48 protein-coding genes, 1 pseudogene and 1 riboswitch (1 of these 50 cut by a window edge) are annotated in these 56551 nt (G+C 74.6%); of the genes and pseudogenes, 19 read left to right on the top strand and 30 right to left on the bottom strand.

What is annotated here, in order from left to right; translation table 11 throughout:
- From AB0E83_RS04215 to AB0E83_RS04200, 4 genes are all read left to right on the top strand, one after another.
- A protein-coding gene (locus tag AB0E83_RS04215; RefSeq protein WP_362105575.1) for a TauD/TfdA family dioxygenase crosses the window boundary here: on the top strand, nucleotides 1–601 show its 3' portion. 350 nt of this gene lie to the left of the window's left edge; 601 of the gene's 951 nt are visible here — the last part of the coding sequence; the start codon falls outside the window, past its left edge; it ends in the stop codon at nucleotides 599–601.
- Nucleotides 602–1036: 435 nt separating this feature from the next.
- Complete coding sequence (locus tag AB0E83_RS04210; protein ID WP_362105572.1) at nucleotides 1037–7531, top strand: amino acid adenylation domain-containing protein; 6495 nt, start codon at nucleotides 1037–1039, stop codon at nucleotides 7529–7531.
- Nucleotides 7532–7658: 127 nt separating this feature from the next.
- The gene (locus AB0E83_RS04205; protein ID WP_362105569.1) at nucleotides 7659–7868 is read left to right on the top strand and encodes an MbtH family protein; all 210 of its coding nucleotides are present in this window, start codon (nucleotides 7659–7661) and stop codon (nucleotides 7866–7868) included.
- Complete coding sequence (locus tag AB0E83_RS04200; RefSeq protein ID WP_362105566.1) at nucleotides 7865–8755, top strand: formyltransferase family protein; 891 nt, start codon at nucleotides 7865–7867, stop codon at nucleotides 8753–8755. Before AB0E83_RS04205 ends, AB0E83_RS04200 begins: the two co-directional genes overlap by 4 nt.
- A 300-nt stretch (nucleotides 8756–9055) precedes the next feature.
- On the opposite strand, the gene AB0E83_RS04195 is transcribed toward AB0E83_RS04200, so the two are convergent.
- Complete coding sequence (locus AB0E83_RS04195; protein WP_362105563.1) at nucleotides 9056–10297, bottom strand: MBL fold metallo-hydrolase; 1242 nt, start codon at nucleotides 10295–10297, stop codon at nucleotides 9056–9058.
- 50 nt (nucleotides 10298–10347) lie between these two features.
- On the opposite strand from AB0E83_RS04195, the pseudogene AB0E83_RS04190 reads away from it, so the two are divergent.
- Nucleotides 10348–11125 (top strand): annotated as a pseudogene (locus tag AB0E83_RS04190) (glutamate dehydrogenase); the annotation flags it as partial.
- A gap of 69 nt (nucleotides 11126–11194) precedes the next feature.
- A complete protein-coding gene (locus tag AB0E83_RS04185) occupies nucleotides 11195–11800 on the top strand; it encodes a TetR/AcrR family transcriptional regulator (RefSeq protein WP_362105695.1) in 606 nt (201 codons plus the stop codon).
- A 73-nt stretch (nucleotides 11801–11873) separates the two neighbouring features.
- Here AB0E83_RS04185 and AB0E83_RS04180 read toward each other — a convergent pair whose 3' ends face one another.
- Complete coding sequence (locus AB0E83_RS04180; RefSeq protein WP_362105560.1) at nucleotides 11874–12659, bottom strand: SIMPL domain-containing protein; 786 nt, start codon at nucleotides 12657–12659, stop codon at nucleotides 11874–11876.
- Nucleotides 12660–12943: 284 nt separating this feature from the next.
- Between AB0E83_RS04180 and AB0E83_RS04175 the strand changes: the two genes are divergently transcribed.
- From AB0E83_RS04175 to AB0E83_RS04155, 5 genes are read left to right on the top strand one after another with little or no spacing between them, the layout of a single operon-like run.
- Entirely contained in the window at nucleotides 12944–13903 is a 960-nt protein-coding gene (locus AB0E83_RS04175) for an STM4015 family protein (protein ID WP_362105557.1), read from the top strand.
- A complete protein-coding gene (locus AB0E83_RS04170) occupies nucleotides 13900–15045 on the top strand; it encodes an STM4014 family protein (RefSeq protein WP_362105554.1) in 1146 nt (381 codons plus the stop codon). The genes AB0E83_RS04175 and AB0E83_RS04170 overlap by 4 nt, the downstream gene beginning before the upstream one ends.
- An 11-nt stretch (nucleotides 15046–15056) precedes the next feature.
- On the top strand, nucleotides 15057–15878 hold the full coding sequence (locus AB0E83_RS04165) for an STM4013/SEN3800 family hydrolase (RefSeq protein ID WP_362105692.1): 822 nt from the start codon (nucleotides 15057–15059) through the stop codon (nucleotides 15876–15878).
- Nucleotides 15875–17209, top strand: coding sequence for an STM4012 family radical SAM protein (locus tag AB0E83_RS04160; RefSeq protein WP_362105551.1), 1335 nt, complete (start codon nucleotides 15875–15877; stop codon nucleotides 17207–17209). The genes AB0E83_RS04165 and AB0E83_RS04160 overlap by 4 nt, the downstream gene beginning before the upstream one ends.
- A gap of 9 nt (nucleotides 17210–17218) precedes the next feature.
- Complete coding sequence (locus AB0E83_RS04155; RefSeq protein ID WP_362105548.1) at nucleotides 17219–18082, top strand: STM4011 family radical SAM protein; 864 nt, start codon at nucleotides 17219–17221, stop codon at nucleotides 18080–18082.
- Here the strand turns inward: AB0E83_RS04155 and AB0E83_RS04150 are convergent.
- Nucleotides 18069–18872, bottom strand: coding sequence for an SGNH/GDSL hydrolase family protein (locus tag AB0E83_RS04150; protein ID WP_362105545.1), 804 nt, complete (start codon nucleotides 18870–18872; stop codon nucleotides 18069–18071). The genes AB0E83_RS04155 and AB0E83_RS04150 overlap by 14 nt on opposite strands.
- Nucleotides 18873–19043: 171 nt before the next feature.
- Nucleotides 19044–20009 carry a LysM peptidoglycan-binding domain-containing M23 family metallopeptidase gene (locus AB0E83_RS04145; protein ID WP_362105543.1) on the bottom strand — a complete coding sequence of 322 codons (966 nt, stop codon included), beginning with the start codon at nucleotides 20007–20009 and terminating at the stop codon, nucleotides 19044–19046.
- 4 nt (nucleotides 20010–20013) lie between these two features.
- A riboswitch (cyclic di-AMP (ydaO/yuaA leader) is annotated at nucleotides 20014–20176 on the bottom strand.
- Between the two features lie 389 nt (nucleotides 20177–20565).
- Between AB0E83_RS04145 and AB0E83_RS04140 the strand changes: the two genes are divergently transcribed.
- Nucleotides 20566–21387: a tyrosine-protein phosphatase gene (locus AB0E83_RS04140; RefSeq protein WP_362105540.1), complete on the top strand. Its 822-nt coding sequence runs from the start codon at nucleotides 20566–20568 to the stop codon at nucleotides 21385–21387.
- Between the two features lie 19 nt (nucleotides 21388–21406).
- Here the strand turns inward: AB0E83_RS04140 and AB0E83_RS04135 are convergent, their stop codons facing one another.
- The 17 genes from AB0E83_RS04135 to AB0E83_RS04055 all read right to left on the bottom strand — a co-directional run bounded on the left by AB0E83_RS04135 (nucleotide 21407) and on the right by AB0E83_RS04055 (nucleotide 39086).
- Nucleotides 21407–21562, bottom strand: coding sequence for a DUF6126 family protein (locus tag AB0E83_RS04135; RefSeq protein WP_362105537.1), 156 nt, complete (start codon nucleotides 21560–21562; stop codon nucleotides 21407–21409).
- Between the two features lie 19 nt (nucleotides 21563–21581).
- Entirely contained in the window at nucleotides 21582–22211 is a 630-nt protein-coding gene (locus AB0E83_RS04130; protein ID WP_362105534.1) for a helix-turn-helix domain-containing protein, read from the bottom strand.
- A 76-nt stretch (nucleotides 22212–22287) separates the two neighbouring features.
- Nucleotides 22288–23673 carry an aspartate aminotransferase family protein gene (locus AB0E83_RS04125; protein WP_362105531.1) on the bottom strand — a complete coding sequence of 462 codons (1386 nt, stop codon included), beginning with the start codon at nucleotides 23671–23673 and terminating at the stop codon, nucleotides 22288–22290.
- Between the two features lie 10 nt (nucleotides 23674–23683).
- Nucleotides 23684–24700, bottom strand: a complete 1017-nt coding sequence (hpnH, locus tag AB0E83_RS04120) for an adenosyl-hopene transferase HpnH (protein ID WP_362105528.1) — start codon at nucleotides 24698–24700, stop codon at nucleotides 23684–23686.
- 7 nt (nucleotides 24701–24707) lie between these two features.
- Complete coding sequence (locus tag AB0E83_RS04115; protein WP_362105525.1) at nucleotides 24708–25373, bottom strand: 1-hydroxy-2-methyl-2-butenyl 4-diphosphate reductase; 666 nt, start codon at nucleotides 25371–25373, stop codon at nucleotides 24708–24710.
- A complete protein-coding gene (gene shc / locus AB0E83_RS04110; RefSeq protein ID WP_362105522.1) occupies nucleotides 25370–27367 on the bottom strand; it encodes a squalene--hopene cyclase in 1998 nt (665 codons plus the stop codon). The genes AB0E83_RS04115 and shc overlap by 4 nt, the downstream gene beginning before the upstream one ends.
- A 107-nt stretch (nucleotides 27368–27474) precedes the next feature.
- Complete coding sequence (locus tag AB0E83_RS04105; protein WP_362105519.1) at nucleotides 27475–28575, bottom strand: polyprenyl synthetase family protein; 1101 nt, start codon at nucleotides 28573–28575, stop codon at nucleotides 27475–27477.
- Nucleotides 28572–29957, bottom strand: a complete 1386-nt coding sequence (hpnE, locus tag AB0E83_RS04100; protein ID WP_362105517.1) for a hydroxysqualene dehydroxylase HpnE — start codon at nucleotides 29955–29957, stop codon at nucleotides 28572–28574. The genes AB0E83_RS04105 and hpnE overlap by 4 nt, the downstream gene beginning before the upstream one ends.
- Complete coding sequence (hpnD, locus tag AB0E83_RS04095) at nucleotides 29954–30892, bottom strand: presqualene diphosphate synthase HpnD (RefSeq protein ID WP_362105689.1); 939 nt, start codon at nucleotides 30890–30892, stop codon at nucleotides 29954–29956. The genes hpnE and hpnD overlap by 4 nt, the downstream gene beginning before the upstream one ends.
- Before the next feature lie 2 nt (nucleotides 30893–30894).
- Entirely contained in the window at nucleotides 30895–31812 is a 918-nt protein-coding gene (hpnC, locus tag AB0E83_RS04090; protein ID WP_362105514.1) for a squalene synthase HpnC, read from the bottom strand.
- 287 nt (nucleotides 31813–32099) lie between these two features.
- Nucleotides 32100–32732 carry a TetR/AcrR family transcriptional regulator gene (locus AB0E83_RS04085; RefSeq protein WP_362105511.1) on the bottom strand — a complete coding sequence of 211 codons (633 nt, stop codon included), beginning with the start codon at nucleotides 32730–32732 and terminating at the stop codon, nucleotides 32100–32102.
- A 121-nt stretch (nucleotides 32733–32853) separates the two neighbouring features.
- The gene (locus AB0E83_RS04080) at nucleotides 32854–33642 is read right to left on the bottom strand and encodes an ABC transporter ATP-binding protein (protein ID WP_362105509.1); all 789 of its coding nucleotides are present in this window, start codon (nucleotides 33640–33642) and stop codon (nucleotides 32854–32856) included.
- On the bottom strand, nucleotides 33635–34567 hold the full coding sequence (locus AB0E83_RS04075; RefSeq protein ID WP_362105506.1) for an ABC transporter permease: 933 nt from the start codon (nucleotides 34565–34567) through the stop codon (nucleotides 33635–33637). Before AB0E83_RS04075 ends, AB0E83_RS04080 begins: the two co-directional genes overlap by 8 nt.
- A gap of 164 nt (nucleotides 34568–34731) precedes the next feature.
- Nucleotides 34732–35511 (bottom strand): CDP-alcohol phosphatidyltransferase family protein, encoded by a 780-nt coding sequence (locus AB0E83_RS04070; protein ID WP_362105503.1) that lies wholly within the window; start codon nucleotides 35509–35511, stop codon nucleotides 34732–34734.
- On the bottom strand, nucleotides 35489–36550 hold the full coding sequence (locus AB0E83_RS04065; RefSeq protein WP_362105500.1) for an iron-containing alcohol dehydrogenase family protein: 1062 nt from the start codon (nucleotides 36548–36550) through the stop codon (nucleotides 35489–35491). The genes AB0E83_RS04070 and AB0E83_RS04065 overlap by 23 nt, the downstream gene beginning before the upstream one ends.
- The gene (locus tag AB0E83_RS04060; RefSeq protein WP_362105497.1) at nucleotides 36538–37275 is read right to left on the bottom strand and encodes a phosphocholine cytidylyltransferase family protein; all 738 of its coding nucleotides are present in this window, start codon (nucleotides 37273–37275) and stop codon (nucleotides 36538–36540) included. The genes AB0E83_RS04065 and AB0E83_RS04060 overlap by 13 nt, the downstream gene beginning before the upstream one ends.
- A complete protein-coding gene (locus AB0E83_RS04055) occupies nucleotides 37272–39086 on the bottom strand; it encodes a DUF5941 domain-containing protein (RefSeq protein WP_362105686.1) in 1815 nt (604 codons plus the stop codon). Before AB0E83_RS04055 ends, AB0E83_RS04060 begins: the two co-directional genes overlap by 4 nt.
- A 411-nt stretch (nucleotides 39087–39497) precedes the next feature.
- Between AB0E83_RS04055 and AB0E83_RS04050 the strand changes: the two genes are divergently transcribed.
- The 3 genes from AB0E83_RS04050 to idi all read left to right on the top strand — a co-directional run bounded on the left by AB0E83_RS04050 (nucleotide 39498) and on the right by idi (nucleotide 42699).
- Nucleotides 39498–40439, top strand: coding sequence for a cation diffusion facilitator family transporter (locus AB0E83_RS04050; protein WP_362105495.1), 942 nt, complete (start codon nucleotides 39498–39500; stop codon nucleotides 40437–40439).
- Nucleotides 40440–40658: 219 nt separating this feature from the next.
- Entirely contained in the window at nucleotides 40659–41918 is a 1260-nt protein-coding gene (locus AB0E83_RS04045) for a bifunctional class I SAM-dependent methyltransferase/N-acetyltransferase (protein ID WP_362105492.1), read from the top strand.
- Between the two features lie 247 nt (nucleotides 41919–42165).
- A complete protein-coding gene (gene idi, locus AB0E83_RS04040) occupies nucleotides 42166–42699 on the top strand; it encodes an isopentenyl-diphosphate Delta-isomerase (protein ID WP_106978908.1) in 534 nt (177 codons plus the stop codon).
- On the opposite strand, the gene AB0E83_RS04035 is transcribed toward idi, so the two are convergent.
- Both AB0E83_RS04035 and AB0E83_RS04030 read right to left on the bottom strand, forming a co-directional pair.
- Entirely contained in the window at nucleotides 42665–43180 is a 516-nt protein-coding gene (locus AB0E83_RS04035) for an ATP-binding protein (protein WP_362105489.1), read from the bottom strand. The genes idi and AB0E83_RS04035 overlap by 35 nt on opposite strands.
- 129 nt (nucleotides 43181–43309) lie before the next feature.
- Nucleotides 43310–43975 (bottom strand): DUF308 domain-containing protein, encoded by a 666-nt coding sequence (locus AB0E83_RS04030; protein ID WP_362105486.1) that lies wholly within the window; start codon nucleotides 43973–43975, stop codon nucleotides 43310–43312.
- Nucleotides 43976–44047: 72 nt separating this feature from the next.
- Between AB0E83_RS04030 and AB0E83_RS04025 the strand changes: the two genes are divergently transcribed.
- Nucleotides 44048–44800, top strand: coding sequence for an enoyl-CoA hydratase-related protein (locus tag AB0E83_RS04025; RefSeq protein ID WP_362105483.1), 753 nt, complete (start codon nucleotides 44048–44050; stop codon nucleotides 44798–44800).
- Between the two features lie 3 nt (nucleotides 44801–44803).
- Here AB0E83_RS04025 and AB0E83_RS04020 read toward each other — a convergent pair whose 3' ends face one another.
- Nucleotides 44804–45445, bottom strand: a complete 642-nt coding sequence (locus AB0E83_RS04020; protein ID WP_362105480.1) for a DJ-1/PfpI family protein — start codon at nucleotides 45443–45445, stop codon at nucleotides 44804–44806.
- A gap of 14 nt (nucleotides 45446–45459) precedes the next feature.
- A complete protein-coding gene (locus AB0E83_RS04015; protein ID WP_362105476.1) occupies nucleotides 45460–46434 on the bottom strand; it encodes a GlxA family transcriptional regulator in 975 nt (324 codons plus the stop codon).
- A gap of 118 nt (nucleotides 46435–46552) precedes the next feature.
- On the opposite strand from AB0E83_RS04015, the gene AB0E83_RS04010 reads away from it, so the two are divergent.
- The gene (locus AB0E83_RS04010) at nucleotides 46553–47419 is read left to right on the top strand and encodes a hypothetical protein (RefSeq protein WP_362105473.1); all 867 of its coding nucleotides are present in this window, start codon (nucleotides 46553–46555) and stop codon (nucleotides 47417–47419) included.
- Nucleotides 47420–47527: 108 nt separating this feature from the next.
- Entirely contained in the window at nucleotides 47528–49894 is a 2367-nt protein-coding gene (locus tag AB0E83_RS04005; protein ID WP_362105470.1) for a Tex family protein, read from the top strand.
- 77 nt (nucleotides 49895–49971) lie between these two features.
- Here the strand turns inward: AB0E83_RS04005 and AB0E83_RS04000 are convergent, their stop codons facing one another.
- The 5 genes from AB0E83_RS04000 to AB0E83_RS03980 form a co-directional block, all read right to left on the bottom strand.
- Nucleotides 49972–50376 carry a hypothetical protein gene (locus AB0E83_RS04000; RefSeq protein ID WP_362105467.1) on the bottom strand — a complete coding sequence of 135 codons (405 nt, stop codon included), beginning with the start codon at nucleotides 50374–50376 and terminating at the stop codon, nucleotides 49972–49974.
- Entirely contained in the window at nucleotides 50373–51116 is a 744-nt protein-coding gene (locus AB0E83_RS03995) for a 2-phosphosulfolactate phosphatase (protein WP_362105464.1), read from the bottom strand. Before AB0E83_RS03995 ends, AB0E83_RS04000 begins: the two co-directional genes overlap by 4 nt.
- On the bottom strand, nucleotides 51116–52753 hold the full coding sequence (locus AB0E83_RS03990) for an ABC-F family ATP-binding cassette domain-containing protein (RefSeq protein WP_362105461.1): 1638 nt from the start codon (nucleotides 52751–52753) through the stop codon (nucleotides 51116–51118). Before AB0E83_RS03990 ends, AB0E83_RS03995 begins: the two co-directional genes overlap by 1 nt.
- A 205-nt stretch (nucleotides 52754–52958) precedes the next feature.
- Nucleotides 52959–53264 (bottom strand): hypothetical protein, encoded by a 306-nt coding sequence (locus tag AB0E83_RS03985; RefSeq protein ID WP_362105459.1) that lies wholly within the window; start codon nucleotides 53262–53264, stop codon nucleotides 52959–52961.
- Nucleotides 53265–53380: 116 nt separating this feature from the next.
- Entirely contained in the window at nucleotides 53381–54691 is a 1311-nt protein-coding gene (locus tag AB0E83_RS03980; protein WP_362105456.1) for a M14 family metallocarboxypeptidase, read from the bottom strand.
- 204 nt (nucleotides 54692–54895) lie between these two features.
- Between AB0E83_RS03980 and AB0E83_RS03975 the strand changes: the two genes are divergently transcribed.
- Complete coding sequence (locus AB0E83_RS03975) at nucleotides 54896–56407, top strand: M1 family metallopeptidase (RefSeq protein WP_362105453.1); 1512 nt, start codon at nucleotides 54896–54898, stop codon at nucleotides 56405–56407.
- The last annotated feature ends 144 nt before the right edge of the window (nucleotides 56408–56551 follow it).

Here is a 56551-nt window from a genome sequence, read left to right as displayed (position 1 = left end):
CCTCCGGGCCGTCGTCATCCCGCCCTACGGCGGCGACACCCTGTGGGCCAACACCGCCACGGCGTACGAGAACCTCCCCGAGCCGCTGCGGAACCTGGCCGACGGGCTGCGTGCCGTCCACTCCAACGACTACGACTACGCGGCGCTGCGCCCCGGGGCCCTGCCGGAGCAGCTCGCCCGCTTCCGCGAGGTCTTCGCCTCGACCAAGTTCCTCACCGAGCACCCGGTGGTCCGCGTCCACCCCGAGACGGGTGAACGCACGCTGGTCCTGGGCAACTTCGTGCAGCGGATCAGCGGCCTGACCGGGGCCGACTCCCGCGCGCTCGTCCAGCTGTTCCAGGCCCACGTGGAGCGCCCGGAGAACACCGTCCGCTGGTCGTGGCAGGTCGGCGACGTGGCGATCTGGGACAACCGGGCCACTCAGCACTACGGCGTGGACGACTCCGACGACCACGACCGCAAGCTGCGCCGGGTCACCATCGACGGAGACGTCCCCGTCGGCGTGGACGGCCGCTCCTCGACCCTCCTGGCCCCCGAGTCCGTGCCCGAGCCCGCCTTCGGCATCGCCTCCGGCGCCTCGGCGAACGGAACGGTCGCCTGATCCCCGGGCAGGGGGTGGCCGAGGCCCGCGGCCACCCCCTGCCGGGCGCGCCCGGAACCGGCTCCGGTTCCCCCGTCCGGAGCCGGCCGAGATCCGGACCATACGCGGACCGGCCGCTCGCCGCTCGGCCGAATCGTGGCTTCTCCCGCTGGCCAGTGGCCATGCGAGGCGGGTACCACCAGGACGGCTCCGCCGCCGTGATCACACCGGTCACACCTCGAACCGCGGGTGCACGCCTCCGCCGACGGCGCCTGGCGCACCGCCGGCCGGCCGACGCCTCGGAGGCCGACCTCCCGTACCCGTCCCGAGCCCGACATCCGAGGGCGCGCGGTGAAGGGTGCACGCCCCCTGTCCGACACACGCTGTCGAACTTCTCTGCAAAACAGGGGAGTTGAGACGTCCACCGGGGCGTGAAATCGCTGTGCACCCGATCGGATGGTCCGGTTCCGCCAACCGGGTGGCGCCCGGACAGGGCGTCACGTCAGTGCGTCTTGTATAGCGTCCATGATCTTTTCAGCAGCGACTCGGGCCCCCGCCTACCCGGTCGGCGATACCGGTGCCCCCCTGCCCGTGCACCGTGCCGTCGCCACAGCCGCACTCCGCGAACCGGACCGACCGGCGGTCGTGGAGGAGGGCGGCAGGAGTTGGTCGTACAGCGAAATCTCCTTCTGGGCAGGCGAGTTGGCCGCGTCGCTCCGAGCGGCCGGGGTCGGACCGGGGGCCGCGGTCGCGCTGCGGCTGCCGCGCTCGGCCCGGTTGGTCGTCTCGTTGCTCGCGGTCTTCGAGGCCGGCGCCGCCGCGGTGGTGCTCGATCCGCGTACGCCGACCGAGCGGCTGGCTGCCATCGAGGCGGACGCCGGGTGCGTGGCGGTGCTCGTACCGGCCGGGGAGGCCACCCGCCCCGGCGGTCCGCGGCCCGTCACCGTACCCGCCTCACCCGCGGCGGCCCCGGACGCGACCGGGGCACTCGATCCGGCCGTGCCGGACGGCGAACTCGACCGCGTGGCCTGCGTGTTCTACACCTCGGGGTCCACCGGACGCCCCAAGGGCGTCCAGGTCACCCACCGCAACCTGGGGCGCTTCGCCGCCGACCCGCACTGGGACGGGCCCGGGCACCGGGTGACGGCGCTGGTCTCCGCGCTCGGTTTCGACGCCCTCAGCCATGACCTGTGGCTGCCGCTCACCCGGGGCGGCGCCGTGGTCGTCCCGGCCGAGGACCGGATGGACGCGCACCGGCTGGCCGCCCTCATCACCGCCCACGGCGTCACCGGGATCTTCCTCACCGCCGCCTGGTTCGCCCAGATCGCCGCCGACGACCCCGGTGCCCTGCGCGGGCTGCACACGGTCCTCACCGGTGGCGAGGCCGCCGACCCGACGGCGTTCGCGCAGGTCCGGGCCGCCTGTCCGCAGTTGGTGCTCGGCCATGTCTACGGGCCGACCGAGTGCACCACCTTCACCACCCTGCATCCCCTGCCGCCCGGACAACCGGTTCCGGAGGCACGGGTGCCGATCGGCACCGGGCTGCCCGGGGTCGTCGTGCGCCTCCTCGGTCCCGACCTCGCCGAGGTCCCCGACGGAGAGCGGGGCGAGGTGTACGTGGCCGGGGACCAGGTCGCCCGCGGCTATCTGAACCGGCCCGGTCTGACCGCCGAACGCTTCGTAGCCGACCCGTACGGCCCTGCCGGTGCCCGCATGTACCGCACGGGCGACCTCGCCGTGCGCGGCGCCGACGGCGCCCTGGAGTACGTGGGACGCGACGACGACCAGGTCAAGATCCGCGGCCACCGGGTCGAGCCCGGCGAGGCGCGCGCCGCCCTGGCCGGGCTGCCCGGGGTCACCCAGGCGGTCGTGGTCGCGCGGGACGGCCGGCTGATCGGCTACGCGGTCGCCGAGCGCGGCGCCACGGGGATCACCGGGGAGGACCTCCGCGACCGGCTCACGCGCGTCCTGCCCGAATACCTGGTCCCCTCGGCCGTGCTGCTGATCGACGACATCCCGCTGACCGTGAACGGCAAGGTGGACCGGGCGGCGCTGCCCGCGCCCGCCTCCGTGCGAGCGGGCACCGAGACGGCGCGGACGCCCGCCGAGCGGGCGCTCTGCGCGGCCTTCGCCGAGGTGCTCGGCCTGCCCGGGACGGGCCCCGACGACGACTTCTTCGCCCTCGGCGGCGACAGCATCACCGCGATGCGCCTGGTCAGCCGGGTGCGCCGGGAGAACGTGGCCATCAGCTCGCAGGACGTCTTCCGGCTGCGCACGCCCGCCGCCCTGGCCGCCGCCGCGCAGGCGGCGGCTCCCGCCGCGGACCTGCTCCACCAGTCCGCCACCGGCCGTCTCGGTCTGCCGCCCATCGCCCTGTGGCTGCGCGAACAGGGAGACGGTGTCGCCGAGTTCGTCCAGTCGGTGCTGCTCGAAACACCGGCCGGCCTGGAGCGCGGGGCGCTCGTGGCGGCCCTGCAGGCGGTGCTCGACCGGCACGACGCCCTGCGGACCCGGCTTCCCGACCCGTCCGCCGAGGCCGTGTGGCAGCCCGAGGTACTGCCCCCGGGCGAGGTCGCGGCGGGCTCGCTCCTGGACGTGGTGGACGTGCGGGAACTGCCGGACGCCCCCTCCCCCCGTACCGTCCAGGAGTCGGTGGAGCGCGCCATGCGGTCGCTGGACCTGCCCGCCGGGCGGACCCTTCGGGCCGTCTGGTGGGACGCCGGCCCCGCGCGGCCGGGACGGCTGCTGCTCGCCGCGCACCATCTGGTCGTGGACGGGGTCTCCTGGCAGGTGCTCACCCAGGACCTGGCACGCGCCGCCGAGAACCCGCGCGGTCTCGGCGCCTGGGGGACGGCGACCCCGTACCGCCGCTGGGTGGAAACGCACAACGCCCGGGCCGACAGCACCGAGGTGCTGGCGACCCTGCCGCACTGGCGGGCGGCGAGCGTCCCCTCGACCACGCCGTGGCCCGCGCGGGGGCCGCTCGACCCCGAACGGGACACCATCGCCGCTTCCCGCACCCTGGAGTCCGTACTTCCGCCCGAGGTCGGACGGTCCCTGCTCACCACGGCCCCGGCCCACTTCGGCGCCACGACGCAGGAACTCCTGCTGGCCGCGCTGACGGTGGCCGTCGCCCGCCGCGGTGCTTCGCGGACCCTGGTCCTGGACACCGAGGGGCACGGCCGGGACGTGATGGACGACGGCACGGACTCCGAAGTCGCCGCGACCGTCGGCTGGTTCACCTGCATGTTCCCCGTACGCCTCGAATGCCCCGAGCGGGCCGCGCGCCCGGCGGCGGGCCCCGGCGCCGAGGACACGGCCCTCGCCGAAGCCGTACGTGCGGTCCGGGAGCAGTGGCAGCGGGTGCCGCGTGACCGCGCCTCGTACGGGCTGCTGCGCCACCTGCACCCGCAGGCCGCCGGACTGCTGGCGGCCGCTCCGGGTCGGCCGCTGCTCTTCAACTACCTGGGCCGGTACGCCGTACCGGGGCGCGACCCGTGGCCGTACGCCGCCGAGGCGCCCGTCCTCGGCATCCACCGGGCCGACCGGCAGCCGCTCTCCCACCCGCTGGAGGTCAACGCGGTCGTCGACGAGCGCACCGGGGAACCGCTGCTGACCGCCGTCTGGCGCTGGTCGACCCGGCTGGTGGACGGCGACGACGTGGCAGGGCTGGCCGCGGAATGGTCCGGCGTGCTCGCCGCGCTGGCCCGCGCCGCGGACGCCGGCACGGGCCGGCTGCCGGGGACGGCGGCCGTGCCCGCGCAGCGCACGGAGGAGCGCTGGCCCTGCTCCCCGCTCCAGGAGGGGCTGCTCTACCACGCCCACGAGGGCGGGGGCGCCGCCGATCCCTACCACGTCCAGACCGTCCTCGACCTGGAAGGGCCGGTGGACGCGGCCGCGCTGCGCGTGGCGCTGTCCGCGCTCGCCGACCGGCATCCGGCGCTGCGGGCCGGGTTCCGCTGGGACTGCCGGGGCCGGGCGGTGCAGTCCGTACCGGAGACGGTCGAGGTCCCCCTGAGGGAGGCCGACCTCACCAGGCTGCCCGAGGCCGACCGGGAACGCGCCGCCGCCGAGGAGACCCGCCGCGACCGGGACGAGCCGTTCGACCTGGCCGCTCCGCCACTGCTGCGGGCCGTGCTGCTGCGTCTGGGCGAGGGGCGGTCCCGGCTGCTGCTGAGCTACCACCACATCCTCATGGACGGCTGGTCGATGCAGGTGGCGCTGGCGGATCTGGCCGACGCGTACGGCCAAGCCGCCTCGGGCGCCGTGCCGAGCCTGCCCGCGCGACCGTCGGCACTCGCCTACCTTCACCATGTCGCGGATCAGGACACGGAGTTGGCGGGCAAGCACTGGCGGACGCTGCTCGGTGACGTCACCGAGCCGACGCTGCTGACCGCGCCAGGCGGCGAGGAACGAAGCCGTCCGCACACCGTACTGCTCGAACTGCCGGCCGAGCGCACGGCCGCTCTGCGGGCCAGGGCACGCGAACGGGCGCTGTCGCTCAACACCCTGGTCCTGGGCGCCTGGGCCTTGGTCCTGGCCCAGCTGACCGGTCGCACCGACGTGGTGTTCGGGACGGTGGTCGCCGACCGGCCACCACACCTGCCCGGCGTCGAGTCCATGGTCGGCCTGATGAACAACGCCGTGCCGGTACGGGTCGACACCGCCGCCGCCGGCGACCGGGGCGGTCTGCTGGCGGCCCTCCAGGAGCAGCGGACCGACATGATGCCCTTCCAGCACCTGGGTCTGGCGGAGATCGTCCGGGCCGCCGGGCTTCGCGAACTCTTCGACACCGTCGTGGTGCTGGAGACGTACACCGACGCCTTCGCCACCCGGTGGGGAAGTGACCTGCGCGTGACGGCCAGCCGGGTGGAGAACGGCACGCACTACCCGCTGTGCGTGCTGGTCTCACCCGGCGAGCGGATGAAGATCCGGGTCCAGTACCGGCCGGGGAGCCTCGGCGAGAGCGGAGCCCGGGACATCGGCGAACGCTTCGTCGAAGCCCTGGGCGCGCTGGCCGGGGACCTGTCCGTACCCGCCACGCGGCCGGTCGTACCCGCGGTCGCCGCGGCTCCGCCGCACCGGGCCGAGTCGCTGCCCGCCCCCGTACCGGTACTGGAGCGGTTCGCGGATCACGTGCGCATGGCTCCCGGCCAGCCGGCCGTGGTGGACGGCGGCGGCGCGCTCGACTACCGGGGCCTGGACGCGGCCTCGGACCGGCTGGCCGCCGAGCTCGCCGCCCGGGGCATCGGGGCCGAGGACGTGGTCGCCCTGTGCCTGCGGCGCGGCCGGGACGCGGTGACCGCGATGCTCGCGGTGCTCAAGGCCGGCGCCGCCTACCTGTGGCTGGATCCGCGCCACCCCGCTCCCCGCGTGGCGGCCCTGGCCGCCGAGGGGCGCCCCGCGCTGCTCCTCCTGCAACGGGAGTTCGACGAGGCCCTCGCCCTCGTCGACGCCGCCGTGCCGCGGATGCCGCTGGAGCCCCGCCACGTGTCCCCCGAGCCGCTGCCCGACGGCCGCCGGGTCCGACCGGCGCGGCTGCCCGGTCACCCGGCGTACGTGGTGCACACCTCCGGGACGCAGGGGACGCCGAAGGCCGTGGTGATGCCCGGCGCCGCCATGGACCGGCTGGTGGACTGGCACGAGCGCCGCTTCCCGGCCGAACCCGGGGCGGTGACGGCCCAGTTCACCTCGATGGCGTTCGACGTCGCCACGCAGGAGGTCCTCACCGCGCTGTGCACGGGGCGGACGCTGGCCGTCCCGGACGCGGACACCCGGGCCGACGCCGCCGCGTGGACGGCCTGGCTGCGGGCCCACCGGGTGACGGAGCTGTTCGCCCCCACCCCCGTGCTGGCGGCGCTGTGCGAGTTCGCCGACGGGGACCGGGAGTCGCTGCCGGACCTGCGGCACCTGGTCCAGGCCGGTGAGGCTCTGGTCGTCGGCCCGCAGCTGCGGGCCCTGTGCGAGCGCGGGGGCAAGCGCCTGCACAACCACTACGGACCGGCCGAGACGCACGTGGTGACCGCCGGTGAGGTCACCGGGGAGCCGGCCCGCTGGCCCGCCCGTCCGGGCATCGGCGCCCCGGTGCCCGGATCCCGGGTGATGCTCCTCGACGCGGGGCTTCGGCCGGTGCCCGACGGACTGCCGGGCGAGCTCTACCTGGCGGGCGACCAGGTGGCCCGCGGCTATCTGGGCCGGCCGGGGCTGACCGCCGCGCGGTTCGTCGCCGACCCCTGGGGGCCGCCCGGCTCCCGTATGTACCGCACGGGCGACCTGGCGCGCAGGCTCCCGGACGGCACACTGGAGTTCACCGGCCGCAACGACGACCAGGTCAAGATCCGCGGACACCGGATCGAGCCGGACGAGGTCCGGGCCGCCCTGGCCGCCCTCCCCGGTGTGGTGCAAGCCGCCGTGGTGGCCCGGCCGGACGGACGCGGCGGCAAGGAACTCACCGGATACGCGGTCGGCTCGTCGGAGCACGGCGCGGCTCTGGAAGGGGCAGCGCTGCGGGACGCGCTCGCTCAGGTGCTGCCGGACTTCATGCTGCCCGCCCGGGTGATCGTCCTGGACCGCATGCCGCTGACCGTCAACGGCAAGGTGGACCGCCGGGCGCTGCCCGAGCCCCAGCGGGTTCCGGCCCGGATCCGGGAGCCGCGCACACCCGCCGAGCGGGTGGTGACCGAGGCGTACGCCGACGTCCTGGGCCTGGAGCGGGTCGGCATCGACGACAACTTCTTCGACCTGGGCGGGCATTCGCTGCTCGCCGCCCGCCTGCTCCAGCGCCTCCGGGAACACTTCGGCCCCGCCGTGTCCCTGGACCAGGTGATGCGACGAGCCACCCCGGCCGTCCTGGCCGCCGCCCTCGCCCCGCTCCCCGCACCGTCGGGGGACCCGGACCCGGAAACCGCGCCGACCGGTTCCGGCGTCGCCCCTGAGTCCGTACGCGGCTGACCCACGGCCGGTCCCGCCCCTCGGCCAGGACCGGGCGCAACCTTCGGCGCACGTCAGCGGCTCACCGCCCCGACCGACGACAACACCGTCCGGCGGCGCACCGCGCCGCCGCCATCCAAGGAGACCCATGAACCCCTTCGACGACCACGAAGGCACGTTCCTCGTGCTCACCAACGACGAGGACCAGCACAGCCTCTGGCCCGCCCACCTCACCGTTCCGGACGGCTGGCGCGCAGTACACCCCCGCGCCGACCGGGCCACCTGCCTGGCCTGGATCGAGGCGTCCTGGACCGACCTGCGACCGCGTTCGCTGCGGACCGCCGGGACCGCTCGATGACCGCCCCGCACTCACCCGGGGCGTCGACGCCGCCCGGGGATCAGGACGCCCCCGCCCTGAGCATCGCCGTCGTCGCGGCCCTGCCCCAGACCGCTCCTCCCCTGGTCGAGGCGCTCCGCGCGCTGGGCCACCGCGTCCCGGTCGTGATCGGCCACCGCCGCCCCGCCGACTGGCCCGGCCATGTGCTCGGCGAGCACGATCTGCCGCCGGGGGTGGATCTTGCCGTTCCCTCCCGCACGGAAGCGGTTGCGGGCCTCCTGCACGCCTACGCCGTGGACGTGGCCGTCAGCTACGGCTACCCGAGGAAGCTGCCTGCCGCCGCTGTGTCCGCCCCCCGCCTGGGAACGGTCAACTGCCACCCCTCCGACCTCCCCTCCTACCGGGGCCCGAACCCGGTGGGATGGGCCGTGCGCAACGGCGAAGACAGGATCGGCGTGACCTGGCACCGGATGGACGCGGAGCTGGACACCGGCTCCGTGCTGGCCCGTACGACGATCGCCCTCGACGACCAGGTCTGGTCGTTCACCGGAGTCAACTCACGAGTCCTGGAAGCCGCTTCGGAAATGCTGCCGCAGGTGCTGCGGCGACTGGTACGCGGCGACGAGGGCGAACCGCAGCCGCAGCGCGAGGACACCTGGGCCGGATTCTTCACGGAGGACTACGCCACGGTCGACTGGTCCGCGCAGGCGACGCACATCCACACCCAGGTGCGCGCGTGGAACATCGCCGGCCATCACCCCCGCGTACAGGGCCCGGTAGCGGTGATCGACGGGACGCGCTGGCGGCTGCGCCGCACCACGCTGACGCAGCCGCCCCTCGGCACCGGACGGCGCGTCACGTGCGGCACCGGTGACCTCTGGGTCCTGGCCGCCGACCCGCTGGACTAGCGTCTGCGGCAAGAAGGGCCTTCCCACCCGGCCATGTCTCCTATGGGGGGGCGAGTACCCGACGAACGGCCGACGGGGCCGGCCCGAGCCGCCGCTCAACCGACGAGACGAAGAGAAGGGGCCCCGCCGGCGGGGCCCCTTCAGTACACGCTCAGCGTTCCACGACGCTTGTTCGGACGACCGCCGAGGACGCTGCCGTGGGCACGGGCCCGAGGCGTGGGACTTTCACCGACGGCTCCGGCCGGGACGGGCCGTCCAGAGCGCGCACCAAACGCTCACGTTCCTCGTCCTCGCCCGACGTCACCGATCACCCGCCAGGTCGAGATCACGCCCGGACGCATCGACAGGAGTCGGCGCCTGCTTCGGCCGGCGCCACGGACGGGCGATCGGCTGGGACACCCCCCGCCACCAGGCATCCGCGGGCAGCTTCCCCGCCGGCTCGAACGGCTCACCGGGACGCGGGAACGCCACCGCCTGCCCGGCCTCCTCCGCCGCGTCCTTCGTCCACTCCCCCGGCTCCGCCCACGGATGCGGCGCCAGGTTGAAGGTGCCCCAGTGGATCGGCAGCATCACACCGACCGGAGCACCTCCCTGCAGGTCGAGATGGGCCTGGACCCCCTGCGCGGGCGTCATGTGAATGTCCGGCCACGCCCCCGGCAGCGGCGCATGGTCCGTGTGGTTCTTGGGCCAGAACTCCGAGTAGGCGCCGATCTGGATCATGGTGGCGTCGAAGGGGCCGTGGGCGGCGCCGATCTCCTGGAAGCCCCGGAAGTAGCCGGTGTCGCCGCTGTGGAAGATCCGGTGGCGGGGGCCGCGGACCGACCAGGAGGCCCAGAGGGTGTGCTGCCGGTTGCGGAGGGCGCGGCCGCAGAAGTGGCGGGCCGGGGTGGCGGTGAGGGTGAGGTCGCCGATCCCGGTGGACTCGTGCCAGTCCAGTTCCCGCAGGCGGGAGGCGGGGACGCCCCAGTGCTCCAGGTGGGCGCCGACGCCGAGCGGGACGGCGAAGAGGGTGTCGGTGGAGGCCAGCGCCTTGATCGTCGGCAGGTCGAGGTGGTCGTAGTGGTCGTGGGAGATCACGACGACGTCGACCGGGCCGAGCGCGGCGAGCGGCGCGGGCGCCGGGTGGAGCCGCTTGGGCCCGGCGAAGGAGAAGGGCGAGCAGCGCTCTCCCCAGACCGGGTCGAAGAGGATCCGTACGCCGTCGGTCTCGGCGAGCACGCTGGAGTGGCCGAGCCAGGTGATCCGCAGGCCGGTGGCGGCGGGGCGGGCCAGGTCGGCGACGGTCGTCGGGTGGACGGGGATCACGCCGGCGGGGGCCCGGCGGGCCCGGCCCTCCTTCTCGAAGTAGGTCCGCGCGAGCTCGACGGCGGAGCCGGAGGGGCCGCGGCGGGCCTGTTCGGGGTTCTGGAAGACGCCGTCGGCGAAGTGCGGCGAGCGACGGATGCGGGCCAGCCGCTCCCCCGTGGGCTCGGCGCCGAAGGACTCGGGCCGCAGGGCGCGCAGCCGGGCCCGCAGCGGACGGTCGGAGCCGGTACCGGTCACAGGACCTCCTGATCTCTGGGGGTCGTTCCATTATGGGCGGCCGGACGGGGGACCGGGCGGTGGCCGAGGCCGGGCTCGGCTCCTCGGTGCAGGCCGTCCTCCCGCTCCTCCGGGACGAGGCGGCGGCCCGGAAGCGGCTCGCGGACGCCTTCGCCGCCGAGGTCGACGGCATCGGTCTGGACGCGCTGGTCGGCGGGCGCGGGGTGGCCGAGTCGGTGCTCATGGCGCTGGACCGGGCGGGGCGGCCGTGCCCGGGCACCCGGGTCTCCGTGCAGGGTTTCGGCACCATGGGCGCGGCCACCGCCCGCTTCCTCGCCCGGGCCGGGCTGACGGTGGTGGCGGCGGCGGACGTGCGCGGCACGGTCGTCAACCCGGGCGGGCTCGACGTGGAGGCGCTGATCGCCGCCCGGGACGGGCACGGCACCCTGGACCGGGAGGCGCCCGGGGACGCCTGGCTCGCCGCGGAAGCGGAAGCGGAAGCGGAGGCGGAGGTGCTGGTGCCCGGCCGCCGCCCCGTACGCGATCGGCGCGGCGGAGCAGGGACGGATCCGGGCCCGCCGGATCGCCGAGGCGGCCCTCGCCGCGCGCGGGCTGACGGTGCTGCCGGACGTGGTGGTCGGCTCCTGCGCCGACATTTGGTGGTGGGCGCTCTTCGGCGACGTCGGGGCCGACGCCGCGGCGGCCTTCGCCCGGGTGCGGAGCGCGATGCGGAACCTAGCCGGCACGGTGCCCGACCGGGCCGGGGCCGACGGGGCGCTCCCGCGCGCGGCGGCGCACGCCCTGGTGGCGGAGCGGCTGCCGGTGATCGCCGAGCGGTACGGCTGGTACGGACGGGCCGGTCCCGCGGCCCCTCGGCGTCGCCCTCGGCGCCGTTCCGCGCTGTGTAGGCTGCACGGCGTGGCGAGAGTGCGGTTGAGCGTGGCCGAGCGGCGCGAGCAGCTGCTGCGGGCCGCCGTCGAGCAGATCGAGGCCCGGGGCGTCGCCGCCGTCCGGATCGCCGACGTGGCCGCCTCCCTCGGCGTCAGCAACGCGCTGGTGCTCTACCACTTCTCCACCAGGGAGCAGCTGGTCGCGGCGGCCTTCGCGCACGCGGCGGAGGGCGATCTCGCGCGGCTGCGGCGGATCCTCGGGCGCCGCTCGACGGCGGTGCGGCGGCTGCGCGCCGCCGTCCGCTGGTACGCCCCGACCGGACAGGCCAAGGGCTGGCGGCTGTGGATCGAGGCGTGGGCGGCCGGGCTGCGCGACCCGGAGCTCCGCCGGGTCGCCGCCTCGCTGGACCGGGAGTGGAAGGCGGCGCTGACCGCCGTGATCGAGGAGGGCGTCGCGGCCGGCGAGTTCCCCTGCCCCGACCCGGCCGGCGCCGCCTGGCGGCTCACCGCCTGTCTGGACGGCCTCGCCGTCCAGACGACGGTCTACGCCGGCGGCGCCTCCCGCGCGACGACGCGCCGGTGGGCGGACGCGGTCCTCGACCGCGAGCTGGGGCTCCCGCCGGACGGGGCCTGAACCCGGCCCGCGGCCGGAGCGGTTCGCGGTCGGCGCGCGGTCGCGGTCGGAGCGGTTCGCGGTCGGCGCGCGGTCAGAGCAGTTCGTAGACGGCCGAGACGGTGACCTGCTCCTCGATCTCGCCGGGGGCGAGCGGCACGCTCGGCTCGTCGGCCGGCATGGACGGCAGCGCTCCCTGGCCGGGCCGCAGCGAGTCGCCCTCGCTGAGCGAGACCAGCCGGCCCAGGCGGTGACCGCTCAGCCGGGCGTGCTGGGATGCCTTCTCGTACGCGTCCCGGTAGGCGGCCTCGCGGGCCTTGGCGCGCAGCTCCTTCGGGTCGGCCACGTCGAAGACGACGCCGTTGACCCGGCCGGTGTCGCCGACGGCGCCGTTGACGGCCCCGACGACCTGGCCGGCCCGGTCGATGTCCCGGACCTTCACGGAGAAGGTCTGGCCCGCCTGATAGCCGGTCACCTTGGACTCGCCGCCGGTCGACGGGGCGTAGACGGGGGTGAGGGTGAGGCTGTTGGTGCGGATGTCCCGGTCCTCGACGCCCTCCTTGCGGAGGGCCGCGAGCAGCGTTCCGGCGGCGGTGGCCTGCGCCGCCATCGCCTCCTTCGCCGTCGCCCGGGTGACCTCCACGCCCACCGAGACGATCGCCAGGTCGGGGGCGGCGGTGGCGCTGCCGCTGCCCGTGACGGTGACCGTCACGGGCGCCTCCGCCCGGGCGGCGGCGCGCGGGGCGGAGCGGTCGGGCGCGGCGGCCAGCGCGGGGGCGGCGGTGCCCGCGAGGAGCCCGCCGAGGACGGCGGTGGCGGCGAGCAGCCGGGCGGCGGTCAGGCCGCGGCGGCGGGGGGCGGGCTCGGGGCGGTGCGGCACGGGCGGTCCCTTCGACGGTGGGGTGCCGGTGGCTCCGGCGGGCACATCCCAGCACCCGGGGCCGCCGCCGCCCGGGCGCCACTCCTGGCCGGGGCCGCCCTTCACCTCTCCGAAGTACCGGCGGACGGGCCGTTCAGGTCTGCGCGAGGGGCCCGCTCCCGGCCCTGCGGCGGCGGCTGTCGGTGGCACTTGGTAGAACTCTTGCCGTCAGTCCGTACAGCCGTCCGCCCGTACCGCCGTCGGTCCGTACCGCCGTACCGCCGTCCGTCGTCTGGAGCACCGTCATGACCATTGGGGCCCACCTGGAGGAGTTCCACGGCCTCCCCGTCTTCGACTTCGCGGCCGCCGGGCCGGGCGACGCCCTCCCCGACGCGGCGGCCGTGGCGTGGCGGGTCTCCGGCCCGACGTACCGCGACGCCGAGGACCCGGAGTGGGACGGCCTCTTCGGCCACTTCCTGAAGACCGTCGACACCCACCGGGTCCGCGCGATCGTCGTGGGCGGCTGGGAGGACGCGTACGACACCTCCTCGGCCGCGATCGTCACCGCCCTCGTCGGCGCGAACGACCGCCTGACCGGCCTGGAGGCGGTCTTCCTCGGCGACATGACCGTCGAGGACTGCGAGATCTCGTGGATCGTCCAGTCCGACGTGACGCCGCTGCTCGCCGCCTACCCGGCGCTGCGGGAGCTCGGGGTGCGCGGCGGCACCGGGCTCGCCTTCCCGTCGGTGCGCCACGCCGGTCTGGAGACCCTGGTCGTGGAGACCGGCGGGCTCGGCGCCGAGGTGGTGCGCGGCATCGCCGGCAGCGACCTGCCGGCGCTGGAGAGCCTCGAACTGTGGCTCGGCACCGACGACTACGGGGGCGACTCCTCGCCCGAGGACCTGGCGCCGCTGCTCTCCGGCGAGTCCTTCCCCGCGCTGCGCAGCCTGGGGCTGTGCAACAGCGTGATCCAGGACCGGGTGGCCGCCGCCGTGGCGGACGCCCCGGTCGTCGACCGCCTCGACCGGCTCCACCTCGGCATGGGCGTGCTCACGGACGAGGGCGCGGCCGCGCTGCTCGCCGGCCGGCCGCTCACCCGTCTGCGGGAGCTGGACCTGACGCACCACTACCTCTCCGCGGCGATGCGGGAGCGGCTGACGGCCGCGCTCGCCCCGCACGGCGTGCGGGTCGTCCTGGACGACCCGCAGGAGCCCGAGGACGGCGGCGACGGGGACGTCTGGCGCTACGTCGCCGTCGCCGAATGACCGGCGGCCCGCGCCTCGTCGTCGTCGGCGACCCGGCGGGGCGGCGCGTCGCGTTCTTCCAGGACGCGCTGCGCGCCGCCGGGCTGCCCGGGGCGCGGGTCGTCAGCTGGCTCGACGTGCTGGCCGGCCGGGCCCGCCTCGCGGCGGGCGAGACCGTCCGCGTCGACTCGCCCGGGGAGGCGCCCGAGGTGGACCGGCTGCTGCGCGACGCCGACGACCCGGCCCGGGTGGAGGGCGGCCGGCTCTGGTACGAGCGGTTCACCGCCGCCGTCGCCGGGCTCGCGGCCGAGGCCGGGCGGGCCGGCGCGGTGCTGGTGGACGATCCGGCGGAGACGGCGGTCCTCTTCGACAAGCGGCTCACCCACGGCCGGCTCGCCGCCGCCGGGGTGCCCGTGCCGGCCTCGCCGACCTCGGGTCCCGGCGGGGCGCCGGTGCGGGGCTGGGACGACCTGGTGGCGCTGATGGCCGGGGCCGGGCTGCGCCGGGTCTTCGTGAAGCCGGCCCACGGCTCCTCCGCCTCCGGGGTGCTGGCCGTGGAGACGGCCGGCGGGGGCCGGGTGCAGGCCACCACCTCGGTCGAGGCGGACGGGGCCGGACGGCTCTTCAACTCGCTGCGGGTGCGGCGCTACACGGGCGCGCGGGAGGTCGGCGCCCTGGTCGACGCGCTCGCCCCGGACGGGCTGCACGTGGAGCGCTGGCTGCCGAAGGCGGCGCAGGGCGGCCGGGCGGCCGACCTGCGGGTGGTGGTGACCGGCGGGCGCGCCACCCACGCCGTGGTCCGCACCAGCCGCTCGCCGATGACCAATCTGCACCTGGGCGGCGCCCGGGGCGACCTGGCCGCCGCGCGGGCGGCGATCACCGCCGCCGGGAGCCGCTGGGAGGACGCCCTCGCCGTGTGCGAGCGGGCGGCGGCCGCCTTCCCGGGCACCCGCTGCGTCGGCGTGGACCTGCTGCCGGGGGCCGGCTGGCGGCGCTTCGCGGTCGGCGAGGTCAACGCCTTCGGGGACCTCCTGCCCGGTCTCACCGGCCTCCCCGGCAGCGGCGCGGAGGGCCTGGACACGTACGGTGCCCAGGTCGCCGACCTGCTGCGCGCCTTCGGAACACCGACATCCGGCACCACAGGAACGAGCACCACCCCGTGAACCAGCCCGACATGAACGAGATCGTCGGCAGCCACGACCTGCTCCTGGTCACCCTCGACACCCTCCGGTACGACGTGGCCGCCGAGCTGGCCGCGGCCGGCCGCATCCCGAACCTGGCCCGGCACCTGCCGGGCGGGCGGTGGGAGCGGCGGCACGCCCCCGGCAGCTTCACCTACGCCTCCCACCAGGCGATCTTCGCCGGTTTCCTGCCGACCCCGGCCGCGCCGGGGCCGCATCCCCGGCTCTTCGCGGCCCGGTTCGCGGGCAGCGAGACCACCGCGGACGGCACCTTCGTGTACGACTCCCCCGACCTCGTGTCCGCGCTCGCCGCCGAGGGCTACCGCACGGTGTGCGTGGGCGGCGTCGGGTTCTTCGACAAGCGGCCGCCGCTCGGCTCGGTGCTGCCCGGTCTGTTCCAGGAGAGCCACTGGGAGCCGTCGTTCGGGGTGGCGTCGCCGACCTCCTTCGAGGCGCAGGTGGCCAGGGCGGAGGAGGTGGTCGCCGCACTCCCCCGGGACCGCCGGCTCTTCCTCTTCGTGAACGTGTCGGCGCTGCACCAGCCGAACTGGTTCCACCTGCCGGGCGCGACCCGCGAGGCAGGCGACTCGCGGGCCACCCACGCGGCGGCCCTGGAGTACGTGGACCGGCACATCGGGCGCCTGTTCGCGGCGATGAGCAGCCGTCGCCGCTGCTTCGCGATCGTCTGCTCGGACCACGGCACGGCCTACGGGGACGACGGGTACACCGGGCACCGGCTCGGCCACGAGGTGGTGTGGACGGTGCCGTACGCGCAGTTCGCGCTGGACGGCCCCGGGGAAGGAGCCGCCGCGTGACCGGCACCCCGCACCCGCGCCCGTACCGCTCGTACGTGTACGCCTACCCGCACAAGACGGCGTACCGGCCGCTGCCCGAGCGGCCGGAGCTGGCCGCGCTCTGGGCGGACGAGCCGAAGGACGCCCTCGCGCTCTACGCGCACGTGCCGTTCTGTGAGGTCCGCTGCGGCTTCTGCAACCTCTTCACCCGGATCGGCGCCCCCGGCGAGCTGACGACCCGTTACCTGGACGCGCTCGACCGGCAGGCCGTCGCCGTCCGGGAGGCGCTGGGCGGCGGGCCGGTGCGGTTCGCGGCGGCGGCGTTCGGCGGCGGCACGCCGACCTTCCTGACCGCCGCCGAGCTGGAGCGCCTCTGCGACATCGCCGAGGACCGGATGGGGGCGGACCTGCGGGCGGTGCCGCTCTCCGTGGAGACCTCCCCGGCCACCGCCACCGCCGACCGGCTCGCGGTCCTCGCCGGCCGGGGCGCGACCCGGCTGAGCATCGGGGTGCAGAGCTTCGTGGACGCCGAGGCGCGGGCGGCGGTCCGGCCGCAGCGGCGCGCGGACGTGGAGGCGGCGCTCGGCCGGATCCGGGACGCCGGCGTGCCGGTGCTCAACGTCGACCTCATCTACGGCATCGACGGGCAGACCGCGGAGTCCTGGCGGTACTCGCTGGACGCGGCGCTCGCCTGGCGGCCCGAGGAGCTGTACCTGTACCCGCTGTACGTGCGGCCGCTGACCGGGCTCGGCCGCTCGGCCCCGGCCGAGTCGGACCGGGAGTGGGACGAGCGGCGGCTGCGGCTCTACCGGCAGGGCCGGGACCATCTCCTGGCGCACGGCTACGAGCAGGTGTCGATGCGGATGTTCCGGCGGTCCGGCGCGGTCCCGGCGGGCCCGGACGACCACGCCTGCCAGACGGACGGCATGATCGGCCTGGGCTGCGGCGCCCGCTCGTACACCTCGGCGCTGCACTACTCCTTCGACTACGCGGTGGACATGCGGGAGATCCGCTCGATCATCGACGCCTACACCGGGACGGCGGACTTCTCCCGGGCCGAGGTGGGCCGGTGGGTGGACGGCGCGGAGGCGCGCCGCCGCCACCTCCTCCAGTCGCTGCTCCAGGCGGCGGGGATGGAGACGGCCGGGTACGAGGAGCGGTTCGGCTCGACGGTCCAGGAGGACTTCGGCGCGGAGCTGGAGCGGTTCGCGGCGTACGGCTGGCTGGACGGGTCGGCGCCGGAGGGGCTGCTCAGGCTGTCGCCGGAGGGGCTCGCGCACTCGGACGGGCTCGGCCCGGAGCTGTTCTCCCCCGCCGTACGGGCCGCGATGGCCGCGTACGAGCCGAAGTAGGGGGCGGTCGTGGAGCTGACGCTGCTGTACCGGGGGCCGCTGGCCTCCTGCGACTATGCCTGCCCGTACTGTCCCTTCGCCAAGCGGCGCGACGGCCCGGAGGCGCTGCGGGCGGACCGGGCCGCGCTCGAACGGTTCGCCGGCTGGGCGGCGGGGCAGACCGGGGACCGGCTGCGGATCCTCTTCACCCCGTGGGGCGAGGGGCTGGTCCGCTCCTGGTACCGGCGGGCGATGGTGGAGCTGTCCCGGCTGCCGCACGTGGAGCGGGTGGCGATCCAGACCAATCTGAGCTGCCGGACCTCGTGGCTCGACGGGGCCGACCTGGACGCGCTGGCGCTGTGGTGCACGTACCACCCGGGCCAGACGCCGTACGACCGCTTCCTCGGCAAGGCCCGTGACCTGGCCGCCCGGGGCGTCCGGTTCAGCGTGGGGATCGTGGGGCTGCCCGAGCACCACGGGGAGGCGGTGCGGCTGCGGGACGCGCTGCCGGACCACGTCTACCTGTGGGTGAACGCGGCGGAGGGGCACGTGTACTCCGACGCGGAGGCGGCGGCCTGGACGGCGGTCGACCCGCTCTTCCCGTACAGCCGGCACCCGCACCGCTCGGCGGGGCTGCCGTGCCGGACCGGCGCGTCGGTGGTGTCGGTGGACGGCGGGGGGACGGTGCGGCGCTGCCACTTCGTCCGGGCCGAGCTGGGGAACCTGTACGACGGCTCGTACCGTGCCGCGCTGCGGCCGCGCGCCTGCCCGCTCGCCGTCTGCGACTGCCACATCGGCTACGTCCACCTGGAGACGCTGCCGCTGTACGACGTCTTCGCCGGCGGGGTCCTGGAGCGGATCCCCGCCGGCCGCCCCTGGGCTACAGGGGCATGAGGTCGGGGCGCTTGGCCTCGACGTGGTCGCCGGAGCTCTCGCCGCGCAGCCGGCGCCCGATCCACGGCACCAGGTACTCGCGCGCCCAGTGGATGTCGTCGCGGCGGACCTCCAGGGGGCCGCGGGCGGGCAGCGGCGGCCAGGCCTGGTCGGGGTCGGCGGGGACCGGCAGGCCGAGGACCTGGGCGGCGCGCAGCGCGACCCGGGTGTGGCCCTCGGGCGAGAGGTGCAGCCGGTCGTCGTCCCAGGCGCGGCGGTCCTGGACCGACTTCAGCGACCACAGGTCGAGGACCGGGCAGTCGTAGCGGTCGGCGATGGCGCGGACGTGCGCGGTGTACGTGGCGATCTTGCCGCGCAGGTGCTTGAGGACGGGCACGTCGCGGGTGTCGAAGCCGGTGGTCACCATGACGGTGCCGACGGAGGAGGTGAGGTCCTTCACGGCCCGCTCGAAGCGCTCGGCGACGTCGTCGGGGTCGGTGCCGGGGCGGATGATGTCGTTGCCGCCGGCGCAGAAGGTGACCAGGTCGGGGGCGAGTTCCTTCGCCCGGGGCACCTGCTCGGTCACGATCTGGTCGAGGAGGCGGCCGCGGACCGCCAGGTTGGCGTAGCGGAAGTCCTCGGGTTCCGGCAGCTGGTCGGCGAGGAGCACCGCGAAGCGGTCCGCCCAGCCGACGTAGGTGCCGTCGGGTCCGGGGTCTCCGACGCCTTCGGTGAAGCTGTCACCGATCGCCGCGTACGACCCGAATGACCCGAACGCGTTCTTGTCTGTTGCTCTCGAATCGTCTGCCACGAAGGCACATCCTTCCGTTTCGGATGTGACCTACGCGACCGTAAGGAGGGGTTGACGGTGGGTGATATATGCCACCGATAAAGAATTTGCCAAGCCGGAATAGCGCGGAACGGGGCGGAGGCCCGGCACCAGGGGTGCCGGGCCTCCGCGGGGCGCGTCGCGCCGGACGGCTCAGATCGAGACGCCGTGCTGGCGCAGGTAGGCCAGCGGGTCGATGTCCGCGCCGTAGCTCGGCGCGGTGCGGATCTCGAAGTGCAGGTGCGGGCCGGTGGAGTTGCCGGTGGAGCCGGAGAGGCCGATCTGCTGGCCGCCGCTGACCGACTGGCCGGCGGAGACGGAGAGGGAGGAGAGGTGGGCGTACTGCGAGTAGTTGCCGTCGGCGTGCTGGATGACGACCTCGTTGCCGTACGCGCCGCTCCAGCCGGCGGAGACGACCGTGCCGGCGCCGACGGCGCGGACGGTGGTGCCGGAGGAGGCGATGAAGTCGGCGCCGGTGTGGTAGCCGGAGGACCACATGGAGCCGGAGGCGCGGTAGGGGGTGGAGACGCCGCCGGAGACCGGGGCGACCCAGCCGGTGGAGGCGGGCTGCGCGGCGGCCGGGGCGGCGGCGCGCTCGGCGGAGCGCGAGGCGCGGGTCTGCTCGCCGGAGGACTGCTTCTTCGGGGCGGCCTTCGGGGCGGCCTCGCGCTCGGCCTTCGGGGCGGCCTTCGGCGCGGCCTGGGCGGCGGCGGGCTTCGGCGCGGCGGCCTCGGCGGGGTTCTCGGCGCCGAGGGTGAGCTTCATGCCGGGGAGGATCAGCGAGGGGTCCTCGCCGACGACCTGGCGGTTGTCGGCGTAGAGCTTCTGCCAGCCGCCGGCGACGTCGTGGTCGGCGGCGATCTTGGAGAGGTAGTCGCCGGCGACGACGGAGTACGTCTTCGGGGCGGCGGTCCGCTCGGCCGGGGCGGCCTGGGCCGGGGCCTGCGCGGCGACGCGCACCACGGCGGGGGCGGCGGCCGGGGCGGCCTGCTCGGCGGCGTGGGCGCCGGTCGCGCCGATGAACGGCAGGGCGACGACGGCGCCGCCGGTGCCGGCGGCGGCGAGGCCCCGGGTGATCAGGGTGGACTTCTGGCGGCGGTGCTTACCCTTCGCGGGCATGGCGAATTCCTCTCCGGCGCCTGCGAGGTGAGCTGTCGGGTTCGGACTGGAGATGTCCGGCCGCGTTTCTCGCGCGACTTCACCCCTAGCCGTCCTGCGTCGCGGGACCGGCGTACTTCCTTGGGTCCCCCGCTCCTGCCGCGCATGGGATGGGGTCGAATTCCGGACGGTGGCAGGATTCGGCGGTCCGACCGGATTGACGGCGACGCTAGACGAGCCGGGCCGGCGCGAACAAGCCGCGGAATTCACCGGACATTCCGGGGCGATCTTCGGACCCGGAATTCCGGTCACCCTCCGTCGATGACGATCCCTCGATTCCCTTTTCCGGGGCGGTGGTTGGACCGGGCGGCCGGCCACGATCCGTCACTTCTATGACCCTGCTCACGCGCGGAATTCCATCTCCCCTTCAACCAGGGCGCGTTACCCCAAGACCCATCAATACGGACAGATCGCCCATTACTGGTCAGGGGGGTGCGCCGCGCCCCGCGCGACGGGATGATTGCGGGGGGGAACCGATCTCGTCCCGGTCCCGCGAACGCCTACCCCAGGAGCATCCGTGACGCAGCAGTTGCCGCAGGTCCAGCCCCTCGAACCCGGTGAGCCCGAGCTCGCGGAGGTCCGCAACTTCCGGGACGTGGGCGGGCTGCCGACGACGGACGGGCGGTTCGTCCGGCCCGGCGCCCTCTTCCGCAGCGGCCACCTCGCCGACGCCACCGAGTCCGACGCGGCCTTCCTCTCCGGCCTCGGCCTGCACACCGTCTTCGACTTCCGCAACGCCGCCGACGCCCGGATAGAGGGCCCGGACGTCGAGCTGCCGGGCGTGCGGAACGTGAACATACCGCTGAGCGACCCGGCCGACGGCAAGGAGTTCTGGCGGTTGGTCCGCGAGGGCGACCTCGCCACGCTGCGGGAGCTGCTGGGCGACGGCCGGGCCGCGGAGCGGATGACCTCCTCGTACCGCCGGATGGTCGTGGAGCGGACCGCCGAGCACAGCCGGGTCCTGCACTCCCTCGCCGAGGACTCCGTCCCGGCCCTGATGCACTGCGCGGCCGGCAAGGACCGCGCCGGGCTCTCGATCGCCGTCACCCTGCTCGCGCTGGGCGTGGAGCGCGCGGCGATCGAGGCCGACTACGTGAAGTCGAACGCGCCCCACCGCCGGTACAAGGTGCGCCGCAGCTCCACCGCCCGGGACGCGATGGCGCCCGAGGTGATGGAGCTGCTGAGCCCGCTCTTCGACGCGCGGGTGGAGTACCTGCGGGCCGCCTTCGAGACGATCGACGCGACCTGGGGCTCCGTGGACGCCTATCTCGCCCGGGGGCTGAAGCTGGCGCCCGAGACCCGGGAGCGGCTGCGGGAGCGGCTGCTCACGGAGGCGTGAGCGGTCTCCGCCCGGCGGGTCACTGGTTCTGCCCCCCGAGCATGAAGAGCAGGTAGAGGAAGCCGGCGAAGAGGTGGCCGGCGATCAGATAGGCGAAGAGCCGGAGCACCAGCCCCTTGGGGAACCGGCCCTCGCCGCGCTCTTCACCGGTGACCGATACGGATTTGTCGGACATGGCAGCACCTTTCGGGGTGTCAGCGCCGGTGCGGGGTCCCGTCGCCGAGGCACAGCTCGGCGACGGGGCTCTGCATCAGGGTGTGGACGAAGAGGAGCTCGGCGCCGGCCGGCCCCGCGGCGCCGATCCGGTGCGGGGTGAGCGAGTCGAAGTGCGCGCTGTCCCCGGGGTCGAGGAGGTGCACCGTCTCGCCGAGCGCGAGCCGCACCCGCCCCTCCAGGACGTGGATCCACTCCTCGCCGGGGTGGACCCGCACGATGTCGGCCCGGGTGGCGGAGGGCACGTGGACGCGCAGGCACTGCAGGGCCCGCCCCGCCCCGCCGACCTGCCGGTAGACCCAGCCGTCGGCCTCGACCGGCTCGGAGCGGCCGGCCCGGATCACCGGGTCGCGTTCGGGCGGGGTCTCCCCGAGCAGCTCGGCGACCGTCGTACCGTAGATACGGGCGAGGGCAAGCAGCATCGGCAGCGAGGGCTGCCGGTTCCCGGTCTCCAGGCGCGAGAGGTGCGCCGGGGAGAGCCCGGCCCGCTGGGCGGCGGCCTCCAGGGTGAGCCCCCGGCGCCGACGCAGCGCCCGCAGCTGCGGGGCGACGTCGGGCACGGGACCGGGAGCGGCGGTTTCCGGGGCGGAGCCCCGGGGGACGTGGTCCATGCGTCCATTCCGCCAGGATCGTGCCTCTGGGGCAAGTTTCTTGCCCCAGAGGCAAAAACCGGCGGGACGGCCCGGCTCAGCGCTGCGCGACCGCCTGCCTGACCAGCGTCTTCCCGAAGTCCCAGAGCAGCCCGCCGCCGCCGTGGGCGTCGTCCATGACCGCGGTGAAGGCGGTGACGAAGCGGTCCACGTCCGCCTCGTCGATCACCAGCGGCGGGATCAGCTTGATCACCTCCAGGTGGTCCCCGGAGACCTGGGTGAGGATCCGGTGCCGCTGGAGCAGCGGCACCACCACCATCTGCGCGAAGAGTCCCTTCCGGGCCGTCTGGAGCATCGCCCACCGGCCGCGCAGCCCCAGCGAGGCCGGCCGGCCGAACTCGATGCCGATCATCAGCCCCCGGCCGCGGATCTCGTGCAGCAGCTCGTACCGGGGCACCAGCTCCTCCAGGCGCCCCTTCAGCAGCCCGCCGACCCGCCGCACGTGCGCGACGGTGTCCTCGGACTCCATCACCGCCAGGACCGCGAGCCCGGCCGCCATCGCCTGGGCGTTGGAGCCGAAGCTGGCCGAGTGGACCAGGACCCGGTCCATCGAGGAGTAGACCTTCTTGAAGATCCAGTCCCTGCCGAGGGTGGCGCCCACCGGCACGTAGCCGCCGGAGAGCGCCTTCGCCACGCACACCAGGTCCGGCTCGACCCCGTCCTCGTGCTGGTACGCGTAGAAGTCGCCGGTCCGGCCGAGGCCGGTCTGCACCTCGTCGGCGATCAGCAGCGCCCCGTGCCGGCGCAGCAGCTCCTGGGCGGCGGCCAGGAAGCCGGGCGGGGCCTCGTGGACGCCCTTGCCCTGGATCGGCTCGACCACGAAGGCGGCCACGTCGCCCCGGCGGAGCTCGCGCTCCAGGGCGTCGAGGTCGCCCAGCGCGATCGCGGTGTCCGGGAGCAGCGGGTCGAAGCCCGCCCGGAAGCCGTCCTCGCCGTTGACCGAGAGGGCGCCGGTGGTGAGCCCGTGGAAGGCGTGGTGGCAGTAGACGACCCTCGGCCGGCCGGTGGCGTACCGGGCGAACTTCAGGGCGGTCTCGACGGCCTCGGTGCCGCTGTTGCCGAAGAAGACCCGGTCGAGGTGGGGGCTGTGGGCGAGCAGCCGCTCGGCGAGCAGGCCGGGCAGCGGCGGGCAGTCGAAGCGGGTGAGGTCGGGCAGGTCCGCGTCGAGGACGGCGTGCAGGGCCTCGCGGACGACGGGGTGGTGCCGGCCGAGGCCCATGACGCCGAAGCCGGCGAGCATGTCGAGGTGGTCGTTGCCCTCGGCGTCCCAGAAGTGGGCGCCAGCGGCCCGCTCGTAGACCTTGTCGAAGCCGATGGCGTGCAGCATCCGCGGCAGCTGCGGGTTGAGGTACCGGGCGTGCAGCCCGTACCGCTCGCCGCCGCGCTCGGCGAGCAGCGCCCGCAGGTCGAAGCCGTCGGTCATGGCCCGCCCCTCAGCTCCCCTGGACGGTCTCGCGGACCGCGCGCAGCGACTCCTTGAGCGAGCCCATGGTGGCGAGCACGGCGGTGGGTTCGTAGCCGCAGTGCGCCATGCAGTTGGCGCAGCGCGGGTCCTTGCCCCGGCCGTACTTGTCCCAGTCGGTCTCCTCGACGAGTTCCCGGTAGGTGGGGACGTAGCCGTCGCTCATCAGATAGCAGGGGCGCTGCCACCCGAAGAGGGAGTAGTTGGGGATCGCCCAGGCGGTGCAGGGGAAGTCGGCCTTTCCTTCGAGGAAGTCCAGGAAGAGCGGCGAGTGGTTGAGCCGCCAGCGGCGCCGGTTGCCGCCGGCGAAGGCCTTCTTGAAGAGTTCCCTGGTCTGTTCGACGCCGAGGAAGTGTTCCTGGTCGGGCGCCTTCTCGTAGGCGTAGGCGGGCGAGATCATCATCTCGTCGACCTGGAGGTCGTCGTTGAGGAAGTTCAGCACCTCGATGATCGTCTGCGGGGTGTCGGTGTTGAAGAAGGTCGAATTGGTGGTCACCCGGAATCCGCGCCGCTTGGCCTCCTTGATCGCCGCCACGGCCTCGTCGAAGACGCCCTCCTTGGCCACCGATTCGTCGTGGCGCTCGCGCAGTCCGTCGATGTGCACGGCGAAGGCGAAGTACGGCGACGGCCTGAAGTCGGCCAGCTTCTTGCGGAGCAGCATCGCGTTGGTGCAGAGGAAGACGTATTTCCGGCGGGCGACCAGCTGGCGCACGATCTCGTGGATCTGGGGGTGCATCAGCGGCTCGCCGCCGGCGATGGAGACCATCGGGGCGCCGGACTCCAGGACGGCGCCGACCGCCTGGGCGACCGGCATGCGCTGCTTGAGCACACCGGCCGGGTGCTGGATCTTGCCGCAGCCCTCGCACTTGAGGTTGCAGGCGTAGAGCGGCTCCAGCTCGACGATGAGGGGGAACTTGTCCCGCTTGCGGAGCTTCTGTTCGAAGAGATAGGTCCCGACCCGGACGGACTGACGGAGCGGCATGGCCATGACTCGCTCACCTCCTGGGGAGCAGCAGAGAACGGTGCCATTCGAAGAAAGCGGGAAGGACGGCACGAAGGACGCGGAAGGCCGATATTCCCCCGCGAACCGTCCCGATTCGGACCAGCTCGTGTTCAGGAGCGTCCACGACCACCCGTACGGCCGCAACCGGGCGGGGTCCGGCCGCCCGCGCGGTGCGGAGGGTGGCGGCGGACTCCATGTCGACGGCGATCGCCCCGCCGGCGGCCAGCGCGGCCCGCTCGGGGCCGCGCACCACGTGGCCGGAGCCGGTCAGCGGGCCGGTGTGCACGGTCCTGCCGGGCAGCGCCCTGGCGAGCGCCTCGACGAGGAGGCCGGTGCCGTCGCAGGGGGTGGCGCCGTCGGGGTCCCGGGTCTCCCCGGCGACGACCAGGTCGCCGGGGTGCATGCCCGGAGCGAGCCCGGCGCAGAAGCCGGAGGCGACGACGGCGGCCCCGGCCCAGCCCTCGCGGGCCAGCGCCCGGGAGACCCCGCGGGCCGCGTGGGCGGGCCCCATGCCCGTCCGCACCACCCGGACCGGGCCGGGCGCCCCGCCGCGTCCGCCGCCGCGCAGGGCGAGGCGCTCGATGCCGAGGGCGCAGGCGATCAGCAGCGGCGGAGCGGCGGCCCCCGGGTCGCCGGGCGGGCGGTCGCGGGCCGTCACGGGGCCCCGCCGGGGGACGGCTCCCCGTGCACGTACCGGCCGAGCGCGGTGAGCGGGAAGACCTGCCGGTAGAGGTGGTAGTTGATGGAGAAGTCCCAGGGGAAGCCGGTGCCGGTGAAGTACGGCTCGTCCCAGGAGCCGTCCTCGCGCTGGGTCCCCACCAGCCAGGCCACGCCCCGCCGGACGGTCTCGGAGTCGCGCTCCCCGGCGGCGAGGAGGGCGATGAGGGCCCAGGCGGTCTGGGAGGCGGTGGAGACGCCCCGGCCGATCCAGGAGCGGTCGTCGTACGAGCGCATGTCCTCGCCCCAGCCGCCGTCCTGGTTCTGCACGGAGGCGAGCCAGGCGACGGCCCGGCGGACCGCCGGGTGGGAGGCGGGGATCCCGGCGGCGGCGAGGGCGGGGAGCACCGCGCCGGTGCCGTAGACGTAGTTGACGCCCCAGCGGCCGAACCAGGCGCCGTTCGGCTCCTGTTCGGCGAGGAGCCAGTCGATGCCGCGGCGGGCGCGGGGGTCCCCGGCCCGGCCCTCGTACGCCAGCATCTCCACCACGTGGGCGGTGACGTCGGCCGAGGGCGGGTCGACGACCTCGCCGAAGTCGCAGAAGGGCAGCTTGTTGGGCAGGGTGCTGGTGTTGTCGGCGTCGAAGGCGCCCCAGCCCCCGTCGCCGGACTGCATGCCGGCGGTCCAGCGGACGGCGCGGGCGACGGCGGCGTCGACCCGGGCGGGCTCGGGGTGGCGGACCCGGCGCAGGGCGAGGACCACCTCGGCGGTGTCGTCGATGTCGGGGTAGTTGTCGTTGTGGAACTCGAACGCCCAGCCGCCGGGCGGAAGTCCGGGGCGGCGCACCGCCCAGTCGCCGGCCCTGGTGATCTCCTCGTCGAGCATCCAGTCCACGGCCCTCACCAGCGCCGGGTGGTCGGCGGGGAGACCGGCGTCGGCGAGGGCGACGGTGGCGAGGCAGGTGTCCCAGACCGGCGACTGGCAGGCCTCGACCATGCGGGCCGGGCCGTCGGGCTCCTCGCGCCAGACGGCGAACCGGTCCAGGGACTCCAGGCCGGCCCGCATGACGGGGTGGTCCAGGTCGTAGCCGAGCAGGTGGAGGGCGATCACCGAGTAGACGGCCGGCGGCTGGATGCCGCCCCAGCAGCCGTCGTTCTCCTGCCGTTCGACGATCCAGCGGGCGGCGGAGTTCATCGCCGCCCGGCGCAGGCCGCGCGGGGCGAGGCGGTGGTAGACGTGCAGGGCCTTGTCGAGGCGCTGGAAGACGCCGTCCCAGCCGGTGAGCGGGGCGAGCGGGCGCGGCGGCGCCGGACGGGCGGGGTCGGTGTGCAGCTCGTCGAGGGAGAAGGGCGCGGGGCGGACCGGGCGCTTCGCGGAGACGATGGTGAGCGGCACGATGGTCTGCCGGGCCCAGCAGCCGAAGTCGTAGATGTTCAGCGGGAACCACTTCGGCAGGAAGATCAGCTCGGGCGGCAGCTCGGGCAGGTCCTCCCAGCGCCACCAGCCGAACAGGGCCAGCCAGATGCGGGTGAAGACCCGGCTGGCGGCGATGCCGCCGTGGGCCCGGATCCAGGCGGCGGCGCGGGCCATGTGCGGGGCCTCGGGCCGGTCTCCGGCGAGCCGGAGGGCGACGTAGCCCTCGACGGTGGCGGAGAGTTCGCCGGGTCCGCCGTGGAAGGTGGGCCAGGTGCCGTCCTCGTACTGCCGGCTCCGGATGTGGCGGGCGGCGGCCGCGGTGGTGTCCGGGTCGAGGATGCCGAGGAACCGGCGCAGCAGGAGGTCCTCGGCGTCCATGGTGACGTTGGTCTCCAGGTCGCCCTTCCACCAGCCCTCGGGGGCCTGGCGGGCGAGGAGGTGGTCGGTGGCCGCGCGGACGGCGCGGGCGGCCGTCTCGTCGAGGCGTGCGGAGTCGGTCGTGGTGTGCTGTGGCGTGGTGCTGGCCGCGGGTGCGAGAGGGCCGAGAGCCCCGGCGTTTCCGTCGGTCGTCGCTGTCATGGCTTCCCCTTCGTGCAGTCGGTTCCTTCTGCTCCTGCGGGTCTGCCGTCGGCCGGTGCCGGGTGGCACCGGCCGGCGACCAAGCACTCATATCTGGCGGTCGGTGATCATTTCTTCCGTACGACGACGAAGTCGGCGAGGGCGATCAGCTGGTCGCGGACCCGGGCGGGCATGTCGACCTCGTCCAGGGCGCGCAGCGCGATCGCGTGCTGGCGGCGGGCCTCCTCGGCAGTCCATTCGCGGCCGCCGGCCTCCTCGATGAGGGCGGCGCGGTGGGCGAAGTCCGCCTCGGTGAAGGAGGCGAAATCGGGGGACTTGGCGTCCTCGGCGAGGAGCCGGGCGAGCCGCTCGGACGCCTCCCCGCCGGCGGCGAGGGCGGCGACGACGGGCAGCGACTTCTTCCGCTGCCGCAGGTCGCTCCAGGTCTGCTTGCCGGTGGCGTCCGGGTCGCCCCAGATGCCGAGGAGGTCGTCGACGGCCTGGAAGGCGAGGCCGAGGTGGTAGCCGTACTCCTCCAGCTTGTCGGCGGTGCGCTCGTCGGCGCCGCCGAGGACGGCGCCGATGGAGACGGCGCAGGCGAGCAGGGCGCCCGTCTTGTTGCCCTCCATCTCCAGGCACTCCTCGACGGTGACCCGCTCGCGGTGCTCGTAGGAGATGTCCTGGGCCTGCCCGTCGATCAGCTTGCGGGAGGCGGTGGTGAGGCGGCGGGTGGCGCGGCCGGCCTCCACGGTGCCGATTTCCAGGAGGAGTTCGTTGGCCAGGGCGAAGAGGGCGTCGCCGACCAGGATGGCCTGGGCGGGGCCGTGCACCTTCCACACCGTGTCGCGGTGGCGGCGCTGCTCGTCGCCGTCCATGAGGTCGTCGTGGAGCAGCGAGAAGTTGTGCACGAGCTCGACGGCGACGGCGCCGGGGACGCCGACCTCGGGCGCGGCGCCGGCGGCCTCGGCGGAGAGCAGGGCGAGCGCGGGGCGCACGGCCTTGCCGCTGTCGGCGTCGGCGGGGTTGCCCTGGGCGTCGATCCAGCCGAAGTGGTAGGCGGCCACGGTGTCCATGGGCGGCGCGAGACGGCCGACGGCCGCCCGCATGACGGGGGTGGACAGGGTCCGCCCCCTCTCCAGCAGGGCGTTCACGTCGGCGGTGTCGACGGCCGGGGTCCCCGGGGGCACGGTCGGCACGGTCTCTCCTCTGGTTCCTGTGATCACACTCATGCCGCCTCCTGCAGCGGGTGGTCGTGGCGGCGGCCGAAGGCGGAGAGCACCGCGCCGGCGGCGCTGAAGCCGCTTCGGACGGCACCCTCCATGGTCGCGGGCCAGCCGGTGGCGGTCCAGGCGCCGGCCAGGTACAGGCCGGGCGCACGGGTGCGGGTGCCGGGGCGGAGGCGCCCGACGCCGGGTGTGGGGGCGAAGGTGGCGGTCCGCTCCCGGGTGACGAAGAAGTCGCGGACCCCGGCGCCCCGGGCGGCGGGCAGCAGCCGCTCCAGCTCCGGGAGGTAGCGCGCTCGGAGCGCGGCGACGGGTGCGTCGATCTCGTCCTGGGCGGCGGACTGCGAGACGGCCAGGTACTGGCCGCCGCCGGTGAGTCCGGCGGACCCGGTGCGGTCGAAGACCCACTGGACCGGGGAGCCGAGGGCGGTGAAGAAGGGCCGCTTGAGCACCTTGCGGTCGTAGACGACGTGCAGGTCGAGGATGGGCGCGGTGCCGATGTCGAGGAGCCGGTCGGCGTCGTCGAGGGCGCCCTCGGGGAGCAGTCCGTGGGTCTCGGTCTGGGGGACGGCGAGGACGACGGCGTCGGCGTCGAGGGTCTCGCCGGGGACCTCGACGGTCCAGCGGCCGTCGTCGGCGCGGGAGATCCGCTCGGCCTTGGTGCGCAGCAGGGTCCGGACGCCGAGCCCGTCGAGGACCTTGCCGGCGAGGGTGTCGTGGAGGTGGCCGAGCGGCACGTGGGCCCAGCCGATGTCGGCGGCGCCGGGGTCGGTGAGCAGCCCGGTCCTGAAGACCATGGCGGCGAGCCCCATGGAGGCGTCCGGGGCGGGGGCGTTGAGGGTGGGGACGCCGACGAGGTCCCACAGGGCCTCGATGCTGCGGGCCGACTGGCCGTGCCGGCCGAGCCAGGTGGCGAAGTCGATGCCGTCGAGGGCCGGGTCGGCGGGGTCGAGCTTCTTCAGCGCGAGGGCGGCGCGGCCGACGGAGGCCCGCTCGGCGAGGGAGAGGTGGGGGTACGTGGCGAGGCTGCGGACCAGGTGGAAGGGGACCGGCAGCGGGTCGCGGCGGATCCGGCCGAGGCGGGGGCCGCGGGGGTGGGCGACGTCGAGGACGGGCACGTCGAGCCGGTCCTGGAGGGGGGCGAGGCGGGCGCCGTCGATCCGGTCGAGGAACCAGCGGTAGGCGGTGCAGCAGCGCAGGTAGACGTGCTGGCCGTTGTCGACGGTGAGGTCGCCGCGGCGGAAGGAGAAGGCCAGGCCGCCGAGGCGGGGCCGTCCTTCGAGGAGGGTGACGGCGACGCCGGCGTCGGCGAGCTGGAGCGCCGCGGTGATCCCGGCGAGCCCGCCGCCGACGACGACGGCGCTCGGACGCGCGTCCGTGGCGGTCATCGGGCGCTCCTCCTGGCGGTGCGGGCGATGTGCCGGGCGTCGAGGCCGGAGAGGCCGCGGACGGCGACGTACGCCTTCTCGGGGCCGGGCAGCGAGACCCGGCCGCGGAGCACGGCCCCGGGGTCGCGCTCGATGCGGTCGAGGAGCCGGCGGTAGATGCCGGCCATGGCGGCGACGCAGGCGCCGCTGCGCCGGTCGAGCATCGGGAGGAGCCGGTAGCCCTCGGTGAAGAGGGCGCGGGCGCGGCGCACCTCGAAGTGGACGAGGCCGGCGAAGTCGGCGCCGGGGGGCAGGGCGGCGGTGGCGAAGCCGTCCTCGCAGCCGAAGCGGGCGAGGTCCTCGGCGGGCAGGTAGGTGCGGCCGTTGCCGGCGTCCTCGCGGACGTCCCGGAGGATGTTGGTGAGCTGGAGCGCGAGGCCGAGGGTGTCGGCGTACTCGGCGGCCCGGTGGGCGTCGGCGGCGCCGGGCTGGGTGCCGAAGACGCCGAGGGAGAGCCGGCCGATGGCGCCGGCGACGCACCGGCAGTAGACCTTGAGCTCGTCCCAGGTGCGGTAGGTGGCGCCGCGGACGTCCATGAGGACGCCGTCGATCAGCTCGTCGAGCCCTTCGAGGGGGATCGGGAAGCGGCGGGCGGAGTCGGCGAGGGCGACGGCGACGGGGTCGGTGTCGTCCTCGGCGACGTCGTCCTTGCGGATCCGGTCGAGGAGGGTCCGGGTGGTCTCCAGGCGCTCGTGCTTCACCTCGGGGGCGAGGGTGCCGTCGCCGATGTCGTCGACGCGCCGGGAGAAGGCGTACAGCGCCGACATGGCCTGTCGCTTGTCGGCGGGCAGGAGGCGGATGCCGTAGGCGAAGTTGCGGGCCTGCTGCCCGGTGACGGCCTCGCAGTAGCTGTACGCGGCCTGCACCGGCGCGGACGGCGCGGTCAGGTGGTCCACGGTCACGATGCCCCCTCTCTCCGCGCCCGGAGCAGGACCGCTCCCGCCTGGCGCGTCAGGCTCGGCTTGGTGGGCTTCGGCGGGCCGGCGAGGACGTCGAAGCCGGCGGCGGCGACGGCGTCGAGCGCGGCGAGCCCGCCGGCGGTGAAGCCGGTGAGGAGCAGGCGGAGGCGGCCGTGGACGCTGCCGACGAGCGGGATGCCCGCGTGCAGCAGCGCGCGGGCGCGCTCGGCCTGGAAGGCGATCAGGGAGCGCACGGCGGCGCCGGCGGTGGGCCGGGCCAGGTCGTCCTCGGTGACGTGGAACCGCTTGAGGTCCTCGGCGGGGAGGTAGATCCGGTCGCGGCCGAGGTCCTCGGCGACGTCCTGGAGGTGCTCCACGATCTGGAGGGCGGTGCAGATCTGGTCGGAGCGGCGGATCCGCTCGGGGGTGGCGGTGCCGGTGATGCCGAGGACGAGCCGGCCGACGGGGTTGGCGGAGAGCTCGCAGTAGGCGAGGAGGTCGTCGTACGTCTCGTAGCGGCGGACGAGCTGGTCCTGGCGGTTGGCCCGGATCAGGCCGAGGAAGGGGCCGGGGGTGAGGCCGCGGCGCCGGACCGTGGGCTGGAGGGCGCGCAGCAGCGGGTGGCGGGGGGTCCCGTCGAAGACCCGGCGCAGGTCCTGCTCGAAGGCGTCGAGGAGGACGAGCCGGTCGGCGGCCTCCTCGGGGCCGACGCCCAGCAGGCGGGCGTCGGCGCCGCCGGGGGCGAGGTCGCCGTCGCCGATGTCGTCGACGAGGCGGGCGTAGCCGTAGACGGCCATGAGGTCGTCGCGCCAGGCGCGCGGCAGGAAGAAGGGGGCCACGGGGAAGTTCTCGTCCGCGGCCTTGCCGAGTGTGGTGCGCGGGGGATCGGCGGCGCGCACGTGCCGGGAAGCCGTCACCGGGCGGCGCCCGGCGCGGGGACGGCGACACCCACGTGAAGCTGGAGATTCTGCGTCATGGCCGTCATATCTCCCGTTCTACACTGCCGATCCAATCCATCCTATTTCGGACACGCCGCCGCGCGCCGGAGCACGCGCCCCCCGGGTGTTCCGGGGGCGCCGAGGGCGATGTTGATCAGACCGGTACAGCTTACGTTGTACGAGGGATGTCGCCATTCGGGGGGTCTGCCGCCGCGCGGGCCCTCCGGGCCGGGCTGACCTGTGGCGACGCCGCCCGCCGGGAGGGGTCAGCGGGGGCGGGCTCCGGAGACGACCATGGCGAGGGTCGTCTCGACCACGTCGTCGCGGCGCTGGGCGGAGAGCCGGCGCAGCGGGCCTTCGAGGAGGAGCAGCGAGAGGCCGTGCACGGCGGACCAGGCGGCGGCCCCGGCGGCGGGCCGGCGGACGCCGAACCGGTCGAGGGCCTCCAGGGCCTCCTTGAGCAGGGTGAAGGCGCGGATCTCGGGCGCGGGGGGCGCGGCGCCGCCGGCCGGCGGCTCCCCGGCGGGGCGGACGGCGCCGAAGGCGGCGCGGTAGAGGCCGGGGTGCTCGACGGCGAAGCCGACGTAGCCGCGGCAGAGGGCGGCGAGCCGCCGCTCGGCGGCGAGGACGGGGTCGTCGGCGCCGGGCTCGCGGGCGGCGGCGCGCTCCATGGCCTCGGCGAGCCGGGCGCGGGCGTGGGAGCGGACGGTGCGGAGCAGTTCGCCGCGCCCGTCGAAGTGGCGGTAGGCGGCGGTGGGCGAGACGCCGACCCGGCGGGCCGCCTCGCGCAGGACGACCCGTTCGGGACCGCCCTCGGTGGCGAGGTCGACGGCCGCGCAGATCAGGGCGTTGCGCAGGTCGCCGTGGTGGTAGTTCTTTCCTCCCGAGATCGCCGTCATGGGCTCATCCTGCCCGATGTTGACCGCATGAACATTCCGCTCGGGGGGCCGACCGGCGAAAACCGGAAGCGCCCCCGCCGGGGACGGCGGGGGCGCTGCGGCACGGGGTGCGGCGCGGACCTCAGCGGGCGGTCTCGCGCTCGTACGCCTTGAGGACCTCGTCGGTCGGGCCGTCCATCAGGAGCTGGCCCTTCTCCAGCCAGAGCACCCGGTCGCAGGTGTCCCGGATGGACTTGTTGCTGTGGCTGACCAGGAAGACCGTGCCGGCCTCCTTGCGCAGCTCGCGGATGCGCTCCTCGGAGCGGATCTGGAACTTGCGGTCGCCGGTGGCGAGCGCCTCGTCGATGAGGAGCACGTCGTGGTTCTTGGCGGCGGCGATGGCGAAGCGGAGCCGGGCGCCCATGCCGGAGGAGTAGGTGCGCATGGGCAGGCTGATGAAGTCGCCCTTGTCGTTGATCCCGGAGAAGTCGACGATGTCCTGATACCGCGCGTGGATCTCCTCGCGGCTCATGCCCATGGCGAGGCCGCCGAGGATGACGTTGCGCTCGCCGGTGAGGTCGTTCATCAGGGCCGCGTTGACGCCGAGGAGCGAGGGCTGGCCGTCGGTGTAGACCTTGCCGCTCTCGGTGGGGAGCAGGCCGGCGATGGCGCGCAGCAGGGTGGACTTGCCGGAGCCGTTGGTGCCGATGAGGCCGATGGCCTCGCCGCGGTAGGCGGTGAAGGTGACGCCGCGGACGGCGTGCACCTTGCGGACGCCCCGGGAGACCTCGGCCTTGCCCTTGCCGACGATCCGGCTGAGGGCGGCGGTGGCGCTGCCCTTGCCGCCGCCACCGGTGTTGACCCGGTAGACGATGTGGACGTCGTCGCAGATGACGGTGGGCGTCTTGGCGCCCTGGACGGTGTCAGCCACGGCCGTACCTCTCCTCGGCCTTCCAGAAGTAGACGAAGCCGCCGATCCCGAGGAGCAGGGCCCAGCCGAGGCCGGTGGCCCAGACGTGGTCGGGCAGGTTCTCGGAGCCGTAGCCGTCGATGAGGGCGAAGCGGATCAGGTCCATGTAGACCGCCGCCGGGTTGTACATGAGGATGTCCGCGATCCACTGCGGCTTGTCCTTGAGCATCACGGGGATCGAGAACATGACGCCGGAGGCGTACAGCCAGGTCCGCATGACGAAGGGCATCAGCTGGGCGAGGTCGGGCGTCTTGGCGCCGGCCCGGGCCATGATCAGGGCGAGCCCCGTGTTGAACACGAACTGCAGCAGGAGCGCCGGGACCACCAGGAGCCAGCTCGCCGACGGGTAGCTGCCGGAGACCATGACGATCGCGACGAGCACGATCATCGAGAAGAGCAGCTGCTGGAGCTGCTGGATCGAGAAGCTGATGGGGAGGCTGGCGCGCGGGAAGTGCAGGGCCCGCACCAGTCCGAGGTTGCCCGAGATCGCCCGTACGCCGGCCATCACGGAGCTCTGCGTGAAGGTGAACACGAAGATGCCGGTGACCAGGAAGGGGATGTAGACGTCCTTCTCCATGCCCTTTCCGGCGCCCAGGATGAGCCCGAAGATCAGGTAGTAGATCAGGGCGTTGAGCAGCGGCGTCGCCACCTGCCAGACCTGGCCGAGCTTGGCCTGGCTGTACTGGGCGGTGAGCTTCGCCGAGGAGAAGGCCATGATGAAGTGGCGGTGGCTCCACAGCTGCCGGACGTACTCGAACAGTCCGGGCCGGGCGCCGCTGACCGCGAGGCCGTACTTCGCGGCGAGCTCGCCCGGGGCCAGGCCCGCGTCGACGGAGGCGGGAGGCGCGCTGGTCGCGACCGCCCCGCCCTGGTGAATGTCACTCACAGTCGAAACTTTCGTGTTCACGATGGCGGCACGAGGGGGTGCCGCGATGTCAGCTGACCGGTGGGCGGCCCCCGGCACCGGGTCCGCCGCCACACCGTACGCCATCCGGGCGGCCCGCCGGGACGCCGGGCGATCTTCCCGGCGGGCGGCGGGCCCGGGGGCCTCTACTTCAGTCTGCTGGACGCCAGCACCGAGACGAGGTGCAGGAGGGTCTGGAGCAGCGCGATGCCGGCGAGGACGGCGACGCCGAGCCGGGAGAAGAAGAGGTCGCCGCGCATCTGGTCGGCCACGGCCAGGACCAGGATCAGCAGGGAGGCCTCGATCCCGAGGATCAGCCGGTGGAACTTGAGCGCGGCGGCGGCCCGGCGGGCCAGCGCCATGCCGGAGGAGCGCGGCTCCGAGGCCGCCTCCTTGACCGGGGGCATGCCGTTCTGGTGGCGGGCGACGCCGACCAGGTCGGTCTCGGCCTTGATCAGGATGGCGCCGAGCGCGGCCAGGGTGCCGAGGAAGGCCCACAGCCAGTCGATCCGGCCCTCGCCCCACAGGTCGGCGGCGCGCAGGCCGAAGCCGACGAGCACGGCCGCGTCGCACAGGTAGGCGCCGACCCGGTCCAGGTAGACGCCGGCCAGCGAGTACTGCTTCTTCCAGCGGGCCAGCTCGCCGTCGACGCAGTCGAGCAGCAGGTACAGCTGGACCGCGACGACCCCGAGCACGGCGCCCCACACGCCCGGCACCAGGAGGGCCGGGGCGGCGAGGACGCCGGCCAGGGTCATCAGGTACGTCAGCTGGTTCGGGGTGACCCGGGTGTTCGCCAGCTGGCGGGTGATCCTGAGGGAGATCTCCCTCATGTAGAGGCGGCCGCCCCAGTGCTCGCCGCTCCGCCGGTCCTTCACACCCGGCGGGTGGACGACCGGGCGGAGCTCAGCTACCGATGGCTTTGGCATAGTCGGCGTACGCGTCCCTGATCTCGTCGGCGGACAGGTCGAGGTGTTCCAGGATGGTGAACCGGCCCGGCCGGGTCTGCGGGGCGAACTCCACCGCGCGCACGAACTCGTCGACGGTGAAGCCCATCTCCTCCGGCGTCACGGGCAGGCCGTGCCGGCGCAGGGTCTCCACGATCACGCCGGACTCCTCGCGGGCACCGCGCAGGTGCATCGCGAAGGCCGCGCCGAGGCCGCACTGCTCGCCGTGGCTGGCCGCGCGGGCCGGGAAGAGCAGGTCGAAGGCGTGGCTGATCTCGTGGCAGGCGCCGGAGGAGGGGCGGCTGTCGCCGCTGATGGACATGGCGATGCCGGACATCACCAGGCCCTCGGAGAGGGTGACGAGGAAGTCGTCGTCGCCGACGCCGCCGGGGTGCCGGAGCACCGCCTCGCCCGCGCTGCGGGCCATGGCGGCGGCGAGGCCGTCGATCTTCTCGCCGGTCTCGCGGTGGGACAGCTCCCAGTCCGCGAGGGCGGAGATGTTGGAGACCGCGTCGCCGATGCCGGAGCGGATGAAGCGGATCGGGGCGTCCCGGATCACGTCGAGGTCGATGACCAGCGCGATCGGGGTGGGGACGCCGTACGAGCCGCGCCCGTTGTCGTTGTCCAGGGTGGAGATCGGCGAGCAGATGCCGTCGTGCGAGAGGTTGGTGGCTATCGCCACCAGCGGCAGCCCGACCCGGGCCGCCGCGTACTTCGTCACGTCGATGATCTTGCCGCCGCCGAGGGCGACCACGGCGTCGTACCGCTTGCCGCGCATGGCGTCGGCGAGCTTGACCGCCTCGTCGATGGTGCCGCCGGAGACCGTGTACCAGTCGGCGCCGGGGAGCTCCGGGGCGAACTGGTCGCGCAGCTTCAGGCCGGACCCGCCGCTGATGGCGACGGCGATCTTGCCGTTGCTGGAGATCCGCTGGTCCGCGAGGAGCGCGGACAGGTCGTCCAGCGCCCCCCGGCGGATGTCGACGACGACCGGCGACGGGATCAGTCGGGTCAGTACCGGCACGCGATCTCCCGGCCCTTGGCGAGGTCGTCGTGGTTGTCGATCTCGACCCAGGAGACCTCGCCGATGGGCTCGACGTCGACGGTGAAGCCGCGGTGGACGAGCTCCTGGTAGCCGTCCTCGTAGTACAGGTCGGGGTCGCGCTCGAAGGTGGCCTTCAGGGCGTCGGCCAGCTCCTCGGCGGCCTCGGCCTCGATGAGGGTGACGCCGATGTACTCGCCGGTCGCGTCGGCCGGGTCCATCAGCTTCGTGATCTTCCGGACGCCCTCGCCCTCGGCGGTGACGACCTTCATCTCCTCGTCGGCGAGCTTCTTCACCGTGTCGAGGGCGAGGATGATCTTCTGGCCCTTGCCGCGGGCGGCGAGCAGGGTCTTCTCGACGGAGACCGGGTGGACGGTGTCGCCGTTGGCGAGGATCACACCGCGCTTGAGGACCTCACGGGCGCACCACAGGGAGTAGGCGTTGTTCCACTCCTCGGCCTTGTCGTTGTCGATCAGGGTGAGGGAGAGGCCGTACTTCGCCTCCAGGGCCTCCTTGCGGGCGTAGACGGCCTCCTTGCGGTAGCCGACGACGATCGCGACCTCGGTGAGGCCGACCTCGGCGAAGTTCTTCAGCGTGAGGTCGAGGACGGTGGTGTCGCCGTCCACGGGCACGAGGGCCTTCGGGAGGGTGTCGGTGTAGGGGCGCAGTCGCCGTCCGGCACCGGCTGCCAGAACGAGGCCGATCATGCTGTTTCTCCTTCGTCGTGAACGGCGGGTGCTCCGGAGGAGACCCAGAAGCGGATGGACTCCACGAGCACCACGAGGGCGAGCGCGCCCGCGAGGGCGGCGAGCGCCAGGGTGAAGTCGTCGCCGCGGTCCACGAGGAGGGCGGCGAGGACGGCCACCAGGAGCGTGCGCCCCTCGTGTCCGCCGGTGAGCCGCACCAGCCAGGCGGGCGGCGCGCCGGTGCCGCCGCGAATGCGGTACACCGTGTCGTAGTGATGGTAGGCGACCGCCGCGACCAGGCCGAACGCCGCGGGGACGGCCTGCGGGACGTCCGACCGGGCGGCGAGCAGCAGCACGGTGGTGTACTCGGCGGCGCGGAAGAGCGGCGGGACGAGCCAGGCGAGGGCGCCCCTGAGGGGGCGGGCCACGGCGATCCCGGCGAGGACCGCGTAGCCGCCGGCGGCGCCGGCGGTGGCCCAGCCGCCGACCGGGGCGGTGGCCGCGACGGCGATCATCAGGGCGGCGCCGAGGAGGGCGGCGACCGGGGCGGGCGCCGGGAGGCGGCGGGCAGCCCGGGCGACCAGGAGCGCGAGCGGGCCGGAGTCCGCGAGGTCGGCGAGGGCCCGGGCGGCGCGGTCGGTGCGCGGGCCCCGGCGCTTGACCGAGCGCAGCAGGCGGCCGGCGGTGGTGTAGCAGGCGGCGAAGGAGCAGCCGGCGATCAGCGCCCAGAAGACGGTCCGGGGGCTGGTGGCGGCGGTGAGGACGGCGATCATCGCCCAGCGCTCGCCGATCGGCAGGATGATCATGCGCCGGGCCCAGACGGTCCAGCCCACCCCGTCCAGCTTGCTGGAGAGGGCCAGGCTGGTCTTCGCGGTGGTGCCCGCCGCGGCCCCGTCGGCGGCGTTCGCCTCGTTGAAGGCGAAGTCCACGACGTGCCGGCAGGTCATGAGGACCATGGCGCCGAGCGCGAGCGCCCAGACGTCGTCGCCGCCGCGGGCCGCGCCGAGCGCGAGACCGGCGTAGAAGGCGTACTCCTTGGCCCGGTCGAAGGTGGCGTCGAGCCAGGCGCCCATCGTCGAGTACTTGAGCGCGTAGCGGGCGAGCTGCCCGTCGGTGCAGTCCAGGACGAAGGAGACGAGCAGCAGCACGCCGGCGGCGACGTAGCCGCCGCGCTCCCCGGTGGCCGCGCAGCCGGCCGCGATCAGGGCGGTGAGCAGCGAGGCGGTGGTGACCTGGTTGGGGGTGAGGCCCCGGCGGGCGCACCAGCGGGCGATGTACCGCGAGTAGGGGCTGATGAAGAAGGTGGTGAAGAAGCCGTCGTGGGCCTTCACGGCGGAGCGGAGGCGGACGGCCTCGTCGTCGACGGCGTCGACGGCGGCGCGGGCCTCGTGACGGGCCTCGGCGTCGGCGGGGACGGCGGCGACGAGGGTGCCGAGCGCGGGCCGGTGCACGGCGACGCCGTCGGCGTCGAGGGCGTCGGCGAGGGCGCCGGGGAGGTCGTCGGCGGGCGCGGGGGCGCCCGGGGCGGTGAGCGCGGGGGCGGCGGTCAGCGCGCGGACGAGGGCGGGGCGCGCGCCGGGCTGCGCGGTGAGCGCGCCGGGCACGGCCGCGGCCGGGAAGCGGGGGTCGGTCAGCGCGAGGCGCAGGGCGTGGCGGTGCCCGACGAAGCGGGAGTCGACGAGGGCGACGCGCTCGCCCGCGGGGACGGCGGCCAGGAGGGCACGGGCCTCCTCGGCGCCGGCGGCCCGGCGGACGTCGAAGCCGAGCGACCGCAGATCACCGTCGAGCGAGGATCCGGGTGCCGGCGGGCCGGTGAGGATGGCGGTCGACAGACGAACTCACTCCTTGGAACGGGCAGAGGGCCGGCGGGGCCCCGACGGTCCCGGGCACGACGGTGCGCCCCGGCACCGGGCGGCGACACGTCGGCTGAGGCTATCGGATGAACCGAGCAGGAGTTCACCGAGGCTTCGCACGCCGGATTCCCCCCGGCCCGCCGGTCGCCGCCGGGATGCGCCGCGCTCCCGGGCGGTCGTCGCCGGCGGCCGGGGCCCGCTCCGCCGGACGGGTGAGCCGGGGCCCTCGGAGGGTGTTCCGGCAGGTGATCGCACGAATGGCGGCCGGATCGGCATCGTCGCAGGTCAGAGCAATGACAACGGTGTTCAGTACCGTGTTGCACATACCCCCCACCCGTAGTTCACTGGCGACCCGGGGCACCGTCGACACAGGACTTGGGAGGCCACGTCATGGGGGCTGGACACGACCACGGGCACAGCCACGGGGGGACGCCGCCGGCCGGCACCGCGGGTGCCGCGTACCGCGCCCGGTTGCGGATCGCGCTCGGGATCACGCTCTCCGTGATGGTGATCGAGATCGTCGGCGGTCTGGTCGCCGACTCGCTCGCGCTGATCGCCGACGCGGCGCACATGGCGACCGACGCGATCGGCCTGGCGATGGCGCTCCTCGCGATCCACTTCGCCAACCGGCCGCCGTCCGGGAACCGCACCTTCGGCTTCGCCCGGGCGGAGATCCTGGCGGCGCTCGCCAACTGTCTGCTGCTGCTCGGGGTCGGCGGGTACGTGCTCTACGAGGCGGTCCAGCGGTTCATGGAGCCGGCCGAGACCAAGGGCGGGCTCGCCATCGCCTTCGCCGTGGTCGGCCTGGTGGCCAACGTCGTGTCGCTGTCGCTGCTCATGCGCGGCCAGAAGGAGAGCCTCAACGTCCGCGGCGCCTATCTGGAGGTGATGGCCGACGCGCTGGGCTCGGTGACGGTGATCGTCGCCGCCGGGATCATCCTGCTGACCGGCTGGCAGTACGCCGACCCGATCGCCTCCCTGGTCATCGGCCTGATGATCGTGCCGCGCACGGTGAAGCTGCTGCGGGAGACCCTGGACGTGCTCCTGGAGGCGGCGCCCAAGGGCGTGGACATGGGGGAGGTGCGGGCGCACCTCCTGGCCCTGCCGGGCGTCGAGGACGTGCACGACCTGCACGCCTGGACGATCACCTCCGGGATGCCGGTCCTCTCCGCGCACGTGGTGGTGGACGCCGGGGCGCTGGACTCGGTGGGCCACGAGAAGATGCTCCACGACCTCCAGGGCTGCCTGGGCGACCACTTCGACGTGGAGCACTGCACCTTCCAGCTGGAGCCGGCCGGGCACGCCGCGCACGAGGCCAAGCTCTGCCTGTGACGCGCCGCCCCCGGCCTCCGGGGGCCGGCTGTTAAGCTCGTCGTACGAACGCGTGGTGGAGAGGAGCTGAGGTTGATGACCGTCGCGATGGAGGCCGCCGCGCGCGGCCGCTCCCGGTCCAGCTTCGGCTCCCGGGTCTCCGGCTGACCTGATCCCGGTCCTTCCACCGGTCCGTCACGTCGTCGGCCGGGGCCCTTTCACTCGACAAGGGTTTCCACGTTGTCCGACAACGCTTCCTCCTCCGCGTCCCACGACGCCTTCTTCGCCCTGCACCACGGTCTTCCGCGGCAGGGTCCCGGTTCCGACGCCACCACCCGTCGCCTCCTCGCGCTGGCGGGGCCACTCCCCGAGCGGCCGCGCGTGCTCGACCTGGGCTGCGGCCCCGGCCGCTCCGCGCTGCTCCTGGCCGCCGAGGCGCGCGCCGAGGTGACGGCCGTCGACACCCACGAGCCGTTCCTCGACGAACTGCGCGCGGCCGCCGCCGGGCGCGGTCTCGACGGATCGGTCCGCGCCGTACGGGGCGACATGGGCGCGCTGCCCTTCCCCGACGGCTCCTTCGACCTGGTCTGGGCCGAGAGCTCGGTCTTCGTGATCGGCTTCGACCGGGCGCTCGCCGAGTGGCGCCGGCTCCTCGCCCCCGGGGGCACCCTGGTCCTCACCGAGTGCGTGTGGACCACCGACGCGCCCGCCCCGGAGGCCCGCGCCTTCTGGGACGAGCACTATCCGCTCCGTACGGTCGCGGAGCTCTCCGCCGTCGCGGCGGGGGCCGGGTACCACGTCCTCGGCACCTTCACCCAGCCCGACGGCGACTGGGACGAGTACTACGTCCCGCTGGCCGCGCACGCCGACGCCGCCGACACCTCGGTGCCGGGGATGGCCGGGGCCGTGGCGGCCGCCCGCGCCGAGATCGCGCTCCGCCGCGCCCACGGCGGCGACTACGGCTACGCGGGCCTCGTGCTCCGCCCGGCCGGCCCCCGCTGGCCCACCCGGCCGGAGCGGGAGGCCGACCGCGCGGCCGTACGGGAGGTGACCGCGGCGGCCTTCGGGTCGCCGGCCGAGGCCGAGCTGGTCGACGCCCTGCGCGCCGACCCGGGGGCCTGGCTGCCCGGGCTCTCGGTGGTGGCGGAGGCGCCGGACGGTTCGGTCGCGGCGCACGCGCTGATCACCCGGTGCCGGGTGGACGGGGTGCCGGCGGCGGCGCTCGCGCCGGTCTCGGTGGCGCCGGAGCACCAGCGGACCGGGGCCGGGCAGGCCGTCGTGCGGGCGGCGCTCGACGCGGCGCGGCTCGCCGGCGAGCGGCTCGTGCTCGTGCTGGGCCATCCGGAGTACTACCCCCGGTTCGGCTTCGTACGGGCGTCCGAGTATGGAATCCGGCCAGGTTTCGAGGTTCCGGACGAGGCGATGATGGCGCTCGTCCTGGACGATTCCGGGCCGGTTCCGGCGGGCACGATCGCCTATCCGGCGGCTTTCGGGGTCTGACCCGCTCCTGACGGTCCCGCCGCTTCCGCCCGCCGGTGTACTCCGGTGCGGTGGGAGCGGCGGGCTCCGGCCGCCGAAGTGCGGACAAGCCGGTTTTGTACGGCAGACTGGGGTGGCCCAAGGGGCCAGACCGAAGCGAAGGATGGGTATGCCGACCACACAGGGCGCCACGGCCGGGATCGCGCCGGGGCTTGCGCCGAAGCTCTCGTCGAACGGCGCGGAGCCGTCCGCCACCCCGGAGCCGATCATGCTGGAGCTGGTCGACGAGGCCGGGAACACCATCGGTACGGCGGAGAAGCTCGCCGCCCACCAGGCGCCCGGTCAGCTGCACCGCGCCTTCTCGGTCTTCCTCTTCGACGAGGAGGGCCGGCTGCTGCTCCAGCGCCGGGCGCTCGGCAAGTACCACTCCCCCGGCGTCTGGTCGAACACCTGCTGCGGGCACCCCTACCCGGGTGAGGCGCCCTTCGCGGCGGCCGCCCGGCGCACCTTCGAGGAGCTGGGCGTCTCCCCCACGCTGATGGGCGAGGCCGGCACGGTCCGCTACAACCACCCGGACCCGGCCTCGGGCCTGGTGGAGCAGGAGTTCAACCACCTCTTCGTCGGTCTGGTGCAGGCCACGCCGCGGCCGGACCCGGAGGAGATCGGGGAGTACGCCTTCGTCACCCCGGCCGAGCTGGCCGAGCGGCACGCGGCCGCGCCGTTCTCCGCCTGGTTCATGACGGTGCTCGACGCGGCGCGGCCGGCGATCAGGGAACTGACGGGTCCTGCCGGGGGCTGGTGACCCGGCCGTCCGCCGCCCCCGGCCCCGGTGCCATCGGGGCCAGGGGCAGCGCCGCCCAGATGATCTTTCCGCCGCCGGCGGTGTGCTCGACGTCGCAGGCGCCGCCGGCCTCCAGGGCGATCTCCTTCACCAGGAGCAGTCCCCGGCCGCCGGTCTGGCCGTAGTCCGCCTCCAGCGCCTTGGGCCGGTAGGGGTGGTTGTCCTCGACGGACACCCGCACCCACTCCGGCCCGATCGCCACCTCGACCGCTATCTCCGGGGAGAGCAGCGCCGCGTGCCGCACGGCGTTGGTGACCAGCTCGGAGACGATCAGCAGCAGCCCGTGCCGGATGTCCTCGTGGACCGGAACTCCCTGACGGGCCAGCAGGTCGCGTACCGCGTGCCGGGCCTGGGGGACGGAGACGTCGACCGCGGGAGCGGTGAAGCGCCAGACTCCTTCGTAGGACGGTGGCCGGGCGGGGACACCTCCGCGGGTCTCCATGGTCCGGTTCCCACCCTCGTGCTCGATTCTCGCCACGCTTCGAGTCTTGGCAATCCGGAGGGGTCTCCCGACCTACTGACCAGAAGTCGACACCTATCGACCACCTCTGATCGGTGGCGTATGCCTACATCAGTTGTTCGACTGATCCTGTGCGTTTTCTGGAGGGGTCGCCGGAGGTGTCCCCGTGGCCGGTTCCGGCTTCGGGGTGACCAGGCCGACGATGCGCCGGCCGCCCACGCCGATGGCGATCAGCCCGAGGCCGTCGAAGAGCAGCGCCAGGGAGAAGAAGAAGCCGAGGACGTACCGGCTGCTGTCCGGCCAGTCGAAGAGCACGAGGAGGCCCAGGAGCAGCCCGAAGGCGCCCTGGAGCAGCGTCCAGCCGAACTGCGGGCCGCGCACCACCACGCTGCCGACCAGCCGGAAGACGCCGCCGGTGAGGAAGAGCAGGGCGGCGAACATGGTCAGCGCCTCGGCGGAGCCCTCCGGGTGACGGAGGACCACGCAGCCGGCCGCGAGGTTCACCGCCGCGACCACCGCCGCCAGCCAGAAGTAGCTGGTGCCCCTCGACTGGAAGGCCTGGAGGAGGCCCACCAGACCGCCGATCAGCAGCAGCCAGCCGAAGAGCCACATCGAGGTCAGCGTGGCGACGCCGGTGTAGATCAGGCCGACCACGCCGCAGATCACGAGGATCACGCCGAGCGCGGCCAGCCAGCCGAAGCTCCTGCCGAGCCGCTTCCCCTCACGGGTCATCTCCTCGACGGGGTCGAGGCCGTCGTCCCCGGTCCTCCTGGCCATCGTGCCTCCTCACGGCCGCCTGACGACCCCTTCCTGATCGTACGTTCGGCACCGGTGGATAGCATCCGGCCCATGGAGACCACGGAGCCCCGGCTCGTCGACGGCGTCACGGACGGGATCGCCACCCTCGTCATCAGCAACCCCGCCAAGCGCAACGCGATGACGGCCGGCATGTGGCGGTCGCTGCCCGGCGTCCTCGACCGCCTCGCCGCCGACCCGGCCGTCCGGGTGCTGGTGCTGACCGGCGCCGGGGACACCTTCTGCGCCGGCGCCGACATCGCGACGCTGCGCGAACCGGGTGACGAGCAGCAGGCGCTGGCGGTCCGCGCCGAGGAGGCGCTCGCCGCCTTCCCCAAGCCGACCCTCGCGGCCGTCCGCGGCTACTGCGTCGGCGGCGGCAGCCAGCTCGCCGGCGCCTGCGACCTGCGGTTCGCTGCGGAGGGCGCGCGGTTCGGGATCACCCCGGCGAAGCTCGGGATCGTCTACCCGTCCTCCTCCACCCGGCGGCTGGCCGCCCTGGTGGGCCCGGCCACCGCCAAGTACCTGCTCTTCTCCGGCGAACTGATCGACGCCGAACGGGCCCTGCGGACCGGCTTCGTGGACGAGGTGCACCCGGCGGAGGGGCTGGCGAAGCGGGTCGAGGAGTTCTGCCGGATCCTCGCCTCCCGCTCGCTGCTCACCCAGGCGGCGGCCAAGGAGTTCGCCGACGGGCGCCTCGACCGGGACGCGCACTGGGCCGCGCAGGCGCGCGGCAGCGGCGACACCGCCGAGGGCGTCGCCGCCTTCCTGGAGCGCCGGGCGCCCCGCTTCACGTACGGGCTCTGAGGCTCAGCCCCGGGCGAGGTCCCCGGTCCGCCCGCCGCGCCACCGCTCCACCAGGTGGGCGGGGGCCTTGAGCGGCGAGCCGGCGTCGTACGGGGGCTGGGGGTCGTACTCGGTGAGCAGCTGGACGGTCATGGCGGCGTCGTCGCCGGCGATCCGGCCGAGCAGGTGCAGGGCCATGTCGATGCCGGAGGAGACGCCGGCGGCCGTCACGTACTTGCCGTCGAACACGACCCGCTCGCCGGCGGGCTCCACGCCCAGCTCGCGCAGCTCGTCGTGGGCCAGCCAGTGGGTGGCCGCCCGGCGGCCGGCGAGCAGTCCGGCGGCGCCGAGGAGCAGCGCGCCGGTGCAGACCGAGGTGGTCCAGGTGCTGGTGGCGTCGGCGGTGCGGAGCCACTCCCGGATCTCCGGGTCGTGCATCGCCCGCCGGGTCTCCGGGCCGCCGGGGACGAGGACGATGTCGGGACGCGGGACCTCGGCGAGGGACCCGTCGGCGACGAGGGCGAGGCTGCCCTGGTCGTTGCGGACCGGGCCGGGCTCCTTGGCGACGAAGACGGTCTCCGCGCCGGGGAGCCGGGCGAGGAGCTCGTACGGTCCGACGGCGTCGAGCGTGGTGAAGCCCTCGTAGAGCAGGACGGCGATCTGCACGGTGGCGATCCCTTTCAGCTGACGGGTGCGTGGAAACGGCGGCGGTAGTCGGCCGGGGCGGTGCCGAGCGCCTTCACGAAGGCGCGGCGCATCGCCTCGGGGGTGCCGTAGCCGGCGGCGCGGGAGACCTCCTCGACCCCGCGCGAGGTCTCCTCCAGGAGCCTGCGGGCGTGTTCGAGGCGGATCCGGTCGACGTAACGGCCCGGGGTGACCCCGGTCTCGGCGCGGAAGGCGCGGGCGAAGTGGCGGGGCGAGAGCCGGGCGCGGGCGGCGAGCCGGTCCACCGACAGGTCCCCGTCCGGGTGCTCGGCGATCCACGCCTGGACGTCGCGCAGCGGTTCGCGGCGCGCGGTCTGGGCGGCGAGCTGGACGCTGAACTGGGCCTGGTTGCCCGGCCGCCGGAGGAAGACGACGAGCATCCGGGCGATGGTGAGGGCCGCCTCGCGGCCCAGGTCCTCCTCCACCAGGGCGAGGGCCAGGTCGATGCCGGCGGTGACCCCGGCGGAGGTGGCGATCCGGCCGTCCCGGACGAAGATCGGATCGGGGTCGACCTCGATCCCGGGGTGGCGGCGGGCGAGGTGCTCGCAGGCCATCCAGTGGGTGGTGGCCCGGTGCCCGTCGAGGAGCCCCGCCTCGGCCAGCCGCAGCGCCCCGGTGCAGACCGAGACCAGCCGCTCGGCGCGCGGGCCGTGCGCGCGCAGCCAGTCGACGAGGGCCGGGTCGGCGCCCCGGGTGCCCTCGCCGCCGGGGACGACGAGGGTGTGCGGCGGGCCGTCGGCGACGGCCTCCGCCAGGGAGGCGTCGGGCAGGATCCGCAGGCCGCTGCCGGTGCGGACCGGTCCGCCGTCCAGGGAGGCGGTACGGATCGGGTACGGGTCCTCCGTGGCGCCGGAGGCCCAGGCGGCGCCGTGGAAGACCTCGACGGGGCCGGTGACGTCGAGGCTCTGCACGCCGTCGAAGAGGACCACGAGGACGGGTCGCTGGGTCATGGCTCCATCCTTCGGGGCCGGGCGGGACGGCCGCAAGGACGACGACCCCACCTTTTCCGCCACCGGAAGCGGAGGGGGCGTTTCCTCCGTACCAAGCAGTCGGTTAGGTTCTGGTGCCATGACGACTTCGCTGCCGCCGCGGGCCGGACGCCGCTGCCACAACGCCCTCAACCCCCTCCACTCCACGCTGTACTTCTCCCCCGACCTGGACCGGGAGTTCGGCGCGCTCGGCTTCACCGACGCCACTGCCATGCGGCTCGCCGCGCGCAGCGCCCCGCTCGGCGCCGTCGGCGCGGGCACGGTCGCCGCGACCTTCTACAACTACAAGTGGGAGCTGCTGGCCCGGCACCTGCCCGCCGCCTGGGGGACCGCCTCCCCCGCCGCGGTCCTCGACGCCCGGCTGCGGACCGTCGACGCCACCCTGCGCCGGCTGCTCGGCGAGGAGACGGTCACCTCCCCCGAGATGGCCGAGGCCGCCGTGCTCGCCCTGCGGGCGAGCGAGGCGTGCGCCCGGCACGCCCGCCCGCTCTACTCGGCCAACGCCGACCTGCCGGTCCCCGAGGAGCCGCACCTCGCCTACTGGCACGCGGCGACCCTGCTGCGCGAGCACCGCGGCGACGGCCACCTGGCGGCCCTGCTCTCCGTCGGCCTCGACCCGGTCGAGGCGCTGGTCTCGCACACCGCCACCGGCAAGGGCATGGCGCCGCGCTGGGTCCTCGGCACCCGGGGCTGGGGCCGCGCCGACTGGGAGGCCGCCCGGGACCGGCTGCGCGGGCGCGGGCTCCTCGACGCGGACGGCGAGCTGACGGAGAGCGGCGTCCGGGTGCGGGAGGAGCTGGAGGAGATGACCGACCGGCTGGACGCCGCCCCGTACGAGCACCTGGGCGCGGCCGGCGTCGAGCGGCTCACCGAGCTGGGCCGGGGTTTCCTGATCACCGCCGCGGGCGCGGGCGCCTTCCCCGCCGACCTCGTCGGCAAGGGCTGAGCCGGGGGCGGCCCGGCGCGCGCGGACGGGTCGGTTGCCGCGTACGGGTGACCGACCCGGCAGAATGCTGTCGCAAGCAGCAGGCACGAGAAGGCGAGTCGGGACACCGTGACGACGTCCATCGAAGCAAGGATCGCCGAGGAGCTCGGCGTACGCGAGCGACAGGTGAGGGCGGCCGTCGAGCTGCTCGACGGCGGCTCCACCGTGCCGTTCATCGCGCGCTACCGCAAGGAAGCGACCGAGATGCTCGACGACGCGCAGCTGCGCACCCTGGAGGAGCGGCTGCGGTACCTGCGGGAGCTGGAGGACCGGCGGACCGCGGTCCTCGACTCCGTGCGCGAGCAGGGCAAGCTCACGGAGGAGCTGGAGGCCCGGATCCTGGCCGCCGACACCAAGGCGCGCCTGGAGGACATCTACCTGCCGTTCAAGCCGAAGCGGCGCACCAAGGCGCAGATCGCCCGCGAGGCCGGGCTCGGACCGCTGGCGGAGGGGCTGCTCGCCGACCCGTCGGTGGAGCCGGCCGCCGCCGCGGCCGCCTTCGTCGACGCGGACAAGGGCGTCGCGGACGCCGCGGCCGCCCTGGAGGGCGCGCGGGCGATCCTCACCGAGAAGTTCTCCGAGGACGCCGACCTCATCGGCGAGCTGCGCGAGCGGATGTGGAGCCGGGGCCGGCTCGCCGCGAAGGTGCGGGAGGGCAAGGAGCAGGACGGCGCGAAGTTCGCCGACTACTTCGACTTCGCCGAGCCCTTCACCGAGCTGCCCTCGCACCGGATCCTCGCGATGCTCCGCGGCGAGAAGGAGGACGTCCTCAGCCTCGACCTGGAGCCGGAGGAGCCCACCGACGGCCCCTCGTCGTACGAGCCGATCGTGGCGAGCCGCTTCGGCATCGCCGACCGGGGGCGGCCCGGCGACAAGTGGCTCCAGGACACGGTCCGCTGGGCCTGGCGCACCCGGATCCTCGTGCACCTGGGGATCGACCTGCGGCTGCGGCTGCGGACGGCCGCCGAGGACGAGGCCGTCCGGGTCTTCGCGGCGAACCTGCGGGACCTGCTGCTCGCCGCACCGGCGGGCACCCGGGCGACGCTGGGCCTCGACCCCGGCTTCCGCACCGGCGTGAAGGTGGCGGTGGTGGACGCGACCGGCAAGGTCGTCGCCACCGACACGATCCACCCGCACGTCCCGGCCAACAAGTGGGACGAGGCGCTGGCGAAGCTGGCGCGGCTCGCCAAGGAGCACGCGGTCGAGCTGGTCGCCATCGGCAACGGCACGGCCTCCCGCGAGACCGACAAGCTCGCCGGTGAACTCCTCGCCAGGCACCCCGAGTTGAACCTGACGAAGGTGATGGTCTCGGAGGCCGGCGCCTCGGTCTACTCGGCCTCCGCCTTCGCCTCGCAGGAACTCCCCGGCCTGGACGTGTCGTTGCGCGGCGCGGTGTCGATCGCCCGCCGCCTCCAGGACCCGCTGGCCGAGCTGGTGAAGATCGACCCGAAGTCGATCGGCGTCGGCCAGTACCAGCACGACCTCGCCGAGGCGAAGCTCTCCCGCTCGCTCGACGCGGTCGTCGAGGACTGTGTGAACGGCGTCGGCGTGGACGTCAACACCGCCTCCGCGCCGCTGCTCTCGCGGGTCTCCGGGATCAGCTCCGGTCTCGCCGAGAACATCGTGGCGCACCGCGACGCCAACGGCCCCTTCCGCTCCCGCAAGGCGCTGAAGGACGTGGCCAGGCTCGGCCCGAAGGCGTACGAGCAGTGCGCGGGCTTCCTGCGGATCCGCGGCGGCGACGACCCGCTGGACGCGTCGGCGGTGCACCCGGAGGCGTACCCGGTGGTGCGGCGGATGGCGAAGGCCACCGGCGGCGAGGTCGCCGCGCTGATCGGCGACACGGGGACGCTGCGGTCGCTGCGTCCGGCCGACTTCGTGGACGAGACCTTCGGCCTGCCGACCGTCACCGACATCCTGCGCGAGCTGGAGAAGCCGGGCCGGGACCCGCGGCCCGCGTTCCGGACCGCCACCTTCAAGGAGGGCGTCGAGAAGATCGGCGACCTGGCGCCGGGGATGGTCCTGGAGGGCGTCGTCACCAACGTGGCGGCGTTCGGGGCGTTCGTGGACGTCGGCGTGCACCAGGACGGGCTCGTGCACGTCTCGGCCATGTCGAAGACCTTCGTCAAGGACCCGCGCGACGTGGTGAAGCCGGGGGACGTGGTGAAGGTGAAGGTGCTCGACGTCGACATCCCGCGGAAGCGGATCTCGCTGACGCTGCGGCTGGACGACGAGGCCGGCGCGCAGGAGGCCGCGCCCCGGCGCGAGCGCGGCGGGCGCCCGCCCCAGCAGCGGCAGGGGCAGAACCGCGGCCAGTCGCGCGGTCAGGGCCAGGGGCAGTCGCGCGGCCAGGCCGCCGCGCCCGCGAACAGCGCGATGGCGGACGCCCTCCGCAAGGCGGGCCTGCTCGGCGAGGGCGGCGGCAAGCGCCGCTGACGCGGGACGGGGCCCGGCGGAGCGGTGTCGCCGCTCCGCCGGGCCCCGGACGGCCGCGGCTACGGCTACGGCTACGGCTACGGCAGGAAGCGCAGCGCCCAGTCGGCCCGGTTGGCGACGGCGAGGTCGTCGTCCTCGGCGAGGGGGCGCAGGACGCGCTCGGCCGTCTTCGGGTCGTCCTGGACCAGGTCGACGATCTCCGTGGCCAGGCCGTCCTGGTCGTCGCCGAGGTCGACCGCCGAGGCACGGACCAGGACCGGCAGGGTCGTCGGGCCGCCGAGGGCGGCGATCACGCCGCCGAGGAGTTCGCGGGCGTAGCCGTTGCGCTCGGCGACGGCCCGGTCCAGTTCGGACTCCAGGCGCGGCAGCAGCGCCCGGTCGCCGCCGGCGGCGATCTCGTCGGCGAGGTCGATCGTGGCGTCGACGTCCGCGTCGAGGTCGTCCAGCATCGCGAGGAGCCGGGTCACGCTGTCGTCGGTCATGGTGCCTCCTGGAATGCGCCGTCCACGAGGACGGGGACGGCGGTCGACGCGTCGAGTTCGGCGGCCACCTCCACGTCCCGGGGACAGCCGTACGCGTACAGTTCACGGCCCGAGTCGCAGCCGTGCAAGGCGGCGACCGGGTCCTCCGTGGCCGCCCACAGCGTGGCCGCCGCGGTCGCCTCCGGGGTCAGGTGGAGCCCCGGCGCGAGGGCGCGCAGGGCGTCGAGGACCGCGCCGGCCCCCAGGTGGTCCTCCAGGGCGGGGCGGAGCGAGCCGTCCGGCCACCGCTCGCCGGAGGCGATCACGGCGAGGGGGCGCGCCTCGGAGCCGTACCCTTCCCGGAGGATCCGGTCGGCGACGGCCGTGCGGTTGCGCAGCGAGGCGGCGATCACGATCGCGCCGCCCGCCGCGGCCTCCGCGCTGATCGCGGAGCCGTTCGGGGACGGCAGGACCAGCCGGTCGGGCCAGGGCGGGGGCGCGGCGCGCAGGGCGGCCGGGGAGAGCGACCACGGGTGGGCGCCGGTGGCCTCGCTCCGGCCGACGGCGAGGACGGCGTCGTGCTCGCGGGCGTACGCGGCGGCCGTGGCGTCCCGCCACCGGTACGGGTGGACGGCCGTGCCGCCCTCGACGGCGACGCCGACGGTCGTCGTGAACGACAGCACGTCGACGACGACCACGCACGCGGCCCGGCCGGAGAGGGCCCGCGCCTCGGCGGGGCCCCAGCCGAAGGCGACGCCCATCAGAGCTCGGTGACCTTGCCGTCGGCGACCTCGACGCGGCGGTTGACGCGGACGGCGTCGAGCATCCGGCGGTCGTGGGTCACCAGCAGGAGGGTGCCCTCGTAGGAGTCGAGGGCGGACTCCAGCTGCTCGATGGCGGGCAGGTCGAGGTGGTTCGTCGGCTCGTCGAGGACGAGCAGGTTGACCCCCTTGCCCTGGAGGAGGGCGAGCGCGGCGCGGGTCCGTTCGCCCGGGGAGAGGGTGGTGGCGGGGCGCAGCACGTGGTCGGCCTTGAGGCCGAACTTGGCGAGCAGGGTGCGTACGTCGGCCGGTTCGGTGTCGGGGACGGCGGCGCAGAAGGCGTCGAGGAGCGTCTCGGTGCCGTGGAAGAGCTTCCGGGCCTGGTCGACCTCGCCGACGACGACGCCGGGGCCGAGCGCGGCGTGGCCGGAGTCGAGCGGGAGGCGGCCGAGGAGGGCGGCGAGCAGGGTGGACTTGCCGGCGCCGTTGGCCCCGGTGACGGCGACCCGGTCGGCCCAGTCGATCTGGAGCGAGGCCGGTCCGAAGGAGAAGTCGCCGCGGCGGACCCCGGCGTCGCGCAGGGTGGCGACGACGGCGCCGGAGCGGGGCGCGGCGGCGATCTCCATCCGCAGCTCCCACTCCTTGCGGGGCTCCTCGACGACGTCCAGGCGTTCGATCATGCGCTGGGTCTGGCGGGCCTTGGCGGCCTGCTTCTCGCTGGCCTCGCCGCGCAGCTTGCGGCCGATCTTGTCGTTGTCGGTCGCCTTGCGGCGGGCGTTGCGGACGCCCTTGTCCATCCAGTTGCGCTGCATGAGCGCGCGGCTCTCCAGGGCGGACTTCTTGTCGGCGTACTCCTCGTACTCCTCGCGGGCGTGCCGGCGGGCGGTGGCCCGCTCCTCCAGGTAGGCGTCGTAGCCGCCGCCGTAGAGGGTGATCCGCTGCTGGGCGAGGTCGAGTTCGAGGACCTTGGTGACGGTGCGGGTGAGGAACTCGCGGTCGTGGCTGACGACGACGGTGCCGGCCCGCAGGCCCTTCACGAAGGTCTCCAGGCGCTCCAGGCCGTCCAGGTCGAGGTCGTTGGTCGGCTCGTCGAGGAGGAAGACGTCGTAGCGGGAGAGGAGGAGGGAGGCGAGGCCGGCGCGGGCGGCCTGACCGCCGGAGAGGCCGGTCATCGGCTGGTCGAGGCCGACGGTGAGGCCGAGGGAGGCGGTGACCTCCTCGGCGCGCTCGTCGAGGTCGGCGCCGCCGAGGTCGAGCCAGCGCTCCAGGGTGGTGGCGTACGCGTCGTCGGCGCCGGGGGTGCCGTCGACGAGGCCCTGGGTGGCCTCGTCCATGGCGGCCTGGGCGGCGGCGACGCCGGTGCGGCGGGCCAGGAACGCGCGGACGGTCTCGCCCTCGCGCCGCTCGGGCTCCTGCGGCAGGTGCCCGACGGTGGCGGTCGGCGGGGAGAGGCGGACCTCGCCGCCCTCCGGGGTGTCGAGGCCGGCGAGCAGCCGCAGCAGGCTGGACTTGCCGGCGCCGTTGACGCCGACGAGGCCGATGACGTCGCCGGGGGCGACGACGAGGTCGAGGCCGGCGAAGAGGGTGCGCTCGCCGTGGCCGGCGGCGAGGTCCTTGGCGACGAGGGTGGCAGTCATCAGACCACGCATCCTACGTGGGCGGCGGAGGGCGGACCGGCTCCGGTGCCGGGCCCGGGAGCCGGGGCGGGGGGCGGGCGCGGGGGTGGGCGCGGCGGGCGGACGAAGGCCCCCGTCCGGTGGGACGGGGGCCTTCGAGGGTGCCGGCCGGGGCGGGTGCCAGGGGTCCTGTCACCGCCCGGGCGGGATCGCCCGGCGGGTGGGATCACCTGCCGAACGGCGGGCTCACGATCTCGTCGGAGCGCTCGCACTGCTTGGCGCGGCGCTCCAGGGCGTCGGCGCGGGCGGAGGCGCGGCGGGCCTCCTCGCGGGCGCCGAGGCGCTTGAGCTCGGCGGCGCGGTTGCGCTCGACGTGGGCCTGGCGCCGCAGCTGCTCCGGGTGACAGGTGCCGCTGACCTCCGCCTCGGCCGTCGGGGCGGCCGCGGTCTGTCCGAGCAGCACGCCCCCGGCGAGCAGCGTCGTGGCGAGCAGGGCGGGCAGGATGCGGCGCGCGGGCGTCGCGTGGTGCATGTGGTTCTCCAACTCCGGGCCTTGTGGGCCCGTTTGAGGCATGGTCAGTACCGGCGGGTAACTTTACGCGCCCCGGGGGGACCGATCGGACACGACCCGCCGTATCCACCCGATCGTCAACACTCCTCCACAGGACGCCCACTGACGAGGTGATGGGCCGCTCGCCCGTCGAGCAGCAGCGGGACGAGGAGCCGCTGCGACTGGCGGAGCGGCACGTACGCGCCGCCGCCGGGTTCCGGCCTCACCGACACGCCGTGCAGGGCGAGTTCGTCGCCGGCCTCGGCGTACTGGGCGGGGTCGAGGCGGTAGCCGCAGGGCGGGTCGGCGATCGTCTCGCCCGGCTCGGGCGGGTCGTTGTCGGCGCCGCCGAGGTGGACGGGGCCCCGGTCGGCGAGGCCGGCGAGCCGGGCGGCGGAGGTGGCGGCGGTGAGCCGGCCGCGGCGCTCGGAGACGTACCGGAAGACGTCCCCCAGCGCGGTGAGGTGGGTGGCGACGCGGCGCTGCCGGGCGAGCGCCGGGTCGCGCTCCTCCGCCTCGCCGAGCGGGTCCTCGCGGGTCTCGGCGAGCAGGGCGGCCGCGTGCTTGATCCCGGCCGTGTTGCGCAGGATGCGTTCCTGGCCGTCGCCGGCGACCTGCTTGACCGGCCGCCCGGTGAGGGGGTCGGTCCAGATGCCGTAGACGCCGTGGGTGCGTCCGGCGACGGCTGCGCCGGGGCGGACGTACTCCTCGGAGAGGGCGCGGGACTCGGCGCGGACGCGGGGGTCGGCGTCGAGGCTGCGCGGCCAGAGGGTGAGCAGGTCCTTGTCGTAGTAGCCGGGGGTGGCGCCGTACTCGTGGAGGTCGTGGACGAGGTCGGGCCGCCGGTCGCGGAGGACGGCGGCGAGGGCGCGGGCCTCGGCGGTGCGCAGCGCGAGGTGGTCGCGGTTGACGTCGACGCCGGCGGCGTTGCCGCGGGTGCCGGCCTCGCGCCCGTCGGGGTTGGCGTCGGGCACGACGAGGACGGTGGTGCGGGCGAGGAGCTGCCGCGTCGCGGGGTCCTCGGCGAGGGCGAGGTCGCGGACGGTGGTGAGGCATGCCTCGCGGCCGGCCGGTTCGTCGCCGTGCTGGCCGCAGACGAGCAGGACGGTGGTGGCGCCGCGCGCGGGCCCGAGGGCGGCGAGCCGCAGCGGCCGGCCCTGCGCGGTGGTGCCGAGGACGGTGACCGTGACCCGGTCGCTCCGCCGGTCGACGGCGGCGAGGAAGTCCCGCTCCTCCGCCCCGCTCGTCCAGCGCGCGCCGCCGCTCGTCTCGAAGCCGGTCCGGGGCGGGGCGGGCGGACCGCCGGGGGCGGCGGCCTTCGCCGGGGAGGTGACGAGGGGCAGTCCGAGCACGGCGGTCCCGGCGGCGAGGGCCAGGGCGCGGCGTGCGGCACGCGGTCGCATCGGCATGGGGCGGAACGTACTCGGCGGGTCCGGGGGGACGGAAGACCGCGTGGGGGAAACGGGTGAACCGGGGGTTCGTGTCGGCCGAATGGCGATCGTGTGACGGGAGGCGCCCTTTACGTGACGCTCCGTCGCGTGCTTCATAGGGTCCGGAACAAGGACCGACGCCCACCCGCGCGTCTCGCGTTTCCTACGACTTGGGGAGCACCCGTGCACCGCAGAATCATCGTTCCGAGCGCCCTCGCGGCCTCTCTGCTGCTGGCGATCCCGGCATCGGCGGCCGACTACGTCCCGGGCGCGCCGGGCATCGGCGACTCCTACTACCCCGCCAGCGGCAACGGCGGCTACGACGTCTCCCACTACGACCTGCGCCTGAGGTACCAGCCGGCGACGGACCTCCTGGAGGGCACGGCGACGCTCCTGGCCACGACCACGCAGAACCTCTCCCGGTTCAACCTGGACCTGGGGCTGCGGGCGAGCGAGGTGCGGGTCGACGGCCGGCTCGCGCGGTTCACCGCCACCGGGGCGCACGAGCTGGAGATCACCCCGGCCGTGCCGCTGCCGAAGAACAAGCGGGTCACGGTGGTCGTCCGCTACGCGGGCAAGCCGTCCGAGTTCAAGGTCGACGGCTGGTCGGCCTGGCACCGCACCCCGGACGGCGGCGTCGCCGCGCAGGAGCCGGACTCGGCGGCCTGGTGGTTCCCGTCCAACGACCACCCGCGCGACAAGGCCACCTTCGACGTGTCGGTCGCGGTGCCCGACGGCACCCAGGCGATCAGCAACGGCGTGCTCCAGTCGCAGTCCTCCCGGCTCGGCTGGACCCGCTTCAACTGGCGCTCCGACAAGCCGCAGGCGACCTATCTGGCCACTCTGGCGGTCGGGAAGTTCGACATCACGACGGACACGACCGCGAACGGGCTGCCCGTCCTCAACGCGTACAGCAAGGACCTCGGCGGCAACGCGGGCGCGGCCCGCGCCTCGATCGAGCGGACCTCCGAGGTCGCGGAGTGGCTGGAGGGGATCTTCGGCCCCTACCCGTTCAACGCGCTCGGCGGCTACGTGCCCAACGTGACCAGCGGCTACGCGCTGGAGACGCAGACCCGGCCGTTCTACAGCCCGCGCCAGTTCGCGAACGGCTCGAACGTGTCGGTGGTCGTGCACGAGCTGGCCCACCAGTGGTACGGCGACAGCGTCTCGGTGCACGACTGGAAGGACATCTGGATCAACGAGGGCTTCGCCCGCTACAGCCAGTGGCTGTGGTCGGAGAAGGAGGGCGAGGGCACGGCCCAGGAGCTGGCGGACTACGTGTACGCCACGCGGACGGCCGAGGACCCGTTCTGGACGGTGAAGCCGGGCGACCCGGGCCCGGACAACCAGTTCCACATCGCCGTGTACGACCGGGGCGCGCTGGCGCTCCAGGCGCTGCGGAACGAGATCGGCGACGAGGACTTCTTCGCGGTCCTCAAGGGCTGGCCGCAGCGGTTCGCGCACGGCGACGCGCGGGTCGCGGACTTCGTCCGGTACGCGGAGCAGGTCTCCGGCGAGCCGCTGGCGGAGCTCTTCGACACCTGGCTGTACCAGCCGTCCAAGCCGGCCGCCGGGCCTTCGCCGGCCGCGTCCGGGGCCTCCCTCGCCCGGGCGGCCGCGGCGGAGCCGGTCCAGCCGAAGTCCTGGAAGAAGATCGCGGCGACGAACACGGTCCACGAGCACCGGGACCACTGAGCCGCCCGCACCGGAAAGGCCGCCCGCCCGCGCCCCACGCGGCGGGCGGCCTCGTCCGCGTCCCGGCCGGGGGTCCCGGCGACCGGCGGGATATCGGAAGAGCACACGTATGAAAACCAATAACAACAGGAGCAATCTAGTTTT

The organism is Streptomyces sp. NPDC035033 (genome assembly GCF_040636735.1).
Classification (GTDB): domain Bacteria; phylum Actinomycetota; class Actinomycetes; order Streptomycetales; family Streptomycetaceae; genus Streptomyces.
This window is presented reverse-complemented; position numbering and strand designations above follow the sequence as displayed.

What these genes read in the sequence shown, in the direction of transcription:
- AB0E83_RS04210 (WP_362105572.1), top strand. Translation starts at nt 1,037, where the DNA reads ATGGTCCGGTTCCGCCAACCGGGTGGCGCCCGGACAGGGCGTCACGTC.
- AB0E83_RS04205 (WP_362105569.1), top strand. Translation starts at nt 7,659, where the DNA reads ATGAACCCCTTCGACGACCACGAAGGCACGTTCCTCGTGCTCACCAAC.
- AB0E83_RS04200 (WP_362105566.1), top strand. Translation starts at nt 7,865, where the DNA reads ATGACCGCCCCGCACTCACCCGGGGCGTCGACGCCGCCCGGGGATCAG.
- AB0E83_RS04175 (WP_362105557.1), top strand. Translation starts at nt 12,944, where the DNA reads ATGACCATTGGGGCCCACCTGGAGGAGTTCCACGGCCTCCCCGTCTTC.
- AB0E83_RS04170 (WP_362105554.1), top strand. Translation starts at nt 13,900, where the DNA reads ATGACCGGCGGCCCGCGCCTCGTCGTCGTCGGCGACCCGGCGGGGCGG.
- AB0E83_RS04165 (WP_362105692.1), top strand. Translation starts at nt 15,057, where the DNA reads ATGAACGAGATCGTCGGCAGCCACGACCTGCTCCTGGTCACCCTCGAC.
- AB0E83_RS04145 (WP_362105543.1), bottom strand. Translation starts at nt 20,009, where the DNA reads ATGCCCGCGAAGGGTAAGCACCGCCGCCAGAAGTCCACCCTGATCACC.
- AB0E83_RS04135 (WP_362105537.1), bottom strand. Translation starts at nt 21,562, where the DNA reads ATGTCCGACAAATCCGTATCGGTCACCGGTGAAGAGCGCGGCGAGGGC.
- AB0E83_RS04130 (WP_362105534.1), bottom strand. Translation starts at nt 22,211, where the DNA reads ATGGACCACGTCCCCCGGGGCTCCGCCCCGGAAACCGCCGCTCCCGGT.
- AB0E83_RS04125 (WP_362105531.1), bottom strand. Translation starts at nt 23,673, where the DNA reads ATGACCGACGGCTTCGACCTGCGGGCGCTGCTCGCCGAGCGCGGCGGC.
- hpnH (WP_362105528.1), bottom strand. Translation starts at nt 24,700, where the DNA reads ATGGCCATGCCGCTCCGTCAGTCCGTCCGGGTCGGGACCTATCTCTTC.
- shc (WP_362105522.1), bottom strand. Translation starts at nt 27,367, where the DNA reads ATGACAGCGACGACCGACGGAAACGCCGGGGCTCTCGGCCCTCTCGCA.
- AB0E83_RS04105 (WP_362105519.1), bottom strand. Translation starts at nt 28,575, where the DNA reads ATGAGTGTGATCACAGGAACCAGAGGAGAGACCGTGCCGACCGTGCCC.
- hpnE (WP_362105517.1), bottom strand. Translation starts at nt 29,957, where the DNA reads ATGACCGCCACGGACGCGCGTCCGAGCGCCGTCGTCGTCGGCGGCGGG.
- AB0E83_RS04085 (WP_362105511.1), bottom strand. Translation starts at nt 32,732, where the DNA reads ATGACGGCGATCTCGGGAGGAAAGAACTACCACCACGGCGACCTGCGC.
- AB0E83_RS04070 (WP_362105503.1), bottom strand. Translation starts at nt 35,511, where the DNA reads ATGCCAAAGCCATCGGTAGCTGAGCTCCGCCCGGTCGTCCACCCGCCG.
- AB0E83_RS04060 (WP_362105497.1), bottom strand. Translation starts at nt 37,275, where the DNA reads ATGATCGGCCTCGTTCTGGCAGCCGGTGCCGGACGGCGACTGCGCCCC.
- AB0E83_RS04050 (WP_362105495.1), top strand. Translation starts at nt 39,498, where the DNA reads ATGGGGGCTGGACACGACCACGGGCACAGCCACGGGGGGACGCCGCCG.
- idi (WP_106978908.1), top strand. Translation starts at nt 42,166, where the DNA reads ATGCTGGAGCTGGTCGACGAGGCCGGGAACACCATCGGTACGGCGGAG.
- AB0E83_RS04035 (WP_362105489.1), bottom strand. Translation starts at nt 43,180, where the DNA reads ATGGAGACCCGCGGAGGTGTCCCCGCCCGGCCACCGTCCTACGAAGGA.
- AB0E83_RS04030 (WP_362105486.1), bottom strand. Translation starts at nt 43,975, where the DNA reads ATGGCCAGGAGGACCGGGGACGACGGCCTCGACCCCGTCGAGGAGATG.
- AB0E83_RS04025 (WP_362105483.1), top strand. Translation starts at nt 44,048, where the DNA reads ATGGAGACCACGGAGCCCCGGCTCGTCGACGGCGTCACGGACGGGATC.
- AB0E83_RS04015 (WP_362105476.1), bottom strand. Translation starts at nt 46,434, where the DNA reads ATGACCCAGCGACCCGTCCTCGTGGTCCTCTTCGACGGCGTGCAGAGC.
- AB0E83_RS04010 (WP_362105473.1), top strand. Translation starts at nt 46,553, where the DNA reads ATGACGACTTCGCTGCCGCCGCGGGCCGGACGCCGCTGCCACAACGCC.
- AB0E83_RS04000 (WP_362105467.1), bottom strand. Translation starts at nt 50,376, where the DNA reads ATGACCGACGACAGCGTGACCCGGCTCCTCGCGATGCTGGACGACCTC.
- AB0E83_RS03995 (WP_362105464.1), bottom strand. Translation starts at nt 51,116, where the DNA reads ATGGGCGTCGCCTTCGGCTGGGGCCCCGCCGAGGCGCGGGCCCTCTCC.
- AB0E83_RS03990 (WP_362105461.1), bottom strand. Translation starts at nt 52,753, where the DNA reads ATGACTGCCACCCTCGTCGCCAAGGACCTCGCCGCCGGCCACGGCGAG.
- AB0E83_RS03985 (WP_362105459.1), bottom strand. Translation starts at nt 53,264, where the DNA reads ATGCACCACGCGACGCCCGCGCGCCGCATCCTGCCCGCCCTGCTCGCC.
- AB0E83_RS03980 (WP_362105456.1), bottom strand. Translation starts at nt 54,691, where the DNA reads ATGCCGATGCGACCGCGTGCCGCACGCCGCGCCCTGGCCCTCGCCGCC.